This is a genomic window from Rhodoglobus sp. G.S.4 (assembly GCF_056619605.1).
Genome location: NZ_CM152748.1, coordinates 2,692,469 through 2,750,139, shown reverse-complemented (window position 1 = coordinate 2,750,139; position 57,671 = coordinate 2,692,469). Strand labels below are relative to the sequence as shown.

The following is a 57,671-nucleotide window of genomic DNA, read 5'->3' as shown; positions in this document are numbered from 1 at the left end:
CCTGCACGACTCGAGTGACCTTCGCGGCGCCAGCTTGCGAGCGATCCCGAGTTTTCAGCCGTAAACATTTGCTCGTTTGAGCAATTATCGGGCCGGGTTTCGTTAGTCTTAGGCCATGCTTCTCAGTGATCGCGATATCCGGGCCGAACTTGCCTCTGGCCGTATTGGCCTCGACCCGCTCGATCTTGACATGGTTCAACCATCGAGTGTCGATGTGCGGCTCGATCGCTTCTTCCGCCTCTTCGATAACCATAAGTACCCCTTCATCGATCCGGCAGTCGACCAGCCAGACCTCACCCACCTGATGGAAGTGGACGCCGACCAGCCGTTCATTCTTCACCCCGGCGAGTTTGTGCTTGGTTCCACTTTCGAGCTCGTGACTCTGCCCGATGACGTCGCCGCTCGCCTTGAGGGCAAAAGCTCGCTTGGGCGACTCGGTTTGCTCACCCACTCCACGGCGGGTTTCGTTGATCCCGGATTCTCGGGTCACGTCACCCTCGAGCTCAGCAATGTGGCAACGCTGCCGATCAAGTTGTGGCCGGGCATGAAAATCGGGCAGTTGTGCTTCATCAAGACGAGCTCTCCCGTTGAATCGCCTTACGGTTCTGGCCAGTACGGTTCGCGCTACCAGGGCCAGCGTGGCCCGACGGCGAGCCGCAGTTTTCAGAACTTCCACCGCACCGATGTGCGGGCGAATGATGCGGGTTCTGTCGGGGGCTAGCTAGCGTCGAGCTGCTCCAACTGCCAGCCAAGCCAAGGGCTGAAGGCGAAGGGTGTCGCTGCCACAGCAGTGTGCAGCGACTGGGGGTCAACCCAATCAAATTCGGCGACCTCTTCGGGGTTCGGGGCTGCGGCATCCGTGGTCACTGCACGGTAGACGGGGCAGATCTCGTTCTCGACAATGCCGGATGAGTCAACGGCGCGGTAGCGAAAATCGGGCAGCACGAGCTGTACATCACTGACGGTGATTCCGAGTTCGTGCTGAGCGCGTCGGATGATTGCGTCAGCCATGTCTTCGCCGGGAGCGGGGTGTCCGCAAAAGGAATTGGTCCAGACTCCGGGCCAGGTGAGCTTTGACAGCGCGCGACGTGTCACAAGCACTTGGCCAGTCGCGTTGTAGACGTGGCACGAAAACGCGAGGTGCAATGCGGTATCTGTCGTGTGCACGAGAGCTTTATCTGCCACACCGATGTGCTCACCTGTGTTTGAGAGAAGTACGACCTGCTCAGGGAATTGGCTCATGATCGCGATAGTCTGCCTAGGTGGATAGATTCGGAATGCCGCACGCACTGTGCCGCAGTGAATACAGCCTAACTGTCGTGTGCAGGGCGCTGGAAAGTCGGCGCGCGTGAGCACCAGGCTCAAACTGTATGACCGCGTCGCTGAAGATGCTGCGAGCATCGTCATCCGCAGCTATTCCACGTCATTTTCTGCGGCTTCGCGGCTCTTGGGCGTTGATGTTCGCCAACATGTCGAGAACATTTATGCCTTGGTGCGCATTGCCGATGAGATCGTTGACGGCGGGGCAGAAGAAGCTGGCCTCGACCTGATCTCTACTTCGCGTCAGCTCACTGAACTTGAGCGTGAAACTGAACTCGCGATGGAGCAGGGGTTCAGTTCAAACCTCATCGTGCATGCTTTTGCTCTCACCGCACGCGAAGTGTCGTTTGGTGCAGAGCTCACCGCTCCATTCTTTGAGTCGATGCGCATGGATCTGAGTCAGAAAGTGCACGACCAGGCAAGTTTCGAGCGTTACGTCTACGGCTCAGCTGAGGTCGTTGGGCTCATGTGCTTGTGTGCGTTCTTGCACGGGCACGATGTCACCGATGACAAGCGGGCCAAGCTTGAGCACGGTGCACGCGCTTTGGGCGCTGCCTTCCAGAAGGTCAACTTCTTGCGTGACCTTGCCGACGATTTCGAGACCCTCGGCAGAAGCTACTTTCCTGGCATCGATGTTTCGACTTTCACTGAAGAAGAAAAAGTTCGGCTTCTCGATGACCTCGATAACGATTTGCGGGATGCGGCGATCGGTTCCGAACTGCCGCCGAGTAGCAGGAAGGCTGTTGCGCTCGCGCATTCCCTTTTCGCTCAGCTATCGAAACGCATCCGGGCGACTCCGGCCAGCGAGTTAGTGCGCACCCGTGTGCGCGTTCCTGATGTCGTGAAACTGCGGTTGGCTGCGGCTGCCGCGATGGGGGTGAGTCCTCGAGTATGAGTGACGTTGTTGTAATCGGTGGCGGTATTGCGGGGCTCGCGAGTGCTGCGCTTCTCGCCAAGGAGGGGCACTCGGTCACGATTCTGGAGGGCTTGCCTGCTGTTGGCGGTCGTGCGGGGTCGTGGGAACACGATGGTTTCCGGTTCGACACCGGCCCTTCGTGGTATTTGATGCCCGAGGTGTTTGACCACTTCTACAAACTCATGGGAACCAGTGCCGAAGAGCAACTGTCACTTGTAACCCTCGACCCCGGTTACCGGGTGTATTTCGAGGGTGAAGCAGACCCCATCGACATCTCAACGGACCTCGACGAGAACCTTGCGCTGTTTGAGAGCATTGAGCCTGGCTCGCGCGTGCGCATGCAGAAGTACTTGAAGTCCGCAGAAGAAACGTATGAGTTAGCTAAGCAATATTTCTTATATACGTCATTTGCTGACCTGCGCACGAGCGCAACGAAAGAGGTATTGGCAAAGGCGGCCCGCTTCATCCGTCTGCTCATCGAACCGCTTTCGCGACTGGTCGCGCGCACGGTGAAGGATGATCGTCTGCGCAAAGTCTTGGGCTACCCTGCAGTGTTTTTGGGATCGTCGCCGTATCTGACGCCCAGCATGTATCACCTCATGAGTCACCTCGATCTGGCTGACGGAGTTCTCTACCCGATGGGTGGATTTACGCGCGTTATCGAGAGCATCGCCGACATTGCGCGCGCCGCCGGAGTCGATATTCGTACCAATGCGAAGGTCACCCGCATTACGACGGTAGACGGAGTCGCGACCGGTGTCGAATACGTCGATGCTGCAGGAACGTCACGCACCCTAACCGCCGATATTGTCGTCTCGGCCGCCGATCTCCACCACACCGAAACCACTCTGCTGGAGTCGAGCGAGCAGACCTATCCGGCCGAGTACTGGCAATCGAAGACGCCCGGTCCAAGTGCCCTGCTGTTGTACTTGGGAGTGAAGGGCGAACTGCCTGAGCTTGAACACCACACGCTGTTGTTCATGAAGGACTGGCAAGAGGGGTTTGAGGCGATTTTCGGTACTGAGCCGAAGGTGCCGGAACCGGCCTCGCTCTACATTTGCAAGCCGAGCGGTGTTGACCCCAACGTTGCCCCCGATGGCTTCGAGAATGTCTTTGTTCTTGTGCCTATTCCCGCCGATCCGTCGATCGGTCGGGGCGAGATTGGTGGCAATGGCGACCCTCGCATTGAGAAATTGGCCGACACAGTGATTTCACAAATCGGCGACTGGACTGGCATCCCTGATTTCGCCGATCGCATCACTGTTCGCCGAACTGTAGGCCCTGGCGACTTTGCTGCCGACCTCAATGCGTGGCGAGGTACGGCACTCGGTCCCGCCCACACTCTCAAGCAGAGCGCATTCTTCCGCGCTGGCAACGTGAGCAAAAAGGTCACGGGCTTGTACTACGTTGGCGGCTCCACCATCCCCGGCATCGGACTGCCCATGTGTCTCATCAGTGCCGAGGTGCTTATCAAGCGACTGCGGGGAGACACCTCACCCGGTCCACTTCCTGAGCCCCTCTCCGCACAGGATTAGCCGTGATTGTTCTCTACCTTGTTGCGCTGCTGATTTCGCTCACCGGCATGGTGGTGCTTGATCGCCGTTTCACGCTGTTCTTTTGGCGGGATGCACGTCGGGCAACAGTGGTGTTGGTGGTGGGCGTGATCTTCTTCTTTGCGTGGGACCTGCTAGGGGTTAGCCTCGGCATCTTCTTCCGTGGTGAAACCGACTTCATGACGGGACTGCTGGTGGCTCCGGAGGTTCCTCTCGAGGAGATCTTCTTCCTCACGCTGCTCTGCTATCTCACTATGAACGTCTATGGCGCTCTCACCCGCACGAGAGTGGGTGCGGCGTGACTTATTGGCTGCTCAATGCAGTATTTCTTGCGATCGTCACGGCGCTCGCCGTCGTCACAGTCGCCACTCGACGTGCGCCGGGGTGGCGCGCGATCGCGGTCACAACGGGCATCCTGCTCATCATGACCGCCATCTTCGACAACATCATGATCTCTGTGGGCCTTGTCGGCTATAGCCCTGACGCCATCAGCGGTGCATTCATCGGTGTTGCTCCGCTCGAAGATTTCGCCTACACAATCGCGGCCGTCGTGGGGTTGCCGTGCCTGTGGATGCTGTTGGGGTCGCGCCGTGGTTCCGCTGCAACAACTACAACGCCCGCGAAAACCGTAGACTCGCCCGCGAATCCGGAGGCCCACAATGGTTAAGGATCTGTTCCTCTCATCACGGCCCCTCAGCTGGGTCAACACGGCGTTCCCGTTCGCGGCCGCCTACTACCTCACGACCGGCGCGATCGACCTCACCTTCGTGCTGGGCACCATCTTCTTTCTCGTGCCTTACAACCTGGCGATGTATGGCATCAACGATGTGTTCGATTACGAATCTGACTTGCGTAATCCGCGAAAGGGAGGCGTAGAGGGTGCCTTGCTTGACCCTCGGATGCACCGGCCAACGCTCATCGCTGCCGCCGTCTCGACGCTCCCGTTTATCGCCTATCTCGTCATTGTCGGCAACCCGCTGTCGTGGTTGGTGTTGCTTATCAGCATGTTCGCGGTTGTCGCGTATTCGGCGAAGGGGCTGCGGTTCAAGGAGCGGCCCTTCTTGGATTCGCTCACGTCGAGCACTCATTTTGTGTCGCCAGCGATTTACGCCCTCGTGCTTACCGGTGCCGCCGTCACTCCCCAACTGTGGGCAGTGCTGGGGGCGTTCTTCCTCTGGGGAATCGCCTCACACGCTTTCGGTGCTGTGCAGGATGTGCTCGCTGATCGCGCTGCCGAAATTTCGTCGATCGCGACGGTGATTGGGGCGCGCGCTACGACCCGGTTTGCGGTTGTCGCCTATCTTGCTGGCGGCATCCTGTTGCTCTTCGCTGCGTGGCCTGGCCCGCTCGGTGCAATCCTCGTGCTTCCCTATGCGGCAATGTGCGCGCCATTCTGGAACATCACGGATGCCACAGCCGAGTCAGCAAACCGTGGCTGGAAAAACTTCTTGGCCCTCAATTTCGTCACAGGGTTCTTCGTGACGATGCTGCTGATCTGGTGGGCCCTAATCCGCTAGCCCGCTCTGTTGGACGTCTCTGTTGACTGCTTCCGCTAGCTAGCTGGCTGGCGGGGTGGCGCCGTCGCGTTGAGCGCTCAGGTTTTTTGCCATCGTCTCGAGCACCGTAATGGCTGTTTCGTACTGCTCTGGTGTGACCCCCGCGGTCGCTTTGGTGCGCTCTTTGGCAATTACGGCGGCGAGCCGTTCGACAACTCCGCGGCCTCGTTCTGTGAGTTCGTAGAGGGAGCCGTCTGTGGTGAGCCATTCGCTTTCCACAAGTTCTTGCAGCGACTCAAGTGAGCTCGTGTGTGCATCTTGGGTCGGCGGAACCGCCGCTCGAGGAGAGTTGAGAAAAGGAGCGATCTCGATGTCGAGAAGGGCAACTCCGGCGGGCCCCTTGGATAACACCACGAGCAGTTGCCACTGCCGACGAGTGATGCCGTGCTCTTCGAGGGTGAGGGCAAATAGCTCGTCGATGATCCGGTCGACGTGCTTCACCCAGTAGCTGATGGGTTGTTGCGTGTCCATGAACTGACATTACTCCTGAGGACGCCGAGGCGGGCGAGGCAAAACACGAGTAGCGTGCTTCGCCCCACCAACTGGGGTCGTCCGTGTGCGATTTGTTAGTACGAGAAGCCGAGTTCGTCAGGGTAGTCACCGAGAGCCGTCAATTGAGTTGTTGCCGCCTGCAGGTGCGACAGGGTGAGGCCGAGGGTGCGCGGACCGAAGCTGACGCGGGCGATTCCCAATTCGGCGAGGCGCTTCAACGAAACGTAGCCTGGTCCTCCGATTACGGAAATCGGGCCAGAGATCTCGGCCAGTGCACGTTCAAGTTTTTCTTCATCGCTGAGCCCGAGCACGAAGATGCAGTCAGCTCCGGCGGCCAGGTAGGCGTTTGCTCGGGTGACCATGTCATCCCATTCACCGCCTCCAGCCAAGACGTCTACGCGGGCGTTGATTGCGATCGGTACGCCCGTTGCGTTTCCGGCGGCTCGGGCAGCAGCAACTCGAGCTGTCGCATGGGGGAGGTCGAAGAGTGGAGCCTTGGCTGGGCCCGAGCTGTCTTCGATGTTGATTCCGGATGCTCCGGCTGCGATCAATCGTTCGACGTTTGCTTGAACGCCGGCAGCATCCGCGGCGTAACCTTTCTCAAAATCGACGGAGACGGGAATCTCGACGGCGTTGCAGATGACGGATGCCGCATTCAACGCTTGTTCGATGGTGAGTCCTTCGCCGTCTGGCACACCGTGCGCGAAACTCACTGCATGACTTGCGGTCGCGAGGGCGCGCACTCCTGGGACTTCGGCGACGATGCGGGCGGTAATGGCGTCCCACACGTTGGAGACGATGAGGGGAGTCCCTGGCACGTGAAGGGAGCGCAACAGTTCTGCGCGGGCGGCGGGGGTGGTGGCATTTTCGGTCATGAGCCAAGCATCCCCCGACGCGATGTCGTGCGCCAGCGATTTTCGGACCCGACCGGCAAACTTTGTCGTAACGCTCAGCCCCGAGTTAGTCGATGACGGATTGCTTAGCCTTCACGGGGAGCATGAGCCCGAGCCCGGCGAGGAGAACGATCACGATTCCGATGATGCCAAAGCGGGTGTCGCCGGTCATGGTGACAAAGAGGGTGAAGAGGCCGGGTGCCAAGAAGCTGACGGCGCGACCGGTTGTGGCATAGAGGCCGAAGATTTCGCCTTCGCGCCCCACCGGGGTGATGCGAGCGAGGAAGCTGCGGCTCGCTGCCTGCACCGGCCCGACGAAGAGAGTAAGAAAGAGGCCGGCGATCCAGAACCCGGTCTTGGCGTCTCCAACCAACAGCACGGCAAGGCCGGCGATCACGAGTCCAGCAAGTGAGCCAATGATCACGTTCTTGGCACCGAGTTTGTCATCGAGCCATCCGCCAATAAAGGTTCCAATTCCGGCGACAAGGTTGGCAGCGACAGCGAAGTAAATGACTTCGCTTGGGCTGAACCCGAAGACTTGCGCTGCGATGATGGCGCCAAAGGTGAAGACGGCGGCAAGGCCGTCGCGGAAGACTGCGCTGGCGAGAAGGAACATGAGCACTTGGGGGCTCTTCTTGGCGAGAGTCTTGATGGTGCCAAAGAGTTTGGCGTAGCTCGCGAAGAAACTCACTCGGTTTTCGCGTGCACCCGCAGGGATCTCGGGCACGGCGATCAGTACGGGGATCGCGAAGATGGCAAACCACGCGGCTGAGGCGAGCACGGCGTAGCGCACATCGAGGGCTCCACCATCCGCACCAAAAGGCACATTGAGCAGTCCGTTGCCGGTCTCGCTTCCGAAGTTTTGAATGAACAACACGAGCAGGATGATCAGCAGCACGATCCCGCCGATGTAGCCCATGCCCCAACCAAAGCCCGAGACGCGGCCAACTGTTTGTGGTGTCGAGACCTGCACGAGCATTGCGTTGTAGTTGACGCTCGCAAACTCGAAGAAGATGTTCCCAGCGGCGAGTAGTGCGGCACCGAGGTAAATGTAGGAGGGCACGGGGGCGACGAAGAACATCGCTCCCATTGCGAGCACGACGAGGCCGGTGTTGATGGCTAGCCATAGTTTGCGGCGACCAGAGCCATCGGAGCGCTGTCCGAGTATGGGAGCGAGAATCGCGACGAGCACACCGGCGATAGTGAGCGCACCCGAGATGACGGTCGTGTTGTTTGCCTTCGCGAGCACGAGGGCTGGGTTCTTGGTGTCATCTCCGGCTGCGGCGAGAACCTCCGGGTCGATGAACAATCCACTTGCGAGGTAGGTGCTGAAGACGAAGGTTGTGACGACAGCGTTGAACGCTGCGGAGCCCCAATCCCACAGTGCCCAGGCGCGAACCCGGCTCTTGGGGATGGGCGAGTCGTCGATGAGACCTTGCCCTACTGTGCCGATCGCCCGGGTATTTGCGACGCGAGGAACTGCAGGAACACTGGGGACCTCGTTGTCGGGAGTCTTGTCCGTCATGCGAACAGGCTAGTGGTGCGGGGTAAACAATTGCGTTAACTGGGCAATTTTTGGCCACATTAGTCCCGGTCCCGCTTAGTGAGGACAGCTCGGGGTACGGTAGACAAGTCTGTGTACCCCACTAGGTGGGCTTTTCGGGGGACTTTTGCCGTCTTATCGTTGCTAAAGATCTCTATATCTGGCCCCCGACATTGGCCAGTGTGCACCGATCAACCCGACACAATGTGGATTCTCTCTGTTTCCACCGCGGACAAATTTAAGGCCTTACCCGTGAAGTTTTTGCTGCGCTCTCTACTTATTGCTGCCCTCCTAGCGGCGGGCATCACCGTCCCGGCGCAGGCTGCTACCGCCGCGCCCGCGGACATCACTGTCGACCTCAACCGGCAGGTGAGTGCGACTACGTTGTATGGCAGTGACGTATCAGTGACGCTCACGGCACAGCAAACATCGGGTTCCAACGCCTACAACCTGACCTTCACCGACATCCTGCCCGCTGGGGCAACGCTGAAAACAAACTCTGCTTACGGCGAACCGCAAAAGATTGCGCTCGCGGGAGGCTCCACCAAGCTCATCTGGAACAACGTTGCCGACCTGTCGTCTGGCGCCGTCGTCTCATTGACCTACTCCTTCTCGTACGACATGCCCCGTTACGACGTCGGCGACACATTCACGGGTGTTGCTGAAGCGTTCGCTAACACCAATGAGCGCACTCTGGTGAAGTTCGACGCGCTCACTGGCGCGGTCGTCGAGAGCTCGCGTGACGTGGGCGGAAGTGCGGAATCGAGCACCACGCTCGTTCCCTTCGTTCTTGACAAGGCAGAGACATCGAGCCCCGAGTCTGAGCTGCTTCGCGGTGTCCACGATCACCAGACGGTTTACGAGCTCACCGTCACCAACAACGGCGTCAACTCAAGCTCTGACTTCACCGTTACCGACTACCTCCCCGCTGGCCTTGAATTCCTCGGATGCGCGGCAGCAGACAACAGCGCAGTCGACACCGAAGAATATGACGGTTCCGGTCGCATTCTTCCGGCAAGTTTCCCGAGCGGCGTGGACTGTGCTGGCCTCGTTCCGACCACAAGCACCGTCGTCGTTGACCCAGACGGAGCTGGCCCTCTAGTTGAGGCCGTCTACACGAAGGTTGTGTGGACTATTCCTGGCGTGCTCGCCACCGATGGCGTCATCACGATTCGGTATGCGGCCGCAATACCGCTACGTGAGAACGTCGCGTTCGATGGCGAAGCCACGGCAAACCTCGACAACAACACGGGTGCCCTGACCTATGACGAGCAGCAACTCACTAATTACGCCGTAACAAGTGGTACCTATTCCGGCGACGCTGTGGTCTACACCGATGAAGCCACCGCCACTGTTTCCGCTGAAGACGTGTCAATTCAGAAAACTGTGGACGAGACTGGCATCACGCAGGGTTCAAACAGCGTCTGGACGCTCAAGTACCAGTCGTCAGAATATGCTCTTTCGACCGGCTCGATCGTGATCACTGACACGATTCCTGATGGGCTCAACTTCGAGGGCAGCATTCCTGATCCAACCTCTGGCCCTGCCGAGAATGCCGATGGAACCCTCACCGTGTCGTGGGATGCCGCAGCGTTTGACGACGCGTCGAGCAGTGGAGAAATAACGGTCTTCACGTCGACGCGCGCCGCCTACCGCCTCGTAGGAGCCGGAGGCGTGGAGCGCCCGGTCAGCTCAAACGACTCGTGGACGAACACCGTCGACCTCGCGACATCCGCCACTGTCATCATCGACAACGACACCACAACCACAGAACTTGCCATCGTTGACACGTCAAGTGCCAGCCAGAAGGCTGAAGGCATCACGCTAACGAAGCGAGTTTCTGAGCCGAAGCCGATGGCAGACACCTGTGAGAACGTCAGCGGTCTTGAATTCAAGGATGACCTCGCCACGAACGCATTCCACCCGGGCGACTGGGTTTGCTACGAACTGACCGTCACGTTCCCGAGCCGCCTCGACACGCTCGACAACGTTGTGAACGACTTCTTGCCAGCAGGCTTCACTTTTATTGACTACGCCACGACCCCGCTAAACACGGTTGGCTCAACCTTCGTTGCCCAAGATCCCAATGACAAGTCGCGTTTGCTTACTTGGAATGTCGGAAATGTGGATGCCGGAACGGTCTTCCAGGTCCTGGTGACGGCCGAGATCACTGATCCTGCCGCGGTCACCGATGGCGACATCGTGTCGAACCTCATGAAAATGACGTACAAGAACACTGCTGGTGATGTTTTCCAGCTGCGGGACAGTGCAGACACGCTCGTCGAGAAGCCGGTGGTGACGCTCTCGAAGGGCATCATCGAACTCAACGAGACGCCGGTACCGAGTGCACCCGTCAACAGTCTCGCGGTGCAAGCAACCGATCGAGTGACCTATGCCGTTGTGGTGACCAATACGGGAGGCCAGACCGCCACCAACGTTTCGGTGCGAGACAACCTTCCGTCATTGCTCGAATGCACCGATGTGGAAAACATCACCGACGCCGGTGTCTGTGGAGCCGCGGCATCGCTTCCGCGCACGATTGAGTGGACCATCCCCACGATCGCTGCCGGTGGTTCCTACACCGTGACTTACGACGTCATCACTCCGGCCGATTCTGCTGCGGGAGACACTTTCGTCAACACTGCTGGCGTGCGCACCTACGATGCGGTTACCAACACGGGAGGTACGCAAGAATATTTCCCCGTCAACAACATCGACCCTGACCTCGAAGTCAAGGCCAACAGCGTCGAGGCTAAAGACACCGCGTCGGCAAACCTTCGCCTTCCCACCCTTGTGAAAGCTGCGACTACATCAATCAATGAAGCAAGCAATAATCGTGCAGGCCAGGCCACTATCGGAGAGACCATCACGTATACCGTGACGACGACGATCCCTGAGGGCTCCTCGGCGTACGTCAATCCGACGGTCACTGACGTGATTAGCAACCGCTTTACGATCGTCGGTACGCCCACCTTCACGGTGAACGGCGGCCCGAGCCAAAATGCGGTGGTCAGCGGACAAACGGTGAGGGCGCTCGTCGGGGCCAACTACGTGAACTCTCCAAACAGTGGCGATGACCCCGTCGTTCTCACGATCACCGTGCGTGTTCTCGATGCTGCCGGCCCCGTTCGCGGCAACCTGATTAACAACACCGCAAGCTTTAGCTGGCAGCCTGTCAGCGGACCCACCAAGACCGCAACGAGCAACAATGCGAGCATTCGCATTGTTGAGCCCAGCGTGTCGGTCTCGAAGACCAGCAACGCGGTATCGGGTCGAATCGTGGCTGGTCAGATCGTGCAGTACACGCTTGCGGTGCGCAATAGCAGCGCGACGAATGTATCGATCGCTCACGACACCACTGTGATCGACCACGTGCCAACCACGATCCAGCCAGTCGATGTCGCAAATAATCCTGTGACGACAAGTCAAACGTTGCCCGGTGGCGGCGCGTGGGACCAAGCAGCACGCACGATCACGTTCACGATTGCGAGCATGGCTCCCGGTTCCGGGCCCAACTTGACGTACAGCGCTCGCGTAGTAGACCCGCTCTTGAGCGGCGCGACCATCGTCAACTCGGTGGATGTCACGACGACCTCGATTGCCGGCAGTGACGCCAACGAACGCACTCCGACTTCAACGACGGGTTCGGCAAGCTATAAGGACAACGACGAACTCACACTGCGCGCCCCCGAAGTCGGCGTCAGCAAGAGTGCAACGCCATCGTCGCGCACCATCGGTGAAGTCATTACCTACTCTGTTGATGTCACGATCCCGAAGTCGGTAATCGCCTACGACGTGACCGCACTCGACACGATGCCGACCAACGTTCGGTTCGGCCAGTTCCTTGACTCCGCCTGCACTGTCGCTGGCGTCGACTGTGGCTCCGGTGATCAAGTGGATGCCGAACTTATCGGCACTCCGTCGACTACTGACCGCACGATTGGTTTTGCCCTCGGTGATATTGACCCCGCTTCGGCAAACGAACGTGTCGTCACGATTCGTTACACCGGCATCGTGACTACCGCTGCAGCATCCGGCAACACCCTGACAAACACGGTTCGTCCCTACTGGAACGACACCAATAAGCAGCTCGGAACGCCGTCAACCGTTCCAGGGCCGACCGATTTCGACCGCGTAGGCACGCCATCGACCGCGAATGTCGCCGTTCTCGAACCGCGCCTAACCATTGACAAGGATGTCGCAGGCCAGGTCGGTGACACCGACACTCGTCGTGCCAAGCCAGGCGAGTCTCTTGAGTACACGATTGTCGTTACCAACGCCGGCAACTCGCCCGCCTATGACGTGACGGTTACGGACACCCCGGATGCTCGCGTCACCGGCTTTACCTCCGCACGGGTAGTTGGCGTCACGCCCACCGATATCACTCCGTCAGATGGAACGCTCGGTTGGAAAATCGCGGGCCCCATCGCTGCAGGCGCCAGCGTAACCATCAAGTACACGGTGACGATGCCGGTCGTTGACGAGACGAGCGAGATCGTTGCTTCGGCAGAAATCATCAATACTGCCGACGTTCCGCACTACTTCGGTGTTGCACCGAGTGATCAGGTTTCGACGATCGACTACAAGGACTACGACGACGTGACTCCGGATGTCGTGAGCGTTGAACTCGACCTTGCGTCCATCGGTGACTACCTCTGGTTCGACGTCAACAATGACGGCGTTCAGGGTGCAGGCGAGCCCGCCCTTGAGGGTGTAAAGGTGACCGTTGTTTACGCTGGAGCCGACGGAATATTTGGCAACACTGACGACGAGACATTCCCTCGCACGACAGACGAAAACGGTCTGTACCTTGTGAACCAACTGCCAGGTGGTCTCTACCGAGTGACCGTGGATGCTTCCACTCTTCCCGCGGGAATGACCCCCAGCTACGACCTCGATGGCACCACCGCGACGCCTAACGGCATCTGGCAGGGCACCCTCGCCGAGAACGACAGGAAGCGAGACGTCGACTTCGGCTACACGGGAACCGGTTCGATCGGTGACTTCGTCTGGTTCGATCAAAACAAGGATGGCGTTCACGACGCGAACGAGCCCGGCTTGCCTGGCGCGACCGTCACGGTTGTTTTCGGCGGACTCGATGGGGATCTCTCCACGACGGCCGACAACATCACCTACACGACATCCACGGATGCCGATGGCAAGTACACGGTCGGCCTGCTTCCTGCCGGTCCCTACACTGTCACTGTCAGCGACCTGCCCACCGGATATGTCGTTGTCTCAGATCCCAATGGTGGAACCAGCGCGAGCTCAACGACGTCGCTGACGGCCGGCCAAAATCGCGTCAACCAGGACTTCGGCTACGCGGGATCCGCATCCATCGGTGACTACGTCTGGATCGACCGCAACGGTGACGGTATTCAAGAGGGAACCGAGCCGGGAATCTACGGCGCTGACGTTGAACTCACCTGGTTCGGCGAAGACGGTGTGCTCGGCGGCGGTGACGACGGAGTATTCACAACCACGACCGACGGTAACGGTGCCTACAGTTTCCCGAACTTGCTGCCCGGAAACTTCTCGGTAGCCGTCACTGGCGGACTGCCAGCAGGCGCGACGAACAGCTTCGATCGTGATGGCGACAAGGACTCTCAAGCTCCCGTATCGCTAACGATCGGTCAAACCGTCACCGACGTTGACTTCGGCTACGACGTTACTTCCGTCATCGGAGACCGCGTGTGGTGGGATCGCAACCAGGATGGCGTGCAAGACAGCAACGAACCGGGACTGTCCGGAGTGGGCATCCGCATCACGTACCTGGGTACCGACGGTGTTCTTGGCGGAACCGGCGCTGCTGGTGATATCGAGTTCACAACAACGACGGACAGCAACGGCAACTGGACTGTGACAGATATTCCCGACGGCAACTACATTGTCGAGGTCGTCAGTGGAGTACCGGCTGGCTTCGGCCCGACCTTCGACAACGACAGTGGAACGACCGCGCCAGACGAAGAATCACGCGTGACACTGGTCGATTCTGATCTCCGTCAGGACTTCGGTTATGCCGGCGACTCGAGCATTGCTGACACGGTCTGGCTCGACCTCAATAAGGATGGCGTTCAGGATGTCGGCGAGCCCGGCCTTCCGGGAATTGATGTCACTCTTGTCTGGTTCGGTCCGGATGGCGTTGCTGGCGGAACCGACGATGTCACTTTCGTGGAGACAACTGACGCCAACGGACACTACCTATTCGATGGGTTGCCAGAGGGTAGCTACACCGTGACGGTAGACACCGACACTCTGCCGAGCGGCGTTGCGCCGACATTCGACGCGGATGCTGGCACCAACCAGCCGACGGCGGCGACAACACCGTCCGGCGTTGGCCCGAACTCGACCACAGCAGTTGTGCTTCCAGCGGCAACCGATCTTGACAACATCGACTTCGGTTACGTCGGAACCGGCAAGATCGGTGACACCGTCTGGCTCGACCAGAATGGCGACGGGATTGTCGATACTACCGAGTCGGGAATTGCTGAAGTTCTTGTGACGCTCACTTGGGCGGGGCTCGATGGCATCCTGGGCAACGCCGACGATGTGGTGTCGAACCAGCGCACCGACAGCGACGGCAACTACCTCTTCGATGATCTCCCCTCTGGACTCTTCCGGATCGACCTGAGTGGACTTCCACGAGGCCTTACGGCAACGGCTGACCCGGATGCTGGCTTCGATGACACCTCTGAGGTCACCTTGCGGGGTGGCGAAGAAAACCTCGATCAGGACTTTGGCTACCGCGGTGACGCTGGCGTCGGCGACCTGCTCTGGCTCGACGTCAACAACGATGGGGTTCAGGGAACAAACGAACCTGGTCTTCCCGGAATCGTGATGACCGTGACGAGTCCCGGCGCTGACGGGCTGTTCGATACCGCTGACGATCTGATCGTGACCACCACGACGGACGTGAACGGAAACTACCTCGTAGAGGGACTTCCCGCCGGTGATGTTCGAGTGTCATACGACCCTGCGACGTTGACGGAGGGATTCGTTCCCAACGCTGACCTCGACGGTGATGTTCTCTTCGAAACGACAGCCGAATTGACTGCGGGTGAGACTCGACTCGATGTGGACTTCATTGTGGTCGGTAGCGCAACGCTCAACGGCATTGTGTTCGATGACCCGAATGGCAACGGTGTGCGTGACCGCGGTGATCGCGGCATCCCGAACGCGAAGGTCAACGTTGTTTGGGCCGGACCCAACGGCCCCGTAACGGTTGTGGTGACGACCGACGCTGATGGAGCGTGGGAACTGACTACACTTCCAGCGGGAACGTACACGGCAACGATCGACCTCAGTTCGGTCAGTGCGGACTACCGCCCATCAACAGGTACATCGTCAACGGTTGAGCTGCCGGCCTTCGGTACACGCTCGGTCATTCAAGGTCTCACAACGCTGATGCTCGCCTTCACGGGTTCGAACATTGCGTTGGGAGCATCGCTCGCCGGTCTGCTATTGCTTGGCGGATTGTTGCTTCTCCTGCCAGGACGTCGGGTCCGCGGTGGAAGGCAGTCCGCTCTAACTTCGGGTAAGTAGCGGGCACGACCAGCGAGTTGGCGCGGTGACTGCGCTAAGAGCCGAAAGCTCTTGGCGCAGTCACCGCGCTTTATCCGTTAACGGGCGGGATGGTGTGCAGCGCAACGCCCCGATCTCTCAAGACTGACCTCCACACTTGAGTCATACACACTCAACTTTCAGCTAGCCCGCTTGACTCTCGCTCCGCGGAGGTAGAAACTTGATACCAAGCGACTCAAGTTCGCACACTCAAACGCTTAAAGGAGTAAGAGCACATGGCTCGAGCAGTAGGTATTGACCTCGGAACCACAAACTCAGTGGTTGCCGTACTCGAAGGTGGAGAACCCACCGTCATCGCAAACGCCGAAGGAATGCGCACTACGCCATCCGTCGTCGCATTCACCAAGGATGGCGAAGTCCTCGTTGGTGAAACCGCCAAGCGCCAAGCCGTCACTAACGTTGACCGCACCATCGCATCCGTCAAGCGCCACATTGGCACTGACTGGAAGGTGGAGATCGACGACAAGAAGTACACCCCGCAGGAAATCTCCGCGCGAACGCTTGCCAAGCTCAAGCGCGACGCCGAGCAGTACCTGGGTGAAGACGTCACTGACGCCGTAATTACCGTTCCCGCCTACTTCAACGACGCTGAGCGTCAGGCAACGAAGGAAGCCGGTGAGATCGCTGGCCTCAATGTTCTGCGCATCATCAACGAGCCAACCGCTGCCGCACTCGCGTACGGCCTCGACAAGGGTAAAGAAGACGAACTCATTCTCGTCTTCGACCTTGGTGGCGGAACGTTCGACGTCTCGCTTCTCGAAGTGGGCAAGGACGACGACTTCTCGACCATTCAGGTTAAGTCCACTTCTGGCGACAACCGCCTCGGTGGAGACGACTGGGATGCCCGCGTCGTTGACTACCTGATCCAGCGCTTCAAGGACTCGACCGGTGTCGATGTTTCTGGCGACAAGATCGCGAAGCAGCGCCTCAAGGAAGCTGCCGAGCAGGCCAAGAAGGAACTCTCCTCGCAGATGTCGGCAAGCATTCAGCTTCCGTACCTCTCGCTCACTGAGAACGGCCCAGCCAACCTCGACGAGACCCTCTCTCGCGCCAAGTTCGAAGAACTGACCGCAGACCTCCTCGAGCGCGTGCAGAAGCCATTCAACGACGTCATCAAAGAAGCGGGCGTCAAGCTCGCTGACGTAGCGCACGTAGTGCTCGTTGGTGGATCGACTCGCATGCCCGCCGTTGTTGAGCTCGTCAAGAAGCTCACCGGTGGCAAGGAGCCAAACAAGGGTGTCAACCCTGACGAGGTCGTAGCCGTCGGTGCTGCACTCCAGGCTGGCGTTCTGAAGGGCGAGCGCAAGGACGTTCTGCTCATCGACGTCACTCCGCTGAGCCTCGGTATCGAAACCAAGGGCGGAATGATGACCAAGCTCATCGACCGCAACACTGCCATCCCGACCAAACGAAGCGAAACCTTCACCACGGCGGATGACAACCAGCCTTCCGTATCGATTCAGGTCTTCCAGGGTGAGCGCGAGTTCACTCGCGACAACAAGAACCTCGGAACGTTCGAGCTCACCGGCATTGCACCGGCGCCTCGTGGCATCCCCCAGGTTGAGGTCACGTTCGACATCGACGCTAACGGCATCGTGCACGTGTCCGCCAAGGACAAGGGCACTGGCAAGGAGCAGTCGATGACGATCACGGGTGGCTCAAGCCTCTCGAAGGAAGACATCGAGCGCATGGTTCGCGAGGGCGAAGAGCACGCTGCAGAAGACAAGGCTCGCCGTGAGGCAGCTGAAGTTCGCAACAACGCTGAGCAGCTCGCGTACTCCACCGGAAAGCTCATCACCGACAACGCTGAGAAGCTGCCAGAAGACGTCAAGACTGAGGTTCAGGCCGACGTCGATGCGCTCAACTCGGCACTGGCAAGCGATGACGAAGCGGCCGTAAAGACCGCCTTCGACAAGCTGACCGAAAGCCAGCAGAAGCTTGGCGAAGCAATCTACAAGCACCAGGAAGAAAACCCTGAGGCTGCAGAAGGCGAAGAGGCTCCCGCTGACGAGAACTCTGACGAGGACATCGTTGACGCTGAAGTGGTTGACGACGACGAAGCTGACGCGGACAAGAAGTAGATGTCTGACAAGAACAAAGACCACGACGAGAACCAGGAGCCGGTGATTCGCGATAAACGTCGCGTTGATCCGGAAACCGGTGACATTCGTGCGGCTGACTCGGCTGCTGCAGATTCTTCTGCAGCGGCCGGGGGGCAGTCCGCTGATGAAGCGGATGCTGCTGACGAGCCCGTCGAGACCGTTGACGCGTCGATTGACGCTGAAGCAGACGACGAGCCGGCAGCAGGTGCCGAGTCGCAATTGAGTGCTGAAGATCAGCGCCTGCTCGATGACGCTAGCCGCGATCTGGTTTCTGACATGCGCGATCAGATGTTGCGCGCACAGGCTGAGCTGGTGAACTTCCGCACGCGCGTTGAGCGCGACCGGGCAGCGAACCGCGAATCGGTCATCGCTGACGTCATCCGTTCAATGCTTCCTGCCCTGGACGATCTCGATCGTGCAGATAAGCACGGAGACATTATCGATGGCAGCCCGTTGGCGTTGGTTTCGCAGAAGCTTCACTCCAGTTTCGAGCGGTTCGGTCTTCGCAAGATTGGCGAGAAGGGTGAACTTTTTGACCCCGCTTTCCATGAGGCTGTAGTTCACTTGAACGACCCGGAGGCAACCGAAAACACGATTGCTGACGTGGTTGAGCCGGGCTACATTCTTGGTGAGCGCGTTGTTCGTGCCGCGAGGGTTGCTGTCTCCGGTCCTACTGAATAGGTCGGGGGTGGCGTGTAGTGGCTAGCCAAGATTGGTTCGACAAGGACTTCTACAAGGTGCTCGGGGTATCGAAAGATGTCTCAGCGGCCGACCTCAAAAAAACCTATCGCAAACTCGCGCGCCAGTTTCATCCGGATTCAAATCCGGGAGATCCGAAAGCGGAGTCTCGCTTCAAGGAGATCAGCGAAGCACATTCGGTGCTCTCCGATCCTGAACAGCGCCAAGAATATGATCAGGTTCGCGCTATGGGCTCTGGCGCTCGCTTTCAAGCGGGTGGCCAGTCCGGCGGCTTCGAGGATGTCTTTGGTGGCATGTTCGGTGCGGGTGGCGCGGGCGGTCAACGCTACGGCGGTGGCCAGTCTGGTGCCAGCTTCGAAGATCTTTTGGGTGGCATGTTTGGTGCTCAAGGCGGCCCTGGTGGCGGTGCGGGATTCCGTGGCGGCCCAGCAAAGGGTCGCGACCTAGCGGCAAACACAACGCTCGATTTCGTTACGGCCATTAATGGCGAAACGATTAAATTGCAGCCTGCTGGCGGTCGTCCGATGAACGTCAAGATTCCTGCGGGGGTCAGTGACGGGCAGAAGATCCGCCTCAAAGGCAAAGGCGAGCAGAGCATCAATGGTGGGGAGTCAGGCGATCTGGTTCTCACTGTGACGGTTCGCAAGCATCCGGTATTCGAACGTGAAGGCAACAATCTTCGGGTCGTTGTTCCTGTGACGTTCGCGGAAGCGGTGCTCGGCGCCACCATCGAGGTTCCCACTTTGAGCGGTACACCGGTCAAGTTGAAGGTTGCGGCGGGAACCCCGAGCGGACGAGTATTGCGAGTAAAAGGTCGCGGTGTCACGACGACAAAAGCGACCGGAGATTTGCTTGCCGAAGTGCAAGTGGCGGTTCCGAGCCACATCTCGGAAGCGGCACATGCGCACCTCGAAGCATTTACCCAAGCAATGCCCGCAGAAAACCCGCGGGATGACCTGATGGCTAAAGCCAGGAGGTAATGACAATGGATGAGTCCACGCCAGCTTTTGCGATCGCTGTTGCGGCAGAACTGGCTGGCATGCATCCGCAAACGCTGCGACAGTACGACCGTCTGGGGCTCGTCTCACCAACGAGAACCAGCGGTCGTTCGCGGCGTTATTCCCTGCGCGACGTGATGCAGTTGCGTGAGATCGGCGCCCTCAGTGCCGAAGGACTCAACCTTGAGGGAATCAAACGCATCCTCGATCTCGAAAACCGCGTAAGTGAGCTCACCTCCCGAGTGCACGAACTTGAAGCCGCACTCGCAGATGAACTCCTGGCGAAACCCGGGCGGCGAGTGTTCGCTGCCGGTGCTGCCGGAGAAGTGATCTCCCTCAAGGCAGGAACCAGAGGCGAACGCACTGACCAAGTCGTGCTGTGGCGGCCATTCACGCGACGCGACAATCAACTTCCGCGCTGATGTCATCCCGATGACCGTGTAGCGATGATCTCCTCAGAAGCCCCTCCGCTCGGCAGCGCTGCGATTCTGCGTCAACGCTGGAGTGAAGTCACATTTTTACACTGGCGGGTTGATCCCAGCACCGTCGAGCGCTTCATGCCGGCCGGATGCCGTCCAGACACCATGAACGGCAGCACGTGGGTGGGACTCATCGCGTTTCAGATGTCTCGCAGTTCGTTCTTTGGCGGGCCCCGCATTCCGTGGCTCGGTGACTTTCCCGAAGTCAACGTTCGGCTCTATTCGATTGACGAACAGGGCCGCCGCGGAGTGGTCTTCCTTTCGCTCGAAGCATCCCATCTCATCCCGGTGCTCACAGCGCAGGCCGCTTTTGGATTGCCCTACCGGTGGGCATCGATGCAGATCGGGCAGCGCGACGGAAAAGTTGCCTACACAACGAAACGCTACGGCCAACCGGATGCCGCATCCCACATCATCGTGCGCCCGATTGACGATCCGGCGGCGAGTGTTGCGCTCGCCGCTGACCCGGTTGCGACGTTCTTGACAGCGCGCTGGGGTTTTCACGAAACCCACCGCGGAGCAACCATCTACTGTCGCAATCACCACGAACGGTGGCCGTTACAGCCGGCAGAGCTCGTGCATCTCGACGATGGTTTGCTTGCGGTTGCTGGCTTCGAGGGGCTTGCGGATCGTGCGCCAGACTCGGTGATGTTTGCCACTGAAGTGTCGACTGTGTTTGCGTCTCCGCAGCAACCAATTCGTGTCCGCAAGCCTCGAGCGCGCACTGTATGGGCCACGGCGCGTTCATCATAGTCGTTCTGGTTTTCTGAATCCGGAATGCGTGGTACGGGCGTTCAACGTGGTCTCATCAGCACAAATGAGCATTGCCTCTTTGCGCCGACAGGGACATGATGAGTAACCACAACGTCATATATGCAACACACGATTGAAACGATGAAGCTGCAGAATGAGAGTGCGGGTGCAGTAGCCCGTGCGTAAATCATTTCTCGGCAAATAGCTCAAGGCAACGATGCCGAACAACGCAGGAGGCACCATGACGACGGTCCGCGCAGCAATCACTCAGACAACCTGGACAGGCGACAAGGAGTCGATGATTCAGAAGCATGAGCAGTTCGCTCGTGATGCAAAAGAGCAGGGCGCTCAAGTAATTTGCTTCCAAGAGTTGTTTTACGGCCCGTATTTCGGAATAACTGAAGACAAGAAGTATTACGCCTACGCTGAGCCTGCTGATGGCCCCATAGTGCAGCGTTTTCAGGCCTTGGCTAAAGAGCTAGATATGGTCATGATCCTGCCGATCTATGAAGAGGCGATGACCGGCGTGTATTACAACACCGCTGTCGTTGTTGATTCCGATGGCACCAACCTCGGTTCGTATCGTAAGCACCACATTCCTCACCTCGACCGGTTCTGGGAGAAGTTCTACTTCCGTCCAGGCAACATGGGGTACCCCGTTTTCAACACTGCCGTAGGCCCAATCGGGCTGTACATCTGTTACGACCGCCACTTCCCTGAGGGATGGCGCGAGCTCGGCCTCAACGGTGCCGAAATTGTGTTCAACCCAAACGCCACCAAGCCTGGTCTCTCCAACCGCCTGTGGGAGGTCGAAGGCCCCGCGGCTGCTGTAGCGAACGGCTACTTCGTGCTGCAGCCGAACCGTGTTGGTCGCGAAGACAACGAATACGGTGACCTCGCGGTCGACTTCTATGGAACCAGCCAAGTTATCGACCCGCGCGGCAACTTCGTGGGTGAACGCGGTTCGGGCACTGACGAGGAGATCATGATTCGCGATCTCGACATGGACCTTGTTCGCCAGATGCGTGACGACTGGCAGTTCTACCGTGACCGTCGTCCGGAGTCGTACACCTCGATCCCGAAGCCATAACGTCAGCCCCCGGGCTGTCTTAGCGCCCGGGGAACAGTAGGCACAAGACAAGCAGAGGAGCGAATCATGGCCACCACTCTCATTTCTGGCGGAACAGTCGTCAGCTCAACGGGCCGAGCCCCAGCAGACGTCCTTATCGACGGCGAAGTAATCAAGGCCGTGCTGTCACCGGGCAGCACGCTTTTTGGAACCGACATTGCGGCATCCGTCGATCACGTTATTGATGCCACGGGAAAGTACGTCATTCCTGGCGGCATCGATGCCCACACTCATATGGAGCTGCCGTTCGGCGGCACTGCGGCGATCGACACGTTTGAGACGGGCACTCGCGCTGCAGCGTGGGGTGGCACTACTTCGATCATCGACTTTGCGGTGCAGACCTATGGAACTCACATTCAGGATGCTCTCGCCGAGTGGCACCAGAAGGCGGCGGGCAATTGCGCCATCGACTATGGCTTTCACCAGATCGTCGGAGACGTGACGCCGGAGTCACTCAAAGCGATGGCAAAGCTGCCAGATGAGGGCATCACAAGCTTCAAAATGTTCATGGCCTATCCGGGAGTTTTCTACTCGGATGACGCGCAAATTCTGAAGGCGATGCAAGTGTCACGCGACACCGGCATGATGACGATGATGCACGCCGAGAATGGTCCCGTCATCGATGTTCTCGCCGAACAGCTCGTGGCGCAGGGCAAGACTGACCCGTACTATCACGGTGTTGCTCGCGCCTGGGAGATGGAAGAGGAAGCTACTCACCGGGCGATCATGCTCGCGAAGCTCACCGGTGCCCCGCTCTATATTGTGCACGTGAGTGCGAAGCAAGCGGTCGAGCAGATCGCCGGCGCTCGTGACCGCGGCCAGAACGTGTTCGCCGAAACCTGCCCCCAGTACCTCTACTTGAGTCTCGAAGAACAACTCGGTGCTCAGAGCGAGCAGTACGGTCACTTCGAGGGCGCCAAGTGGGTGTGCTCAACTCCGCTTCGCTCGCGCGAAGAGGGACATCAGGATGCCATGTGGCAGTCGCTGCGTACGAACGATGTGCAAATGGTCTCTACCGATCACTGCCCGTTCTGCATGAAAGATCAGAAAGAGTTGGGCCTTGCAGACTTCCGCAAGATCCCGAACGGAATCGGCACTGTCGAACACCGCATGGACCTCATGTATCAGGGGGTTGTCACGGGAGAAATCACCCTCGAACGCTGGGTCGAACTGACGAGCACCACCCCCGCTCGCATGTTTGGTGTTTACGGACGCAAGGGCGTCATCCAGCCAGGAGCTGACGCCGACATCGTCGTCTATGACCCTCGCGGCCACACCTCGATCGGCATGCCGGTCGATGAAAACGGTAACCCCACGGGCAAGAAGCACCACATGAACATGGACCACGCGGCCTGGGAAGGCTTCGAGGTCGATGGTCACGTCGACACCGTCATCTCTCGCGGCAAGGTCATCGTCGATGGCGATCAGTACCTAGGAACGAAGGGTGATGGGCGTTTCATGAAGCGTGGTCTCACTCAGTACCTGACCTAGAGCGTTCTTCGCGGCATCCGACCTATCTTTCCCACCACGAATGAGGAGCCCCATGGACTTTGGAGCAGTACTACAGACCAACCCGCCAGCATCGCGAACTGTGCAACTTGCCAAGCTGGCTGAAGCCCACGGCTTCAGCCACGTCTGGACGTTCGACTCGCACATTCTGTGGCAAGAGCCCTACGTGATCTATAGCCAGATTTTGGCCGAAACTCGCAAGATCAAGATCGGGCCGATGGTGACGAACCCGGCGACTCGCGACTGGACTGTTACGGCATCCACCTATGCGACCCTCAACGAGATGTACGGCAACCGCACGATCTGTGGGATCGGCCGCGGCGACTCGGCGGTGCGCGTGACCAACGGCAAGCCGACAACGCTGAAGGATCTGCGGGAATCAATTCACGTCATCCGCGAACTCGCGAACTCGCGCTCCGTTGAATATGGCGGGGCACAGTTGCAGTTTCCGTGGAGCAAAGGCTCCGAACTTGAAGTATGGGTTGCCGCCTATGGCCCGCTCGCGCTCAAGCTCACCGGTGAAGTCGGGGACGGGTTCATCCTGCAACTAGCCGACGTCGATATTGCCGAATGGATGATCAGGAAGGTGCGCGACGCTGCTGAGGCTGTCGGGCGTGACCCCATGTCGATCAAGTTCTGTGTCGCCGCCCCCATGTACATCGGCGATGACTGGGAACACATGCGCGACCAGTGTCGCTGGTTCGGTGGCATGGTCGGCAACCACGTTGCCGACATCGTCAAGAAGTACGGTGCGGATGGCGACGTGCCCAAGGCCCTCACCGACTACATCAAGGAACGCGAAGGTTACGACTATAACGAGCACGGGCGGGCGGGCAATACCCATGCCGCCTTCGTGCCCGATGAGATCGTTGACCGCTTCTGCGTGATGGGCACCGCCGAACAGCACATCGAGAAGCTCGAGAAACTACGAGCACTCGGTGTCGATCAATTCGCCGGGTACCTGCAACACGACAACAAGGAAGAGACACTGCGGGTCTACGGCGAGACGGTGATTCCCGCCTTCGCCGATCACGTCGCTGCGAAGGCCTGAGCTGATGACAGCGCGCCCTCGCCTTGTCGGCGGTTTCGTGTGGGGTTTGGCAGGAGTGCTGCTGATCGCTCTCGTGTGGGAGGGGTACAAGTTCTTCGGGCCAGCCGATGGCCTATCGATCGGCGAGCTCCGTGTTCTCCCGCGAACCACCGACCTCGCGATGCCGCACCTGTGGGACATGATGGTGCGACTTGCCGAGCCCGTCACGCGAGCCGACGGTGCATTGCCGCTGTGGGCAGTGGTTGCGCTTGCCGCGCTCACGACGCTCGGCATTGCCGCGGCAGGGTGGGCAGTCGGGGTCGTCGTTGGCGTCGGTTTTGCTCTGCTCATGCAGCGCTGGCGGCTGGCCGAATTCGGGCTGTTGCCGTGGATCGTTATCAGCCAAACGGTTCCCCTCATCGCGTTCGCTCCGGTCGTCAAAAGTTGGGGTTCGCGCGTGGAGATTGGCAGCTTCGAGTGGCAAGACTGGATGTCGGTCGCCCTGATTGCGAGCTACCTTGCGTTCTTCCCGATCACCGTCGGTGCGCTCAAGGGGCTGCAGTCTCCTGACCGCATCCATCTGGAACTTTTCGAAACCTATGCCTCGGGGTATTGGTCAACGCTCAAGCAATTGCGTTTTCCGGCCGCAGTGCCCTTTCTCCTGCCTGCACTCCGACTCGGGGCTGCGAACGCGGTCATCGGCGCGGTGGTCGCCGAAGTGTCAACGGGGCTTCAGGGTGGTATCGGCCGGCTGCTCATCCAATTCGCCGGACAAGCCTCCGGTGACCCTGCGAAAGCGTGGGGACCAATATTCGGCGCAATCGTGCTTGGTCTTGTTGCGGCCGGCTCGGTCGCTCTGCTCAGCGTGATTCTCAAGGACTACCGACGAACAGAGGAGGCCGCATGAGCGACCAGATCCTAAACAGCGCAGCGACTACTGATGCGCTACCTGCTGCAGGCGAGACGGATGCCGTGGCAGTTTCGGTACGCGGCGTCAACAAGCAGTTCCAGACAGCAACCGGGGTGGTTCACGCTCTCGAAGCAATCGATCTCACTGTTTCGGCTGGAGAGTTCGTCTCGCTGATCGGCCCTTCGGGTTGTGGCAAGTCAACGCTCATGAGACTCATTGCTGATCTTGACGATCCGACCTCGGGTGAGCTGATGGTGTTCGGTAAGACAACGACGCAGGCGCGCCTTGACCAGGACTACGGCATCGCGTTCCAACAGGCGGGGCTGCTGCCGTGGCGAACGGTGGCGGCGAATGTTGCGCTTCCGCTCGAACTGCACGGCGTGGCATCCGCTGATCGTCGCACTCGGGTTGCCGACCTTCTCGATATGGTCGGGCTCACCGAGTTTGCTGATCGTTTTCCTGACCAGCTCTCGGGCGGCATGCAGCAGCGGGTGGCGATAGCGCGCTCGTTGGCTGAGCAGCCACGACTGCTGCTGATGGATGAGCCCTTTGGTGCCCTCGATGAGATGACGCGCGAAAAGATGCAAACCGATCTCGTGCGCATTGCCGCTGATACTGGGGCAGCTGTTGTGTTCGTGACGCACTCGATTCCGGAGGCGGTGTTCCTATCTGACCGCGTTGTCGTGATGTCGCCGCGGCCCGGACGTATTAGCCAGATCGTGCCCATGCAACTGAATGCTATTGATGGTCGACAAGAGCGCTCGGATGATCTTCGTGAAGAGTCATCGTTCTTCGAAATGGTGACAGAGGTGCGCGAAGCACTGCACGGTGGCGCCTCGGATTCTCCCGGGGACGAACCGCGCCAGGCGCGGGGAGTGGACACCCGATGACAGCCACATCAGCAAATGCAATCGTCAACGGCCGGTCCGGAACGGGGGCGCGCCGAAGCAAGGGGTGGAGCCCCAGAACAGAATCGACGCTGCGTATAGTGGCGCCGATCTCGTTCGGGCTGATCGTTCTCGCGATTTGGCAGTTGCTCGTTACCGTGGGCGGAGTCGACGACTACCTGCTGCCGAGCCCCACGTCTATCGTGGCCGAGCTTGTCGAATTCTGGCCGTCCGTCGTTTCTGCAACGGCGCTCACCGGCAGCAATAGTTTGATCGGATTGCTGGTCGGTTCGCTGTTTGGCATCGTGTTTGCGGCAATCTCTGCGCGCTGGCGCATTGCCGACCAAATGAGTGCACCGATTGTCGCGGCGCTCGCTGTAGTTCCCATCGTTGCCCTCGCTCCTGTGCTCAACTCGATGTTCGGGGCCGACAGCCAGTTTGGTCGTCAGGCGATCGCGGCGATCGCGTCGTTTGTTCCGATCTTCATCAACACGTTGCGCGGGTTCCGGCAAACTAAGCCAGTGCACCGTGACCTGATGAAGGCGTATGCCGCGAATTCTGGCCAAATGCTGAAGTCGCTCACCCTGCCAACCGCACGACCGTTCATTCTGACGGGCATCCGCATCGCCTCATCGCTTGCCGTGATTTCGGCGCTCGTCGCCGAGTACTTCGGTGGGCCGCGTGGTGGGCTCGGCAGTCTGATTGCTACCTCGGCTGCCTCGAGCGCCTACTCCCGAGCGTGGGCCTATGTGGGGGCATCCATTGCTTTGGGTTTGCTTTTCTATCTTGCGACGCTCGCGCTTGAACGACTTGTGTTGCGTCGTGTACCGACCGGGGGCTCCCGCTAACAGCAGAGAACGAGAAAGGAGAAGTTCGCACCACCAGCTCTACCAGCAGTATCCACTTGCACCGTGAATCTGGAAGGTCTGACATGAAGTTCACCAAACGCCGCGCACTCGCGGCCGGAGCGTTTGCCGTTACGGCAGCGTTCCTTCTCACAGCATGCTCACCGAGCGATGGGGGAGACAGCGGTTCCGCTGACGGCCTCACCGAAGTGAAGCTCCAACTCCAGTGGCTCCCGCAGGGCCAATTCGCCGGCTACTTCGCGGCAGCCGATCAGGGCTTCTTCGAAGAAGAGGGCCTCGATGTCGAAATCATCCCCTCTGGCGGTGACATTGTGCCGCAGGATGCTCTCGCCAATGGCGACGTTGACTACGCCATCGCGTGGGTTCCTAAGGTGCTTGGCTCGATCGAGCAGGGTGCCAACCTCACTAACATCGCCCAAATTTTCCAGAAGTCAGGCACCCTCCAGGTGTCGTGGGCTGACTCGGGTATCGACTCGGTCGCCGACTTCGAGGGCAAGAAGATCGGTTCGTGGGGCTTCGGAAACGAGTGGGAAATCTTCGCGGCAATGGCTGCTGAGGGCCTCAACTCCTCGACCGTGCAGATCATCACGCAGGACTTCAACATGAACGCGTTCCTGCAGGGTGACATCGATGCAGCTCAGGCGATGACGTACAACGAGTACGCGCAGCTGCTTGAGTCAACCGACCCTGACACGGGAGAGCTGTACCAGCCCTCTGACTTCAACGTCATCAGCTACGAAGACACCGTTGGTGCGATGCTCCAGGATGCAATCTGGGCTGACACAGAACGTCTCGACAGTGACGAGGACTACCAAGACACGACAGTCAAGTTCTTGAAGGCTGTTGTTAAGGGCTGGATCTACGCCGCGGAGAACCCCGAAGCTGCTGCAGAAGGCACTGTCGCTGCCGGTTCCGGTTGGGGACCAAGCCACGAACTGTGGATGGTCAACGAAACCAACAAGCTGATCTGGCCGGCCGCCAATGGCATCGGTGTCATCGATGAAGCCTCGTGGGACCGCACCGTTGAGGGCGCAATCAGTGCCGTCAACGAGACGGGCGCAAGCCCCATCACTACAGCGCCACCGGAATCCGCTTGGACAAACGACTGGATCCTCAAGGCGCTCGAAGAACTCGAGGCCGACGGTGTCGATACCACCGGCGGAGACTTCGCCCCGATCGACGTCACCCTTCTTGAGGGTGGCAACTAGTCGAACTGAATAGCCGCTAGTCGGATGCCGCCCTTACGCTTGTGAGGGCGGCATTCGTTTATCAGAAGCACTGTTTCATCGCTCAGGAAGGCCCGCGCCATGACCGACCACTACGACGATCTCGACGCGTATGCGCTCGAGCTTGACGAAGCGATGGTGATTGGCGGCGCGGGGCTGACGCTCGAAGTGGGGTGAGGCGAGGGCGATAAAGTGCGGCTCGCCTGCTCAGTCGATTCGTATACTTGGGTGAAACTCAATTCTTAAATTCGGTGAGGGGATGCACGTGGTCAGCATCAACGGTTGGCTGCAAGCGCGATGAGTTTCACGCCTAGAGACCTGAGCAGAGAACAAGCAGAGTTATATCTCGCGCACACGGAAGCCACCCGAGAACTCAGGCTCACTGAACTGGCTCATTGGATGGCGGCAAGCCGGGGGCCTATCGGTGAAATGGATGGGTCCGTGGCGAGTGTGCATACGCTGTGGGAATGGTCGATTAGGTTCATTGATTCACGCGCAGTGAAGATGATTCCTCGAGACCAGCTCACAGACCAAGACATCATGTTTGGCGAGTCTCCTGAAGTCGCCAACCGGCGAAGGTTCTCTGTTGCGCAGGCCGCGCCGATTTACATGCTCGAGGTCCTCCGCCGTTTAGATCCCACTACTCATCTCGGTATTCAGATGGAGGGGGACGCGACTCACGAGAACTTTCAGAAGCTCATCTATCGGTCGAAATTTCCGTTTGAGGCCACACCGCAGCTCTCTGACGTCGATTTGTGGTTCTCGCTGGGGAAGGTCTTCCGCGGGATACTTCCACCGGAGAAGATCTCGGGTTGGTTCGCGAACTCGTTCACGAATTGGGCGGAGTTGGCGGATGGTGATTCTGGCGGTGAGTCGATTCTTGCACCGATGGCGTCACGGCCACTGAGCGACTTTGACGATGTTCCGTGCCCTCCGGTGTTCTTCGAGCCCAAGCTTGGCGGCAAGCCGGGAAAGCCGGAGAAGCCGAAGAAGTCACCCAAGGACTACGCGGAGCTCGAAGAGTCAGAGTTCATGCTCGCCCCGCGCCGGTACGACCCCGACAACCTGGCCGCAGGAAAGAAGTTCAACGCAGCGAAACTGCACAAAGCTCTGCTCGCGATGGACGAGTCCCTCGGTGGTGGTGGCACGATCACTGACCCTGCAGAGTGGATCACCCAAGACACCACTGAGTTGGCGCTCGGCGATTTCGCCGGCGTGACGATCTTTGCCGAGGATGGAGCGGTGCGGGCAGTGGGAATTGAACTGGGATCGCCGACTAAGCAGCAGTGGCGCACCCTTTACCCGCAACTGCGCCGTCTTGCGAGAACTCTCTGGGTGCACTTCGCGCCGGCGGAGTCTGAAAGCTGGGCTTCGAACCGGGAGTAGCTATTCCTGGGGCACAGAGTCACGGTGATTGCACAGGGGAATGATCCAGAATCTGTGCAGAGCAACCGGAGATTTTCGCTTGTAGAACAGTGAGAGCTATGACCCCCATCGCCGCAAAACGAGCACATCGTCGCGTTGACGCTGCGCCCGCACAGCACGTGGGCGCTTCTTTCTCCCGCCTTCTGGGCGAGACGTGGCGGTTCGTCGCGATGGCCTGCCTCGCGCTGGCACTCATCACGGGCATTGTGGCGATGCACTCACTTGTGTCGCCCTCCTCTCATTCTGAGTCGGCGATGGCGGCCACTATGTCGATGGGGAGCGCCACCGTCGAGGAAGCTACGTTGATTACCTCAACGCTGACTGCAGTCGACTGCTCGGGATGTGGCGACGACGCATCAATGGTTCTCATGTGGTGTGTGCTTGCGCTTCTCACTGTCTCGCTTCTCTTCGCAGCGCCCAGGCTGGTGCCGGGGTGGGGCCAATACGTTGAGCAGAGGTTGATTCCTGCTGCGCGCTTCACCTGGCGGGCCCGCACGGCACCGCCGCGCCCTGATCTCGACAGTCTCTGCATCAGTCGCACCTAGGAGGCGCACTGTCGATTTAGTTCGACGCGCCTTACGCGGGACCGTTCTGGTCGCGCGCCTATCAGTGACTAATTTGGAGAACTTGAGAGATGAAAATTCGTTCCGCGGCTACGGCCGCAATTGCCCTGACTGCGCTGCTCGCGCTCTCGGGGTGCGCAAACGCTATGACCCAATCTGGTCAAAGCCCTGACTCATCGCCCACGGACTCAGCCACGATCGCTGATGCGAACAGCGCAGATGTCATGTTTACGGTCATGATGATTCCCCACCATGAGCAGGCCGTTGAGATGGCTGACATGGTGTTGGTGAAGGAGGGCATTGACGAGCGTGTAGTCACGCTCGCCCAAGAGATCAAGGCAGCTCAAGGCCCTGAAATCGAGCTCATGACCTCGTGGCTAGAAGGCTGGGGTGTCGGGGTGACAGACGGTATGGACGGTATGGGTCACGGCGATGGGATGATGAGTGACTCCGACATGGCCGACCTCGAAGCAGCAGACGGAAACGATGCGTCGCGCTTGTTCCTCGAGCAGATGATTGTGCATCACGAGGGCGCTATCGACATGGCCGAGTTGGAAATCGATTCGGGAGAAAACGCTGATGTCCTTGCTCTTGCCCAGAAGATCATGGCTGCGCAGACCGTTGAAATTTCGCTCATGCGGAGCATCATTAGTTCGCTGTAGCGACGTGGGGTCCGCCGTTCTCGGGCGGCGGGCCATTGCCCTCGCGTATTGCTCAATTGGCTCTGGAACGGAAAGGTATTCGTATGGCCACTCGCACAAATAAAATCTCGCTCATGGGCTCAGTGTCGTTGGGCACGGGGGTGATGATCGGCGCGGGAATCTTCGCTCTCGTTGGCCAGGTCGCAGAATTCGCCGGAGACTTCTTCCCGCTCGCGTTCTTGCTTGGCGCGATAGTGGCCGCTATTAGCTCGTATTCGTACGTGCGCTATTCGAGCGTGAATCCCTCCTCGGGCGGAATCGCGATGCTGTTGAAGGATGCCTATGGCCCAGGAGTGGTCGCCGGTTCATTCTCGCTATTCATGTACGTCTCGATGGTGGTGGCTGAGAGCCTGTTGGCGCGCACGTTCGGCACCTACCTGCTTCGCCCCTTCGGCTTGCAGGATTCTGTGATTCTGGTTCCCATCCTGGGCGTTGCCGCCATCGCCACAGCTGCGATTGTGAACTTCGTCGGCAATACCCTCGTCGAACGCTCGGCAACGATTACGGCAATCGCCAAGATCATCGGGATCGCCGTGCTCGCTATTGCCGGCCTTATCGGTGTCGCGGTTGGCGGTGACGGATTCTTGTCGAAGTCGTCGGGGGACTCGATCAGCATCGTTGGGGTTCTGGCCGGAACAACGTTGTGCGTTCTCGCCTATAAGGGCTTCACGACGATCACTAATCAGGGTGACGACATCCGTGACCCGAAGCGAAACATCGCTCGCTCCATCCTCATCTCTCTGGCGATCTGCACCTTCCTGTACCTGTTGATCACGGTGTCTGTGAGTTCGAGCATCGGTGCGAGCGGAGCGGTGGATGCTCGCAACTACGCTTTGGCGCAAGCGGCGGAACCGTTCTTCGGCGCGTGGGGTGTCGGTATTACCGTTGCGATCGCCGTGGTCGCGACGCTGTCTGGGCTGCTGGCGAGTCTGTACTCGGTGTCGCGGCTTTACGCGATGCTGCAAGAGATGAAGCAGGCTCCGTCGTTGCCAAAGTCGGTTCCTCATCAGCCCATGATCATCACCGCGGGGCTGGCCATTCTCGTCACCGTCTTTCTCGATCTCAGCCAGATCGCGTCGATGGGCGTCTTCCTCTATCTGACGATGGATATGGCGGTGCAGTGGGGGGTCATCCGCCGGCTGCGGGCGAAGATTGAAGCTCGGATTTGGCTGCCGGTGCTGACGATTGTGCTCGACCTTGCGATCCTGATTCCGTTCGCTGTTCTCAAGGTGCAGAGCGATCTCTTCACCGTGATCGTGGCCGTCGCGGTAGCAGCCGCCATTGTTGTGGCTCAGGTGGTGACGGTTCGAACGCGTTCGAATCACTAAAGGTAGAGGTCCCGGGAGCTAGTATCTAAGCATGCATGCGGATACGAAGATAGAAAGAATCCAGCCAGATAGCGACTACGTGGAGATCGCCGTCGAGGTGTTTCGACTGCTGGCGGATGCCACAAGGATTCGTATTGTGCTTGCGCTGCAAGATGACGAGCTGTCGGTGAACCATCTCGCCGACATCGTTGACCGGAGTCCGGCATCCGTGTCTCAACATTTGGCAAAGTTGCGCTGGGGCAAACTCGTGCTGGTGCGCAAGCACGCCAATCGCGTGTTTTACCGCCTCACCGATGAGCACGCGAAACGGCTAGTGGTCGAGGCTATTCTGCAGGCTGAACACACTGTGGATGAATCGCCAGCGCACCACGCATGATCGAGGTTCTGCGCAATAAGACGTACCGCGCACTGTTCAGCGCTCAAGTGATCGCTCTACTCGGAACAGGGTTGCTCACGGTCGCATTGGGGCTGCTGGCCTTCGACCTTGCCGGCGACGCTGCGGGGCGAGTGCTGGGTACGGCTCTCACGATCAAGATGGTCGCCTACGTGGGTGTCGCGCCTGTAGTCGCTGCGCTAGTTGACCGGATTCCCAAAAAGGCAGTGTTGGTGGGCGCTGACGCGGTGCGGTTCGCAATCGCGTTGATGCTGCCCTTCGTTACGGAAGCGTGGCACATCTATGTGCTGGTATTCGTTCTGCAATCTGCATCGGCAACCTTTACCCCTGCATTCCAATCGCTGATCCCCGCGGTGGTGCCAGAGGCACGCAACTACACGCGAGCTTTGTCGCTATCCAGGCTCGCTTACGATTTCGAGGCCCTGCTGAGTCCAACCATTGCCGCAGTACTCCTGACCGTTGTCAGTTACAACAACTTGTTCGTCGGAACGGCAATCGGTTTCGCTGGGTCTGCAGGGCTGGTCTTGGCAACCGCACTGCCCCCGAATCTTTCAGGTCGAGATTCCGGCACCTTCTGGCAGCGGCTTCCGGCCGGCGCGCTGGTGTTCTTTCGCACCCCAACCTTGCGGTTCCTGCTGCTCACCAATGTGGTTGTGGCGGCGGGAACAGCGATCGTTCTCGTGAACTCAGTTGTTTATGCAAAGGGAATTTTCGAACTCGACGATGCGGCGTTGGCAATTGCTCTCGGCGCGTATGGAGTTGGTTCTCTCATTGTGGCGGTGAACGTGCCGAGGCTTGTCGATCGCATCGGCGTGACGCGCACGATGCTCAGTGGCACTGTGCTTGTGGTTAGCGGTCTGACGGCTGCGATCGTCGTCACGGTTTTCGCTGTCACCACCTCGACCGGATGGTGGGCGCTTCTCGCGACCTGGCTGATACTCGGGATGGGAACTTCCCTCATCAGCACACCGTCGTCGAGGTTGCTTGCAGAGGCATCTAATCCTGACAACCGCAATCTCGTCTATACCGCCCAGTTCGCGCTGTCGCACGCGTGCTTCCTGGTCACCTATCCGCTGGCGGGATGGCTTGGGGCTATAAGCCTTCCGATCGCCACAGCCACGCTCGCCGTTGTTGCGCTGGTCGGCACTGTCGGCGCGTTCACGATTCGTCGCCGCGCTATAGGCCTCGCAAATTACTGGGAGAGCCTAGCGCCACGGCTTGTCGGCTAAGGCTGAGGCGACGAGTTCGAGCCTCTTCTCAAGAACTTCGAACTGGAGGTCGTCACGCCTCGGTGTGCCGACGCGTTCATCGCCGTAGGGGAACGGCTTCGTGATGCCGGTGCGCGCATAGCCGCGTCGCTCGTAGAACGCGATCAGCTCTGCGCGCGCATCGATCACCGTCATCTGCATAACGGTCACGCCCCACTCGCGGGCGGCGTAGTTCTCGGCCTCCGTGAGCACGAGGCTTCCTAGACCGGCGGACTGCTGGTTGGGGTCGACCGCGAACATCCCGAAGTAGCCGTGCTCATTCTCGTCGGCGACGTGGGCGCACGCTACAAGCTGATCGCCACGCTCCGCGAGCACGATCGTTGAACGTGGTCTGGCGAGGTCAGAGTGAAGGGCTTCCGCGTCAATGCGCTCGCCATCAATCAAGTCGGCCTCGCTCGTCCATCCGGTGCGGCTGGACTCGCCGCGGTAGGCCGCAGTGACAAGCTTCAGCAGCGCCGGGATGTCGTTGGTTGTGGCGGCGCGGAAACTCAGGGTTGTCATGCCAGCAGCCTAGGCGCGATCGGTGAGCGACCGTGAACACAGTACGGAGCCGATGGCGCGGGTCCCATGCTGGCCTTACGAAACAGGTCTCACGTTGAGCGTCTCGGTTTCGCTATTGGGGATGAAAAGCTCCTGATCCGAGCAGATCGGGCCCGCGATTCCGACGAACGCGCCCGACTCGAAATCTGCCCGCACTTCGTCCGGGATGCATCCAACGCCGAGGACGACGGTTGCGCCACGTGAGGGAACGATAAATGTGTCGTCTCCTGTTGTGATGCTTACATCGCTCGAGCTTTCGTTGGTGATGGTCACATCGCCACCACCCGTGCATGCTGTCAGCGCTGCCGTCATTGTCAGGAGAAGAAGCCCGCTATGAGCGAGTCTGTTGTGGTTACTCATGACTCTCCTTTCTGCTGGTTGCGAGTGGTGAACTCAAGTGTGACGAACGGGAGATACTCGCGTGCAACTACCGCGGTGAGTGTTCCGCCGCTCGCGAGCTTCGCACCCACCGCGTACACAAAAGGGTCAGTGTCAATCTCGACGCCTGGCATCATTTCTCCGTCGATCGTGACGTCAATGGGTCGCGTAGCCCTGCGCTCTGGCAAGTGTGTCGGCGCCTCCCCATCGTGCGCGCTGAGTCCGAGCTCTTCGCGAAACTGATTCATGAGGATGTAGTTGGCGTGTTGGTTGAGGAGGAATTCGACAGCACTCCACTCCGATTCCTCGCGGTGCCAATGCGTCTGGGCCACCTCCCACAGCGACGGATATCGCATCATTTCGACCCGCTCGATCAACCACGCCGGTCGCGGCGGCACCTCTTCGATCGCACGGCGAGCGCTGTCATCCAGCTCAGCAAGGTTTGCGGGGTCAGACTTGTCGTCAGGATTGCGCCACAGGGTGGCTGAGATGCTGGCGGACATGGACGAATAGCCCTCACTGTCGCTCGCAGAACTGACGCTGACATCCGTCTCGTCTACCGAGCTCTGAGCGGCGAACCCCATCACCGGGATGGGCATCTGGCGCAACAGTGCAGCATGGTGTGCCCGTGGGTCAGGCGCGTCTTCGGGAAGAACGCCGGTGAAATTCATGTTCTCATCGTGCGCTGCCGCGAGAAAAATGACAAGTGCTCGACACGAGGATTCCGGTGAAGGGTCAGTCGGTGCGCGGCCTATTGGGGTCAGTGCACTGCCCACTGCCGAGGCCGTTCAGTGGTTCGCCGCCATTACCGCACAGTGAGCCGCCCGCTGGGGCCTCATCGACAACAGTTGTGGTGACAGCTGTCCACCCGGTAACTTCTCCCGCAAACACCGGAACTAACTTGCTGTCGATAAGCTTCACAGTGCGCTCACCGATGAGGAGCCCCGTATCGGGATCGATGATGATTTCATGAAGAAAGCCGTCCTTCTCTTCGCGGCCGAAGGCGACTCCGGTTCGGCCGTTCAGTGTGGCTGCCTCATCGGTGATTTCAACGCCAGGAATCCCCGCCGCGGCTCGATAAAGCGCGGCACGAAGCTCGGCTGGAACCACTCCAGTACGCAGCGTTGTGGAAATAAAATCGAAGGCCTGTCCGTCGGCGCTAACCCCGTGGCCTGCGGTGACCCGATAGATGTAGTTGAGCAGCCGCTGGGGGTCGCGCGGCAGCTCATCCAATCTCCAGTCGCGTGGTTTCGAATTGTCGAAACCGCCGTACGGCGCCCGGCTGATTTCCTCCTTATCGAAGGTTGCCCGAGCAGCTTCCTGCGCCTCCTCTTCGAAGCCTTCACCAAAGACCTTGATCGCGGATCGCGGTTCAGTTACGAGAACCCAATGGTTTGTGTGGTCGGCAGGAATATACAGTTGTGAGTTTTGGGTTCCTAGATAGGCAAAGTGCTCCCAATCCGCATTCTGGACCTGGCCCATGAATACCGCCTCGGTGTCGACCTTCAAGTACTGCCCTGCCCCGACGACGGGATCGGAGTTCTGGATGGCCGCGGCAGCAGCATCGCTGAGCGCGGATGCGGCAGCAGCATCCGCCCCACCTCTCCAGCCAGCCAAGCCGAGCACGTCGGTGAATACGAGAGTGGCCACGAGTGCGCCAGCGGCGAGAGCGCTGGTGCCGCCGAAGAACGCAAAGCGCTTTTTAGAGCTGGGCTTAGCGATTGCTGGCTGTGATCCGATGTGTTCGACCAGACCTCGTCGACCGCGGCTCAGAGCCTCGGCAGACGGATCCGCGACATCCTTACCGAACGATCGGAGCTGTTGAAGTTCGTCCACGATCCACCTCCTGTGCCGGCGTGATGCCAGCAGATTGGCGCAGCACTCGCCGCGCGCGATTGAGACGTGACCGAACAGTCCCGACGGGAATGTTCAAGGCGAGTGCGACGCCCTCATAGTCGAGGTTGCCCCACGCATACAGCAGCAGTGCATCCCGGTCGCGAGCAGGCAGTTTGCGAATTGCCCCTGCCAGAGCCCGAATCGAGAGGTCGGCGTCGAGGCGATCGTCGTGATCCTCGATGACCGTCGCCGGAGGCCCCGAGGCGACGACCGCGCGCAAGAACCGCGCTTCCGACCCCCGCTATTTGCGGATCAGCACTGTTGCGATCCCGAGCAGCCACGGCAGAGCACTCGCGAAGGCGCTATCGAAGCGGTTGCGCCGCTCAAAAGCGACCAAGAAAGTCTCGGCCATGATGTCATCCGCAGTGTCGACGCCCGCTCGCCGTGCCGCATACCGATAGACGGATGTCGCATGGCGGTCGTACATCTCGGCGAAGACCGCAGGGTTATCCCACGACCTCCGGATGATCTCGTTATCGCTAGTCACACTAGGTATTGCCCGATTGCTTGAATTAAGTTCACGATTGGCTCCTCACGCGAGCGTAGCGCAGCTACCCACGCACTGTTGGTAAGCAATGCTCGACGTCGCGGGAGCCAATTGTTACGGTTGAGGTGAATCTAACGCTGTGACGAAGAGGCACCTGCGTGCAATCCCGCGAAAGCCCAGGACGATCGAAAGTGGACACATGAGCCAGGCAATTCAGTCCGTCGAGGAGCAGTCCATTACCGCGACTAAACCAGCGTATGCCGCCCTCGTCTTGGGGATCGCCGCCGCGGCGCTGTTCACGCTGCCTGTCGTCGCGACACTAATCGGCATAGCAGGGTTGGCCACCGCGCTCTATGCGCGCCGAGTGCTGAGGTCCACACGTTCCCCTGTCGGCACTGTGCCATCGCTGATCGGAGCTGTGCTGAGCTCGATAGGAATTGTGAGCTGCTTCCCGTGGCTTTTTGCGATCGTCATGATGGCTTTCGCTCGCTAAGTTAAGCCGATGTGCTCCGGGCCGATCCCACGATCTGTAGAGGGTTGCAGAAAATTCGCGGAACCGCCTACTTGTGTTTTTAGCAGCCTCATCTTGCGGCCTAATGCCACATCGCTATCATTTAGTGGACTTTAGCGATACTCTGATGGCATTAGGGGAGATCTAATGTCGTACAATATCAAGAAACAGCAGGAGACATTCGGCGATTCTGTGCGCGCATGGCGCATGGTGCAGGGGCTCACTGCTCAGCAGGTGTGTGAACGTGCCGACATCTCTCTCGTCACCTTGCGCAAGCTGGAACGCGGCGACGGCTCGGTTCGACTCGCAACAGCGTTCCAGGTTGCTCGCGCTCTCGGCATCCTCGACAGCATTGTTGATGCGGCTGATCCTCTGCGCACTGATCTTGGTCGTGCGCGCGCTGATCTCGTGAATCGAAAGCGCGTGCGATGACTGACGTTGAAGTTCACGTAAACAGGGAGGGCGCGCCAGTTCTGGCCGGCGTTGCGCACTTCACTCGCGAGCGCCAGAACGTCACGACCACGTTCACGTATACAGCGAGCTACCTTGCTGACGGAAAGAATCGGCGGATAGATCCGGGTCTGCCGCTGTTCTCGGGAAACCAATATGTGCCACGGATGCCGGGGGCTTTTGGAGACAGCGCCCCCGACAGGTGGGGGCGAAACCTTCTCACGCGTCGAGAGCGACAGCTGGCTGCGGAAGAGAAGCGGACTGCCCGAACCTTCGACGCGGTCGATTTCCTCTTGGGCGTCAATGACGAGACCCGACAGGGTGCCCTGCAGTTCTCGAAAGGGGGGAGCACCGAGATGTTCTCTCCGCGAGCCGACGTGCCGAAACTTGTCGAGCTTCCGGCGCTGCTGAGGGCAAGCGATAACGTCGCTGCAGATAACGACGGTACCGACGCGTACAAAGTGCTTCTTGCTGCCGGAACCGCGTCGCTTGGTGGCGCGCGCCCGAAAGCGTCAGTGCGGCTCGCCAACGGAGCGCTTGCGATAGCGAAGTTTCCGCACGCCCACGATGAGTGGGATGTGATGGCATGGGAAGCACTTTCGCTCGAACTGGCTGAGCGTGCGGGCATCCCCGTTCCCCACCGTGAGCTTGTGAGGGTCGGCGAGCGGCACGTACTTCTGGTGCAAAGATTCGATCGCGCAGAAACCGGCCGGGTTGGTTACATGAGCGCGATGACGATGATGCAAGTTCAGGATGGCGCGTCAGGGGACTACGTAGAACTGGCCGAGATTCTCGCTGACCACTCGGCCGCGCTCGCCAACGATCGGCAGGATCTGTTTGACCGTGCAGTGCTGAATGTCGCCCTCCACAACACTGATGACCACCTGCGAAACCACGGACTAGTCGATACCGCGGGCGGCTGGAGACTGAGCCCGGTTTTCGACGTCAACCCCAACCCCGCGCTGGGTGAAGTGCGTGCGACGTCGATCGCTGGCGCTACCTCTGCTGCCGACGAGGGCGCGGGTCTCCGAGAGCTCGCCTCAGCCTGCGGTCTTAGTCCTGCTGAGAGTCGAGAGCGCATTGCGCGCGTAGTGACCGCTGCAGAGACGTGGGCTCAGGTCGCTCGGCAGTACGAGATTTCTGATTCGGAGCAGCACACGATGGCCGGTGCGCTCAACGAACGCATCGCGATGCTCCACGAGTTGTCAATGCCGGTTCTGTCGACCGCCCAAGCCGATGCGGGCAGCTCCGCTCGGGGCAAAACCACACGCAAGTCCAACTCCGGGTCGTTTGCGCCGCGGCAATAATGGGTCAATGCCGCCGCAGAGACATTGCTCTGCGAGATCGAACTCGTCGCGCGGCGGGCGTGATCTCCGCCCCGAACGCTGCTGTTTCGCCCCGTAACGACGCGTCGATTCTTGCCCCTCGCACTGGGGCGTGAAACGCTATCTCTATATAGCTAGTTTTGAACCATGCAGCCATTGACTCGGGTTACCCCCGCCACCATCGACGTACTGCAAACGTTCGTCGAATCATCCGACGCTCTCTGGGGGCTGCGAGTAATTAAGGAAAGCGGTCGCCCCGCAGGGAGTGTGTACCCGATCCTTGAGCGGCTGGAATCTCTGGGATGGGTCGCTTCTCGCTGGGAGGAGGATGACTCGCGGTCAGGTCCGCGGCGTCGCTACTACGAGCTCACCGATGGTGGGGCGGTTGCTGCTCGTGCGGCGATTGCAGCATTCGTTGCGGCCCGACGTCCGAAAGCTGCTCCCCGTGTCATTGCCACTTCGGCGGTGACAGCATGAGCGCCTTCTCGACATTAATCGTGCGCGTCGCTGCAGCACTTCTGCCGCCGGAATCGCGCGCTAGGCACCGGGAGCAATGGCTCGCAGATTTGCGGGATGCGCCTGAAGTGGGCATTGGGACAGCGGAAATCGCGGCGGGTTCAATGGCATTCGCCATGGCTCATGGCCGCGCGCTCCCCAATCTAGGCTCGTCGCGCGGGTGGACCGTAACCACCCGAGCAAGGCTTGCAGTCGGGCTTTCCTTGAGCTTCGCCGTGTTGGCGATCAGTCAGGTATCCACTTTCAGCGCAGGTGGACTCACCGGCAACACGGCCTATGACTTCATCACGTTCACCGCGTCGATGCTCCTGCTCGCTTTCGGGATCGTCGCACCGATACTGGCTCTGATCTTGGCCTTCGGTACTGCAGGCATCACACGCCGGATACGTCTTGCCGTGGCTCTTCTCGTCATGGCGAGCACCGCTGCTGTCTTTTCGGGCGCGTACGGCGTGCAATTCTGGTGGATTTCCGTGCCGTGGCCCTTTACGCCGGGAAGCTTGATCTATCCACTGGCGATCGCTCTCGTTGCTGTTGCTTGCAGAGTGGCGTGGCGAGAACTTCGCCCGGCCGAACCGACTCCGTCACGGCGCATGCGACCCGAACTCTTGCTCGCTTCGGTCGCGGGCGGGCTCATCGTCGCGACAGCGGCCATCGTTGGTTTTCTTCACGCGAGTGCGCTCTGGGATGCCCGCACTCCGCTCATGTTTGGGCTCCCCTTTACTGAATCCAATCGAGCATTCTTTGAAGATTGGATGACGCACGAGGTGCAATTCGAAAGTCAGGTGACGACAGTTCTCAGAGTGTGGATCGTCATCGGAGTCGCCGGCGCGGTTGTCGTTGCTTTGTTCGGGCTCGGCCGGTGGGCGACGATCCGTCGGGTATTGGCGCTTTCTTTCGGAGCGCTGAGCCTCGTTCTCCTTTCCTACGGGTCAATTCTTGTTTTTCTGAACCTCGGGTCTTCAGATGTCGCGGTGACCCAGCCTGTTGAATTGCTGACGATCATCGCGCGGTGGACCCTTGTGCTCTTGATTGTGGCCATGGTCGGCGGCGAGCGGGACACCGAGAACGCACGGCGCCAACTGCAATCTGCGCGGCCATAATGGGTCAATGCCGATCCTCAACAAAGATATGACGTTGTGTATCTCGCTCGCCGCACGACCCTCGAACCTCGGCACGCGATTTCACAACTATCTCTACGAAGAGCTCGGCCTAAACTTCATCTACAAGGCGTTCACGACGAGCAACATCGAGGATGCCATCGCGGGAGTCCGCGGCCTGGGCATCCGGGGCTGTTCCGTTTCGATGCCGTTCAAAGAGGCAGTGCTTGAGCTTGTCGATGTTGTCGAGCACTCGGCCGCAGCGATCGAGTCGGTGAACACGATCGTGAACAATGACGGCGTGCTCACGGCATCCAACACCGACTATGAGGCCGTGGCCGACCTGATCGCACGCCACCAACTCGACCCGACGTTGTCGGTGCTGGTTCGCGGATCGGGCGGCATGGCCAAAGCGGTCGTCGCCGCCTTCCACGGTGCCGGCTTTGCTGACGTGACCGTGCTCGCGCGCAACGTCGAGGCGGGCGAAGCGATCGCGACGAAGTATGGCTTCCGCGCTGTGAGCGTCGACCCGCAGCCGGGCCACGCGGTGATCGTCAACATGACCCCACTCGGGATGGCGGGAGACGCCGCCGACGAACTCGCGTTCTCGCCCGGCCACATTCGCGCCGCGCAGACGGTGTTCGATGTGGTGGCGTTCCCGGCCGAGACCCCGCTCATTCGGGCCGCTCGGGATGCCGGAAAGCTCGTCATCACGGGTGCCGAAGTCATCGCACTCCAAGCCGCGGCGCAGTTCGTTCGCTACACCGGCGTCACGCTGACGCCCGAGCAGATCGCGCGCGCTTCGGTGTTCTCGCAGGAGTAGTGACTCGTTCTGAGGTTGAATGCGACGCGCTACCCTCGTCGATGTTCGAATTTCGTATTACATTAAACGTATGAGTGCAGGAGAGTCGGTAGACGGAGTGCCCATCACTGAGGAGCAGATTGCAGCGTGGGCTGCTGAAGCAGAGGCCGGGTATGACGTCGCGAAGTTGAAAGAGCGTGGACGCGGCCGCCCCGGACGAGGTGCCGAGCCTTCGCGGGTCGTCGCATTACGGCTCACGCCAGACGAACTTGCAGCGATCGACGCCCGCGCGGCACGCGAACACAAGACTCGTTCGGAGACTATTCGCGACGCGCTCACTTCGCATATCGCCTGAAAGTTCACGATTGGGCACTCAAAGTCGGATTCTTGCTCCTCGAGGTGGTCGTTCTTGTTTTGGCCAGCGGAAGCGAATTGATCATTCACGAAATGCAGATTCGACCGCAGATGCGGGATCTGCTGCCGTAGAGCATCTCTGGAGAGTAGCTACTCGCACGCCCAAGACGTGGTGGTGAACATGCTGTTGCGTGTGGCCTGAAAAGTGGGTGGGCCGTGTCTGACCGCGCGGGTGCGTCGCGTGGTGGACGGGATTGGCCTTGCGGATACGATGACCACATGGGATACCCGTACGAGGACCTCTCGGAGGCGCAATTTGAAGCGCTAGTCGTGCAGGCCGCGAAGCTCCAGCTCGGCAAGGGGGTTCAGGGGTTTGCCACCGGCGTTGACGGTGGTCGAGATGCGCGATTCGAGGGACTCGCTGATGGCTTTCCCAGCAAATCTCGTTCGTGGGACGGCGTCACCATAATCCAAGCGAAACACACTTTTTCGTATGGCTATTTCAGCGATGCGGAATTTAGCGGGGGCGCTGCGAGCTCAGTCTTGGCTAAAGAGATACCGCGAGCCAAGAAGCTTCGTGATGGCCGAATGCTGGACAATTACCTGCTATTTTCGAATAGGTTTCTGACCGCCAACGCGAACGAAGCCCTGGTGAAGTCGTTCGCGGCCGAGATCGGGCTTCCCACTGAAAACGTCCATTTCTGCGGCATTGAGGCGCTCGACGAAGCCTTCCGATTGGAACCGAGACTCGCGCAACTTGCCGGAGTAGACCCTCTCGATGGGCCTCTTATCGCGTCGAGCCGCGAACTCGCCGAGGTAGTGGAGGCCATTGCTCTCGAGCTTGAAGTCGACCTTGCGACGTCGGATCAATATCCCGTGGCGCGAACTTCGTTGGAGAAGAAAAATGAATTGAACTCGATGACTGGCAAGACTTCAGATCGGCTGATGAAGAATCACGGGCATTTGTTGAAACAGTTTCAGGCATTCTTGGCCGCACCAGGTAACAAGCGAATTCGCGAAATTTATGTGGATTGTGCTGAAGATTTTGATCTGAGGATCATTGCGCACCGGCAAGAGCATCAAACGTTCGACGCAGTGTTCGGTCGCTTAGTGGACGTTCTTGTAAGTAGGGATTCGTTCTTGAGCAGAAATAGGCGACTCACGCGCGCACTTGTCTTCTACATGTACTGGAACTGCGATATCGGCGAGGCGGAAGGTGACACGGATGCTGTTCCCCGGCAAGCATGAGCACCCAGATCAGACTGTGCTGGCACTGGCTGGCACGATGATGACTTACCTTTCTCGGCATAGAGTCGTTACGTACGACGCCCTTTTTGAGCACTGCAAATTGAAGGGTCGCCAGATCGACTATTTGTTTTCTCCGGCTGTGAGCCTTCTCTTCTTGCTCGGACTAGTTGAGTATTTGCCCAAGTCTGACTCGTTTGAGTGGATCAGGAAAGTAGCAGAATGAAGCTTGTGAGGCTCTACTCGAACATGCCGGATTCGTTCGAGGCGATCCTTTTCAACGAGGGCCTCTCGGTAATCCTCGCAGAAGTGAGGCGCCCTGAGAACCGCGGTAAGACGGTACACAATCTCGGCAAAAGCACTGTTGCTCGATTGGTCGACTTCTGTTTACTCAAAGGCCGGCACCCCACTTTCTTTCTCTATAAACATGAAGATCTGTTTGCTGGCTTCACGTTCTTCCTTGAAGTGGAACTCATAGACGGAACCTTCTTGACGATCGCGCGATCGCTCGACTCCCGCAAGCCGGTTTCAATACTCACTTCGAACGCTGACGTTCCGGACGCGGCGTTAATAGAGGAAGATCGCTGGGCTCATTTTGGCCTTGGAATAGCTCCTGCCAAGCGTTTGCTCGATGGTTTGCTTGGATTTTCAGTGATCTCGCCGTATGACTACCGCGACATTATGGGTTACGTTCTGCGCGAGCAGGACGATTATGGCGATGTTTTCCACCTCAAGAAATTCCGGGGAAAGCACCAAGATTGGAAGCCGTTTTTGGCCCAGCTCCTGGGGCTCAATGCGAAACTCACCGTGGAGCTTTACGCAGAAAACGCTCAAGCAGAGAATCTCGATCGCTCGATAGAGATTCTCTGGCGGGAGGGAGGGGCGTTCCGTGATGCGGATGTGGTGAAGATCGAGGGCATCATCGCGATACGACAGCGCGCTCTTGCCGAATTGCAAGAGACGCTCGACACGTTCAATTTTTCGCGAGCAGACGCGGATGCCAATCAAGAATTGGTGGAGCGGGTCGAGGACGAGCTATCAAAGCGAAACGAAGAACTGTATCGACTAACCCAGCTTTTGGTGCGGCTGGATGAGTCTCTCCAAGAAGAGGCGATCCTGTTCAGCCCCGATCAGACTGCTCAACTCTTTCGAGAAGCCGGTGTGGCATTCAACGGCCAGCTGAAGAAGGACTTTGAGCAACTTGTCGGCTTCAATCAGGCGATTTCTGATGAGCGCCGAGAATACCTATTGCGTGATCGCGCTGAGGTTGAAATCCAAGTGGAGAAACTGCGCCCGGAACTCCGAATGTTGCAGGCAGAGAGAGCTCAATTATTCGAGTTTCTTGAGAGCTCAGACACATTGGGTAAGTACAAAGAACTTTCTGAACACGCGATCGTGCTCCGCTCAGATTTATTTTCTTTGGAACGGCAGCGCGACGCTTTGAGCGAGATCGTAGGACTGAAGCAGAGTCAACGCCAGATTCAAGAGCGCAAAAATCATTTGCAGACTGCAATAGAGCTCGATTTGCGCGCGCGAGCGGAAAACCCCTCTGGCAGATATCGAGAGATTCAGAAATATTTTGATGAAATTGTGTACGCCGTGCTTGACGAGCACGCGTTGCTCTCCGTTTCGGTGTCGTCCACTGGGAGCCTAGAGTTTTCAGCGGAGATCGTGGACTCGACGGGAGACGCGACTAGCGCGAGCCGAGGGTTTACATTCAAGAAATTGCTATGTATCGCCTTCGATCTAGCTGTGCTCCGCTCGTATCAAGGGCAGAATTTTCCCAGATTCTCGTTTCACGACGGTGTATTCGAAAGCTTGGAGCCCCGCGCCAAGAGGCGGCTTATTGAAGTTCTTCGGCGTTATGAAACGTTGGGGCTTCAGCCAGTAATTACAACGCTAGACGCAGATCTTCCCGCTGTTATCGGCTCGAGCGAGGATACGATCGCGGCAGGTGAAGTGGTGTTGAGATTGCATGACGATGGTGCCGCAGGCAGGCTTTTCAGGATGCGCTCCTTCTGATCACCGGGAAGAAATTTCCAGACCCGCATGGATCCGGTAAAAGTGACTAAAGGTAGCGAGGCTCGCAACAATGTAGTCAGTCCTCAGCGACTGGGATTTGTAAATCCATGTGTCAACTCAATGCGCTGCTTTCCCCAATTTCGATCTCAGTAGCAAGATAGTAGTGCAGGTGGTGCGCGACTACCCCCGCACCGTCACCGTCACCGTGAACTTGCTGTTGCGTCCGGCCTGGCGGGTGGGGCCGACGGTGCGGTTCAGGTAGTCGCGGTATCCGAGGTGGGTGTTGAAGACGACCCACAGTTCGCCGCCGGGTTTGAGCACGCGGCGGGCGTCAGCCAGCATCCGCAGGGCGACACCGGCATGGACAGTTGCGCCGGTGTGGAAGGGCGGATTGCACACAATCAAATCAGCACTGGCCGTCGGCCGTTCGGCGAGGGCGTCTTCGCGCGCGGCCTCGACGCGGGCGCCGACTCCGTTCGCGTCGGCCGTTTCGCGGGTCGACGCCACAGCGGCGATGGACTGGTCGACGGCAACCACGTGCAGGTCAGGGCGGGCGAGAGCAAGCGAAACGGCGAGCACTCCGGTGCCGCTGCCGAGGTCGACGGCGGTGGCAGCATCCGGTTTCATCTCGGGCAGGAACGTCATGAGAAAGCGGGTGCCGATGTCGAGGGTGGCCCCGGCGAAAGCGCCACCGTGGGCGCTGACCGTGAGCTCGTCGACGGGAAGTTCGGGTTCGCGCAGCACCGATGTCACCGGGTAGCGAGCTTCGGTACCGTCGCGTCGCGGTCCCAACGACGTGAGCGTGCGTGACTTCTGGCGGGCACGACCGGCGTTCACATCATCGAAGGAACGCGCCAGCACCTCGTTCATCGCCAAGGTCATGTGCTTGATGCGGCCGCCCGAAACCACGACCACGTCGGGCGACGCGAAGCGGGCAATAGCCTGAGCCCACTCATCCAACTCGGCCAGGCTGCGCGGCAATTGCATCAGCACCAAGCGGGCGCCCGACAGCAGCTCGGCGCCCAAGGTGTGTGACGTGTAGTGCGGGGCAAGGTCGCCCGCGTTCTCGGCCAGGGCCAACTCCGAAACCAACGAATCCTGAAACACGCGGATGCCGCGGCAGTCGTGCAACGAAACGGCTCCCAGTGTGAGTGCCCCATAGTTGTCACCCATCACGACGAGCTCGCCGGGTTGGATGTCGGCCAACTGCGGAGCGGCCTCATCAAGAATGAGCCGGTCGCTGGCATCCACCGCAAAAAGGTTAGGGGCTTCCACGTCGGGCCAACGTCGCAGAGTGGCGAACAAGTGCTCAGACATGGGGAACTCTTTCGGTGGCGCGGCACCGCAAACAACGTGTGCGGCGGAGCCTCAAGCGTAGCCGAGCGCCTTGTGCCAGCCCGGCTCGCCGAAGTGAGCGACCCCAGTGCACCGCAGGCCGAGCACGTTAACCCAGAAAGCGAGCAGCCCCGGCACTAGGCGGGGCCACTCGCTCACGGGAATCTAGTTGTAGCCGCGCGTGATGTGGGGCTCGTCAACGCACAGAGGACATTCCTCGGGATGCGCCGACGGGATGCAGTTGCACATTAGCTATTGGGAACGAGCGTGTACTTAGTAGAGAGGTATTCGTGGATGCCTTCCGAGCCGCCTTCGCGACCGATGCCGGACTGCTTCACGCCACCGAAGGGTGCTGCCGCGTTGGAGAGCACGCCCACGTTGAGGCCCATCATGCCGGTGTCGAGGGCGTCGATCATCCGGTTTCCGCGCGCAAGGCTTTCGGTGAACACATACGAGACGAGACCATATTCGGTGTCGTTCGCGAGGCGCACGCCTTCGGCTTCGTCGGTGAACTCCACGATCGAGACAACCGGTCCGAAGATTTCTTCGCGCAGGATGTCGCTGTCGGCGGGCACGTGGGAAACGATCGTGGGCTCATAGAAGCTTCCATCGCCTTCGACGCGCTTGCCGCCGGAGACGAGAGTCGCGCCGCGCTTCACGGCATCCTGAACCAACTCGTCGGCCTTGTCCACGGCCTTGTCGTTGATGAGCGGGCCGATGTTGACGCCGTCTTCGGTGCCGCGACCGATCTTCATGTCGGCGACGCGAGCAGCAATCTTCTCGGCGAACTCGGCAGCAACTGAGCTGTGAACGATGAAGCGGTTGGCGGCGGTGCAGGCCTGGCCGATGTTGCGGAACTTAGCCGCGATTGCGCCGTCTACGGCCTTGTCGAGGTCAGCGTCATCGAAGACGACGAACGGGGCGTTGCCGCCGAGTTCCATCGACGTGCGCAGAACGTTTTCTGAGGCCTGCTTGATGAGGGCCTTGCCGACGGGGGTGGAACCGGTGAACGACAGCTTGCGCAGGCGCGAGTCCGCGATGATCGGCTCGGAGACTTCAGAGGAGCTCGAGGTCGTGACGATGTTGAGCACGCCAGCCGGCAGCCCGGCCTCTTCGAACAGCTTCGCCAAGAACAGGGTGCTGAGCGGAGTGAGTGCGGCGGGCTTTACTACAACCGTGCAGCCGGCGGCGAGAGCGGGTGCAATCTTGCGGGTCGCCATCGCGAGCGGAAAGTTCCACGGCGTAATAAGGAAGCACGGGCCAACCGGGCGTTGCGACACGATCATGCGACCGGTGCCCTCGGGGGTGTTGCCGAAACGACCCGAGATGCGCACGGCTTCCTCGCTGAACCAGCGCAAGAACTCGCCGCCGTAGGTCACTTCACCGTTGGCCTCAGCGAGCGGCTTGCCCATCTCGAGCGTCATGAGCAGAGCGATGTCGTCGCGGTGCTCCTGCACGAGATCGAAGGTGCGACGCAGAATCTCGCCACGCTCGCGAGCGGGAGTCGCGGCCCAGGCATCCTGCGCAGCAACGGCCGCGTCGAGCGCCCGCATGCCGTCGTCTGCCGAGGCATCCGAAATGGTGCGGATGACCTTGCCGGTAGCGGGGTCGGTCACGTCGAGAGTTTTGCTGCCCGTTGCGGCAACCCACTCACCGCCGATGAAGAGCTGGTTCGGCACGGCTTCGAGAAGCTGGGTTTCGGTGGAGTTCGTCATTCGGTGTGCACCTTTCGTGGTGGGAAATCTGCGAGTCAGTCAAACAGCGCTAGCTGAACTTCGGCTTGGCGCCGCATGGGCGGGCACTGAGCGCGCGCTCAGTGCCCGCTGCGGTGAATCAGGCGTTGGCGAGAGCGTCGCGAACGACGTCGAGGCCGTCAGTGATGAGCTCGTCAGAGATCGAGAGCGGCGGGAGGAAGCGGATGACGTTGCCATAAGTTCCACAGGTAAGAACGACGACACCGGCAGCGTGCGCTGCAGCCGCAACCTTCGACGTGAGGGCCGCGTCGGGTTCTTTCGTGGTGGGGTCGACGAGTTCCATGGCGATCATGGCGCCACGACCACGAACATCTCCGATGCGGGGGTCGCCGGCGCGGAGCCCGTTGAGGCGGCCGCGGAAGGTGGTTCCGATTTCGCGGGCACGGTCAACGGCGCCCGACTCTTCGAAGGTGCGGATCGTGGCGAGTGCTGCGGCACAGGCGATGGGGTTTCCCCCGTACGTTCCGCCGAGTCCGCCAACGTGAGCGGCATCCATGACATCGGCACGGCCGGTGACAGCCGAAAGCGGGAGGCCGCCCGCGATGCCCTTGGCGGTCACCATGATGTCGGGAACGAGGTTCTCGTGGTTCGAGGCGAACATGTCTCCGGTGCGAGCGAAGCCGGTCTGCACTTCGTCAGCGATGAAGATCACGTTGTTGGTGGTGGCCCACTCGGCGAGTGCCGGGAGGAATCCGGGGGCCGGCTCGATGAAGCCACCCTCGCCCTGGATGGGCTCGATGATGATCGCGGCGAGGTTGCTGGCGCCAACCTGCTTCTCGATCTGCAGGATGGCGCGGGCTGCGGCATCCTCGCCACTGATTCCGCCATCGCGGAAGGGGTACGACATGGGGGCGCGGTAGATCTCCGACGCGAAGGGGCCGAAGCCGCTCTTGTAGGGCATCGACTTGGCGGTGAGGCCCATCGTGAGGTTGGTGCGGCCGTGGTACGCGTGGTCGAAGGCAACAACGGCCTGCTTGCCGGTGAAGTAGCGGGCGATCTTGATCGCGTTCTCGACGGCTTCGGCACCCGAGTTGAAGAGTGCGGTGCGCTTCTCGTGCGTGCCGGGGGTGATCTCGTTGAGCTTCTCGGCAACCTCGATGTAGCTTTCGTAGCCGTTGATCATGAAGCAGGTGTGGGTGAACTGGGCGACCTGCGCGGTCACGGCTTCGACAACGGCGGGTGCCGAGTTGCCGACACCGGTCACGGCGATGCCGGAACCAAAGTCGATGAGGGTGTTGCCGTCAACGTCGCGAACGACGCCGCCGCCCGCTGCTTCGATGAAGACGGGGAGGGTGATTCCGATCGCTGCGGCGACGGCCTGCTTTTTGCGCTCAAGCAGTTCGAGCGAGCGGGGTCCGGGGATCGCGGTGACGAGATCGCGCTTCTGCGGAAGCGAGGGGCCGCCAACCGGGGCCGTGGGAGCGAGGGCCGTGGGGGTGGGAGAAGAAGTAGACATGGCCACCGGTATCCAATCTGTGTAGACGATGTTCGATCGCGCAGGCGAGCTGCGGAGTGCAAACGTTTGGTTCAACCTAGTGCGCGGATGCCCGGCACAACAGGCACAAACTGGCACTCTTTGCAGCCAGAACTGACAGAATGGCAGAAGGAGGATTGCCATGCCCACACCCCTCGCCGACGTGATCGCGACCGAGCGACTTGCGCTGCGCCCACTCACCGCCGCTGACACCTTCGAGCGCACCGTCACGTGGGTGCATAACTCCGACCTCGACGATCCAACTCCCTTCGTCACCGAGGGCCAATTGCTGCTCACGACCGGACGCCAATTCGTCGATAACGCCGCCCCGAATGCCGTGCCCGACTTCGATTCCTACGTCGCCAGGCTCACGGGCGCTGGTGTCGCGGCGATCGGTTTCGGCACCGAAGTGATTACCCACGGAGTGCCAGCCGGCCTCGTCGCCGCGTGCTCTGCCGCCGGGCTCCCGCTCTTCGAAGTGCCGTACCGCATTCCATTCATCGCCATCAGCCGCCTCGTCGCCGACAACGAAGCCGAGCAAGCGCGCGCCGGCTTCGACCGCGCCCTCGCCGCCCAGAACGACATCGCCAGCGCCGCCGTCGGCAAAGGCCGCCTGCCTGCAGCGGCTGCCAGCGCCGCCGAACACCTCGACTGCGGCGTGTGGATCTTCGACGCCGACGGCGAGCTCGTCAGCGACAGTTCCGAACCCCAACGCGGGGCGAAAGCCAGCCGTGCCTCCGCCAGCCGACCAGCGGATGCCGCCCCCGCCATCCGAAGTTCGGTCACGACCCTGCTGGGTCGGGCTCGTCGCGCGCGCGTCGTTGAGCAGTTGCCAGGTGAGCACCGCGTGGTGCAAACGCTTGGCCCGAGCGGACGCTTGTGCGGGGCCATCGCGTGGTCCCGCGACACCGAATTTGGGGCACTCGACAATTCGGTGATGACGGTGTTGGCGGCGCTCGCCGAGGTGTCGCTCGAGCAGACCGAAAATTTGCGGGTGGGGCATCGGGCGATTTTGGAGCAGTTGTTTCAGCTGCTGAAGGATGGGAGGGTCGACAGCGTGCGGCGTGCGGTGCGGGTGGCGGGCATCGACTTGCCGGCTGAACGGTTCGCGGTCGCGGCGCTGGAATTGAGTCAGACCACGGCGAGTATTCGCGACGTGCTTGAGCGTCGGGCCGCGCGCGCCGAGAGCACGTTTTTTGCGGTCGCCGACGGGAGGCACCTGCTCGTACTGATCGATGCGAGCCAGTTGCGGGCCGAGAAACGATTCTTTGTGGCGAACGAACTCACGGTTGGGCTCTCGACGGTGCTCGGTTGGAGTGAACTGACCGTCGCGATCACCCAGGCGGTGCGTTCGCTCGAGGCGGCACCGGCCGGAGCGATTACCGAATTCGACAGCCTCGTCGGCGAGAGTTTTTTCGGCCTGTTGGCCTCCAGCTCGGTGGCCGATATTGCTCACGCCCGCCTCGCCAGCGTCATCGAATCGGCCGACGGGCTCGCGCTGCTGCGGGCCGCGCAAGTGTGGCTTCGGCACAACGGGCAGTGGGATCCCGCGGCACGGGAGTTGGGCATCCACCGGCACGGTCTAAAGTCGCGCATGCAGCGGCTCGCCGACCTCACCAATCTGGGTCTCGACACCTTCCAAGGTCGCGCCGAGTTGTGGGCGATGTTAGCGGCGATTGACCTTGGTGATGCTGGTTCGTAGCGCTGCCGAAAACCGCCGCCCAAAAAATCTCACTTCCAATTTTTAGGTTTTCGCATGTAGCCTACGAACAATTCACGGCGGCGTCGCCGGACTTTTTCGAGCAGCGAGGAACCTCTCATGAAGACTTTTCAAGTGATCAATCCCTACACCGGAGAAGAGGGTGCCGCGCACCCCGCTGCGAGCGACGAGGTCATCGAGCAGATCGTCGCCGCCGCACACTCCGAGTACAACGGCGGAATGAACCGTGATCAGGTAAAAGAGCGCGCAGCAATCGTGACTCGCATCGCCGATTTGTTGGCTGAACGAGCCGACGAATTCGGCGAAATTATCGTTCGCGAAATGGGCAAGCCACTAGCCCAAGCGGTGGGTGAAGTTGAGTTCTCGGCCGACATTTTCCGCTACTTCGCCGACAACGCCGAAACCTTCCTCGCCGATGAGCAAATCCCGGCCGGTTCGGGTACAGCGTGGATTCGCAAGAGCCCGATCGGTCCAGTTTTGGGCATCATGCCGTGGAACTTTCCCATCTACCAGATCGCCCGTTTTGCCGGTCCAAGCATCATTCTCGGCAACCCCGTTTTGGTGAAGCCGGCCCAGCAGTGCCCCGAGTCATCTGCAGCGCTTGAAGCCCTCATTCATGAAGCCGGTTTGCCGGTCGGTGGCTACCAAAATGTGCTCGCCGACAACGACCAAATTTCCGCGATGATCGACGACCCGCGTATCCAGGGCGTCTCACTCACGGGCTCCGAGCGTGCCGGCGCAATCGTCGGTGCCGCAGCCGGAACCAACCTCAAGAAGAGCGTGCTCGAACTGGGCGGCTCCGACCCGTTCATCCTCATGTCGACCGATGACATGGATGCCACGGTTGAGGCTGCAGTAGCGGCCCGCGTCGATAACAACGGCCAGGCCTGCAACGGCGCCAAGCGCTTCGTCATCATCGACTCGCTCTACGAAGAATTCGCCGAGAAGTTCAGTGCCGCGATGGGCGCCATCACGGTCGGTGACCCCATGGAAGAGGGCACCGAGCTTGGCCCGCTGTGCTCGGTAGCCGCAGCGAAGGGCCTCGAGGAGCAGGTTGCTGAAGCGGTCGCCGCTGGTGCGACCCTGCGCGTCGGAACCGGCAAGCGCGACGGCACCAAGTTTGCGCCAGCCGTGCTCGAAAACATCAGCCCTGAGAACCCTGCGTACATCACTGAGTTCTTCGGACCGGTTGCTCAACTGCACCGCGTGGCTAGCGAAGAAGAGGCCATCGTGCTCGCTAACGCGACGCCATTCGGTCTCGGTTCTTACGTCTTCACGACGGATGCCGACCAGGCTGACCGCATCGCTGACGGCATCGATGCTGGCATGGTTTACATCAACGAGGTCGGCGCGGATGCTCCCGAGCTGCCATTTGGTGGAGTCAAGAACTCCGGCACCGGTCGCGAGCTTGGCTCGCACGGCATCGACGAGTTCATGAACCGCAAGCTGGTCAAGCGCCCGTAGCGCCGGACGCTGCACGAGAGAACTACCCTCGCCGGGAATGAGGCGGGGGTAGTTCTCTGTGAGCACACTGCATCCACCTAGCCACGAGCGCCGTCGCCGGTATAAACTTGAGTCGTCTTAACTCAACTTTTGTGGAGGGTTTGCAATGGCAAACATGCAGGGTGCCCCTGATACTGACGAAGAGCAAGAAACTGCTCTTGAGAAGTACGGCGTCAATCTCACCGAGATCGCGCGAAGTGGCAAGCTCGACCCCGTAATCGGTCGCGATTCAGAAATTCGTCGCGTCAGCCAAGTGCTCACGCGACGTACCAAGAACAACCCTGTTCTCATTGGTGAGCCTGGCGTCGGAAAGACGGCAGTGGTCGAGGGGCTCGCACAGCGCATCGTTGCTGGCGACGTCGCCGACTCGCTCAAAGGCAAGCAGCTCATCTCGCTTGACCTCGCCGCTCTCGTTGCCGGCGCGAAGTACCGCGGTGAATTCGAAGAACGCCTGAAGGCAGTCCTCAAAGAGATTAAAGAGTCTGACGGTGAAGTCATCACTTTCATCGACGAGCTCCACACCCTCATGGGTGCAGGCGGCGGCGAAGGGTCCGTTGCGGCATCCAACATGCTCAAGCCGATGCTTGCACGCGGAGAGTTGCGCCTGATCGGTGCAACAACTCTCGACGAATACCGCCAGTACATCGAGAAAGATGCCGCACTCGAACGACGCTTTCAGCAAGTGTTCGTTGGCGAACCATCCGTAGAAGACACCGTCGCGATTTTGCGCGGACTGAAAGAGCGTTACGAAGCGCACCACAAAGTGGCCATCGCCGACTCCGCACTAGTTGCCGCTGCCACCCTCAGCAATCGCTACATTTCGGGTCGCAAGCTGCCAGACAAGGCCATAGACCTGATTGATGAGGCTGCAAGCCGACTCAAGATGGAAATCGACTCCTCGCCGGTCGAAATCGACCAGTTGAAGCGTGCCGTTGACCGGTTGCGCATTGAAGAACTCGCGCTCAAGAAAGAAAAAGACGAAGCCTCCAAGGCACGGCTGGCGAAATTGCGCGAAGATCTCGCGGTTCAGGGCAAGCACTTGAGCGAACTCGAAGCGCGTTGGAAGATCGAAAAAGCGAGCCTCACCGGTGTTGGTGAACTCAAGACCCGGCTCAACGATGCCCGTATTGAACTCGACCGCGCTATGCGCGATGGGGAATACCAGAAGGCTTCCAAGCTCAACTACGAGACGATCCCCTCGATCGAGCAAGCCATCACGACGGCAGAGAGCAACGAGCCAACAGGGCCACGGATGGTCAACGATCAGGTGGCCGAAGAAGACATCGCCGCGGTCGTGGCTGCGTGGACTGGCATCCCGGTCGATCGCCTCACCGAGGGTGAGACCGAAAAACTGCTGCACCTCGAAGCCGAACTTGGCAAGCGATTGATCGGCCAGAAGGAAGCGGTGCAAGCCGTGTCAGAGGCCGTGCGCCGAACACGTGCAGGAATCTCAGACCCCGACCGACCCACAGGATCGTTCCTGTTCCTCGGTCCTACCGGTGTCGGAAAAACGGAACTCGCGAAGGCCCTCGCGCAGTACCTCTTCAACGACGAAAAAGCCCTCGTGCGTATCGACATGAGCGAGTACGGAGAGAAGTTCTCTGTCTCGCGTCTCGTCGGTGCGCCTCCCGGCTACATCGGCTTTGAGCAGGGTGGGCAGCTGACCGAAGCTGTGCGACGTCGGCCGTATTCGGTGATTCTGCTCGATGAGGTTGAGAAAGCGCATCCTGAAGTCTTCGACGTGCTGTTGCAGGTGCTCGACGACGGTCGTTTGACTGACGGTCAGGGCCGTACAGTCGACTTCCGCAACGTGATTCTGATCTTGACGAGCAACTTAGGCAGCCAGTTCATCACTGAACAGGCGCTGCCGTGGGAAGCTCGCAAAGAAGCCGTGAACGACCTTGTACGCAAGTCGTTCAAGCCTGAGTTCATCAACCGTCTCGACGACATCGTCGTCTTCCAGCCGCTCTCAACCGACGACCTGAGCCAGATTGTCGAGCTCGATATTGATCGACTCGGCAAGCGTCTTGTCGATCGCCGGCTTCAGTTGGCTGTGACTCCGGATGCTCGGACGTGGCTTGCGGAACGCGGCTACGACCCCATCTATGGTGCACGTCCGCTCCGCAGGCTGATGCAACGCGAAATCGATGACAGGCTCGCTAAGTCGCTCCTCGCCGGCGACATTCGCGATGGAGACACCGTTCTTGTTTCGCTTGCTTCTGATGGCGACGCGCTAGTTGTAACGCGGATGCAGCCAGGCAGCACGCAGAGCTAGGCGGCGGCGAGAGTCGGCAACACCTAAAGGAACATGGGCCGATCGTCATCGTTTTCGGTGTCGATCGCCAGGTCAACGACCACGGGAACGTGGTCGCTTGGGCTGTCGCCCTTGCGCTCTTCGCGATGAATCGACGCGTCCGTTACTAGAGCGTCAAACGCAGGCGACCCCATGATGAAGTCAATTCGTAGACCCTCATTGCGGGGAAAACGCAGTTGCTGGTAGTCCCAATAGGTGTAGCCCTCGATGCCGCGACTGCGCAGCGCGTCAATGAGGCCGGCCGTTTCGAATGCCCGAAAAGCGTTGCGCTCGGGCTCGCTCACGTGAGTTTTCCCCTCGAAAGCGGCCATGTCCCACACATCGATATCGAACGGGGCAATGTTGAAATCGCCCATCAAGGCGAGGGGTTGCTCAGGATGATCGCGCATCCAGTTCGTCGTCTGCGTGGCCAGATTGGCAAGCCATTCAAGCTTGTACGGGTAGTGCGGATTGTCGAGTTCGCGCCCATTAGGAACATAGAGACTCCACAGTCGCGCACCTTCGACCGTCACTCCAATGGCTCGTGCCTCAATCGGAATGGTCCCATCGTCAAGCGGCTTGCCGAAACCAGGTTGCGTGTCGAAGCCGACAGTCACGTCTTCCATGGGAAGTCGGCTGGCAAAAGCAACGCCATTCCATTGGTTCAGGCCGTGAAGCTCGACCTCATAGCCCGCTTCGGTGAAGGCATCGTAGGGAAACTGTTCTGGCTTGCACTTGATTTCCTGCATCGCCAAAACATCAACGTCTTCGCGGAGCATCCAGTCGACGACACGGCTAACGCGGGTTCGGATGGAGTTCACGTTCCAGGTGGCAATACGCATAGCTCAACGGTAATAGGTCTACCTCTACTCGCGCGCCGTTCACGCGACAATTGCGCACATCACGGCGGCTCTCACCAGACTCTTCTCTGGCACTGCGCCTCACATGGGTATTCTGTACGAGTGACCGACGCCAAGCAGCAGCTCATTGACTACATTTCCGCCGATGCCGTCTTCCACGGCGACTTCACGCTGACCAGCGGCAAGCAGGCGAGCTACTACGTCGACCTGCGCCGCGTGAGTCTCGACCATCGGGTTGCGCCGCTCATCGGTCAGGTGATGCTTGATCTCATCGCTGATATCCCTGACATCGCTGCCGTCGGTGGGATGACGATGGGTGCCGATCCTGTTGCTGCTGCGATCTTGCATCAGGGTGCCGCGCGCGGTGCGACGTACGACGCGTTCGTTGTACGCAAGGAGCCCAAGGATCACGGCCGCGGTCGTCAAGTTGAGGGCCCTGAGCTTGAGGGCAAGCGAGTAATCGTTCTCGAAGACACCTCTACGACGGGCGGATCCCCGCTAGCCGCCATCGAGGCTCTCGAGAAGGTCGGCGCAATCATCGCTGGTGTTGCCGTGGTCGTTGATCGTGACACGGGAGCGAAAGAGCGCATCGAGGCAGCGGGCTACCCATACTTTTCTGCGATCGGGCTTGGTGATCTGGGGCTGACTTCGTGACACCTGACGATAGGTCGACCGGCTCGGATGACGAGCAGCAGCCCCCTGAGCCCGTATTCAGCTGGGGGCTGACGCCAACCGAGCCCGAAAAGCCGGTCGAGCCCGAAAAGCCGGTCGAGCCCGAAAAGCCGGCCGAGCCAGCCGCTCCTGTCACCCCAGCGGTTCCCGGACTTCTCGTGTTGCCACCCGAACCCACCGCGATACCGGGCAGCGATGGCGAGCTTCCCGAGCTTGTATTGCCTGAGCCCGTGCAGCCAGGCCCGGTGCAGCCAAACCTCGAGCCGCCTGCACGCACTGAGCCGCCTGCCACTGAGGCGCTCTCCGTAGCCGATCT

Annotated in this window: 55 protein-coding genes (2 of these 55 running past the window's edge); 41 read left to right on the top strand and 14 right to left on the bottom strand. The window is 59.7% G+C overall.

The annotated features are described in order from the left end of the window. Both AC061P_RS13500 and dcd read left to right on the top strand, forming a co-directional pair. Positions 1–18 carry the final stretch of a riboflavin kinase gene (locus AC061P_RS13500; protein ID WP_480391449.1) on the top strand. The gene continues 390 nt to the left of window position 1, outside the view, so only the last 18 of its 408 coding nucleotides appear in the window; its start codon lies beyond the left edge, outside the window; the stop codon is at positions 16–18. 97 nt (positions 19–115) lie between these two features. Then, positions 116–721 carry a dCTP deaminase gene (gene dcd / locus AC061P_RS13495; protein ID WP_449647756.1) on the top strand — a complete coding sequence of 202 codons (606 nt, stop codon included), beginning with the start codon at positions 116–118 and terminating at the stop codon, positions 719–721. Here the strand turns inward: dcd and idi are convergent. Next, positions 718–1,242: an isopentenyl-diphosphate Delta-isomerase gene (idi, locus tag AC061P_RS13490; protein ID WP_480391448.1), complete on the bottom strand. Its 525-nt coding sequence runs from the start codon at positions 1,240–1,242 to the stop codon at positions 718–720. The two genes, dcd and idi, sit on opposite strands and share 4 nt — an antisense overlap. 106 nt (positions 1,243–1,348) lie before the next feature. On the opposite strand from idi, the gene AC061P_RS13485 reads away from it, so the two are divergent. From AC061P_RS13485 to AC061P_RS13465, 5 genes are read left to right on the top strand one after another with little or no spacing between them, the layout of a single operon-like run. Then, on the top strand, positions 1,349–2,215 hold the full coding sequence (locus AC061P_RS13485; protein WP_480391447.1) for a phytoene/squalene synthase family protein: 867 nt from the start codon (positions 1,349–1,351) through the stop codon (positions 2,213–2,215). Further along, on the top strand, positions 2,212–3,771 hold the full coding sequence (crtI, locus tag AC061P_RS13480) for a phytoene desaturase family protein (RefSeq protein ID WP_480391446.1): 1,560 nt from the start codon (positions 2,212–2,214) through the stop codon (positions 3,769–3,771). Before AC061P_RS13485 ends, crtI begins: the two co-directional genes overlap by 4 nt. 2 nt (positions 3,772–3,773) lie before the next feature. Continuing rightward, complete coding sequence (locus AC061P_RS13475) at positions 3,774–4,091, top strand: lycopene cyclase domain-containing protein (protein WP_480391445.1); 318 nt, start codon at positions 3,774–3,776, stop codon at positions 4,089–4,091. Next, positions 4,088–4,456, top strand: a complete 369-nt coding sequence (locus AC061P_RS13470; protein WP_480391444.1) for a lycopene cyclase domain-containing protein — start codon at positions 4,088–4,090, stop codon at positions 4,454–4,456. Before AC061P_RS13475 ends, AC061P_RS13470 begins: the two co-directional genes overlap by 4 nt. Then, positions 4,449–5,306 (top strand): prenyltransferase, encoded by an 858-nt coding sequence (locus tag AC061P_RS13465; RefSeq protein ID WP_449647750.1) that lies wholly within the window; start codon positions 4,449–4,451, stop codon positions 5,304–5,306. Before AC061P_RS13470 ends, AC061P_RS13465 begins: the two co-directional genes overlap by 8 nt. A 39-nt stretch (positions 5,307–5,345) precedes the next feature. On the opposite strand, the gene AC061P_RS13460 is transcribed toward AC061P_RS13465, so the two are convergent. From AC061P_RS13460 to AC061P_RS13450, 3 genes are all read right to left on the bottom strand, one after another. Then, positions 5,346–5,816, bottom strand: a complete 471-nt coding sequence (locus AC061P_RS13460) for a MarR family winged helix-turn-helix transcriptional regulator (protein ID WP_480391443.1) — start codon at positions 5,814–5,816, stop codon at positions 5,346–5,348. 95 nt (positions 5,817–5,911) lie between these two features. Then, on the bottom strand, positions 5,912–6,712 hold the full coding sequence (locus AC061P_RS13455) for an isocitrate lyase/PEP mutase family protein (RefSeq protein ID WP_480391442.1): 801 nt from the start codon (positions 6,710–6,712) through the stop codon (positions 5,912–5,914). Positions 6,713–6,797: 85 nt separating this feature from the next. Continuing rightward, the gene (locus AC061P_RS13450; RefSeq protein ID WP_480391441.1) at positions 6,798–8,255 is read right to left on the bottom strand and encodes an MFS transporter; all 1,458 of its coding nucleotides are present in this window, start codon (positions 8,253–8,255) and stop codon (positions 6,798–6,800) included. 270 nt (positions 8,256–8,525) lie between these two features. On the opposite strand from AC061P_RS13450, the gene AC061P_RS13445 reads away from it, so the two are divergent. From AC061P_RS13445 to AC061P_RS13355, 19 genes are all read left to right on the top strand, one after another. Further along, positions 8,526–15,815: an SdrD B-like domain-containing protein gene (locus tag AC061P_RS13445; RefSeq protein WP_480391440.1), complete on the top strand. Its 7,290-nt coding sequence runs from the start codon at positions 8,526–8,528 to the stop codon at positions 15,813–15,815. 254 nt (positions 15,816–16,069) lie between these two features. After that, positions 16,070–17,935 carry a molecular chaperone DnaK gene (dnaK, locus tag AC061P_RS13440; RefSeq protein WP_449647745.1) on the top strand — a complete coding sequence of 622 codons (1,866 nt, stop codon included), beginning with the start codon at positions 16,070–16,072 and terminating at the stop codon, positions 17,933–17,935. Further along, complete coding sequence (locus tag AC061P_RS13435) at positions 17,936–18,637, top strand: nucleotide exchange factor GrpE (RefSeq protein WP_449647744.1); 702 nt, start codon at positions 17,936–17,938, stop codon at positions 18,635–18,637. A 17-nt stretch (positions 18,638–18,654) separates the two neighbouring features. After that, on the top strand, positions 18,655–19,635 hold the full coding sequence (locus tag AC061P_RS13430; protein ID WP_449647743.1) for a DnaJ C-terminal domain-containing protein: 981 nt from the start codon (positions 18,655–18,657) through the stop codon (positions 19,633–19,635). A gap of 5 nt (positions 19,636–19,640) precedes the next feature. Next, positions 19,641–20,075, top strand: a complete 435-nt coding sequence (locus tag AC061P_RS13425; protein WP_449647742.1) for a heat shock protein transcriptional repressor HspR — start codon at positions 19,641–19,643, stop codon at positions 20,073–20,075. Positions 20,076–20,099: 24 nt separating this feature from the next. Continuing rightward, the gene (locus AC061P_RS13420; protein ID WP_449647741.1) at positions 20,100–20,885 is read left to right on the top strand and encodes a YqjF family protein; all 786 of its coding nucleotides are present in this window, start codon (positions 20,100–20,102) and stop codon (positions 20,883–20,885) included. A 241-nt stretch (positions 20,886–21,126) separates the two neighbouring features. Beyond that, complete coding sequence (locus AC061P_RS13415) at positions 21,127–21,975, top strand: nitrilase-related carbon-nitrogen hydrolase (RefSeq protein ID WP_449647740.1); 849 nt, start codon at positions 21,127–21,129, stop codon at positions 21,973–21,975. Between the two features lie 66 nt (positions 21,976–22,041). Further along, the gene (hydA, locus tag AC061P_RS13410; protein WP_449647739.1) at positions 22,042–23,505 is read left to right on the top strand and encodes a dihydropyrimidinase; all 1,464 of its coding nucleotides are present in this window, start codon (positions 22,042–22,044) and stop codon (positions 23,503–23,505) included. A 52-nt stretch (positions 23,506–23,557) separates the two neighbouring features. Next, complete coding sequence (locus AC061P_RS13405) at positions 23,558–24,574, top strand: TIGR03842 family LLM class F420-dependent oxidoreductase (RefSeq protein ID WP_480391439.1); 1,017 nt, start codon at positions 23,558–23,560, stop codon at positions 24,572–24,574. Between the two features lie 4 nt (positions 24,575–24,578). Further along, positions 24,579–25,460 carry an ABC transporter permease gene (locus AC061P_RS13400; RefSeq protein WP_480391438.1) on the top strand — a complete coding sequence of 294 codons (882 nt, stop codon included), beginning with the start codon at positions 24,579–24,581 and terminating at the stop codon, positions 25,458–25,460. Beyond that, complete coding sequence (locus AC061P_RS13395; RefSeq protein ID WP_449647736.1) at positions 25,457–26,353, top strand: ABC transporter ATP-binding protein; 897 nt, start codon at positions 25,457–25,459, stop codon at positions 26,351–26,353. Before AC061P_RS13400 ends, AC061P_RS13395 begins: the two co-directional genes overlap by 4 nt. 98 nt (positions 26,354–26,451) lie before the next feature. Then, a complete protein-coding gene (locus AC061P_RS13390; protein WP_480391437.1) occupies positions 26,452–27,198 on the top strand; it encodes an ABC transporter permease in 747 nt (248 codons plus the stop codon). 83 nt (positions 27,199–27,281) lie between these two features. Continuing rightward, a complete protein-coding gene (locus tag AC061P_RS13385) occupies positions 27,282–28,424 on the top strand; it encodes an ABC transporter substrate-binding protein (RefSeq protein WP_480391436.1) in 1,143 nt (380 codons plus the stop codon). A 459-nt stretch (positions 28,425–28,883) separates the two neighbouring features. Continuing rightward, positions 28,884–29,828, top strand: coding sequence for a hypothetical protein (locus AC061P_RS13380; RefSeq protein ID WP_480391435.1), 945 nt, complete (start codon positions 28,884–28,886; stop codon positions 29,826–29,828). A gap of 98 nt (positions 29,829–29,926) precedes the next feature. Next, complete coding sequence (locus AC061P_RS13375; RefSeq protein ID WP_449647732.1) at positions 29,927–30,412, top strand: DUF6153 family protein; 486 nt, start codon at positions 29,927–29,929, stop codon at positions 30,410–30,412. Between the two features lie 89 nt (positions 30,413–30,501). Next, the gene (locus AC061P_RS13370) at positions 30,502–31,092 is read left to right on the top strand and encodes a DUF305 domain-containing protein (protein ID WP_449647731.1); all 591 of its coding nucleotides are present in this window, start codon (positions 30,502–30,504) and stop codon (positions 31,090–31,092) included. A gap of 83 nt (positions 31,093–31,175) precedes the next feature. Then, on the top strand, positions 31,176–32,459 hold the full coding sequence (locus AC061P_RS13365) for an APC family permease (RefSeq protein WP_449647730.1): 1,284 nt from the start codon (positions 31,176–31,178) through the stop codon (positions 32,457–32,459). A gap of 31 nt (positions 32,460–32,490) precedes the next feature. Then, positions 32,491–32,835 carry an ArsR/SmtB family transcription factor gene (locus AC061P_RS13360; protein WP_449647729.1) on the top strand — a complete coding sequence of 115 codons (345 nt, stop codon included), beginning with the start codon at positions 32,491–32,493 and terminating at the stop codon, positions 32,833–32,835. Next, the gene (locus tag AC061P_RS13355; protein ID WP_480391434.1) at positions 32,832–34,082 is read left to right on the top strand and encodes an MFS transporter; all 1,251 of its coding nucleotides are present in this window, start codon (positions 32,832–32,834) and stop codon (positions 34,080–34,082) included. Before AC061P_RS13360 ends, AC061P_RS13355 begins: the two co-directional genes overlap by 4 nt. Here AC061P_RS13355 and AC061P_RS13350 read toward each other — a convergent pair. From AC061P_RS13350 to AC061P_RS13325, 6 genes are all read right to left on the bottom strand, one after another. Continuing rightward, a complete protein-coding gene (locus AC061P_RS13350) occupies positions 34,059–34,622 on the bottom strand; it encodes a GNAT family N-acetyltransferase (RefSeq protein WP_449647727.1) in 564 nt (187 codons plus the stop codon). The two genes, AC061P_RS13355 and AC061P_RS13350, sit on opposite strands and share 24 nt — an antisense overlap. A gap of 75 nt (positions 34,623–34,697) precedes the next feature. Beyond that, positions 34,698–35,021, bottom strand: a complete 324-nt coding sequence (locus tag AC061P_RS13345; RefSeq protein WP_449647726.1) for a hypothetical protein — start codon at positions 35,019–35,021, stop codon at positions 34,698–34,700. Next, positions 35,018–35,710, bottom strand: a complete 693-nt coding sequence (locus tag AC061P_RS13340) for a hypothetical protein (RefSeq protein WP_449647725.1) — start codon at positions 35,708–35,710, stop codon at positions 35,018–35,020. Before AC061P_RS13340 ends, AC061P_RS13345 begins: the two co-directional genes overlap by 4 nt. A 64-nt stretch (positions 35,711–35,774) precedes the next feature. Next, on the bottom strand, positions 35,775–36,875 hold the full coding sequence (locus AC061P_RS13335) for a CU044_5270 family protein (protein ID WP_480391433.1): 1,101 nt from the start codon (positions 36,873–36,875) through the stop codon (positions 35,775–35,777). Further along, positions 36,841–37,155 carry an RNA polymerase sigma factor gene (locus tag AC061P_RS13330; RefSeq protein WP_480391432.1) on the bottom strand — a complete coding sequence of 105 codons (315 nt, stop codon included), beginning with the start codon at positions 37,153–37,155 and terminating at the stop codon, positions 36,841–36,843. The genes AC061P_RS13335 and AC061P_RS13330 overlap by 35 nt, the downstream gene beginning before the upstream one ends. Before the next feature lie 21 nt (positions 37,156–37,176). Next, positions 37,177–37,422, bottom strand: a complete 246-nt coding sequence (locus AC061P_RS13325) for an RNA polymerase sigma factor (protein ID WP_480391431.1) — start codon at positions 37,420–37,422, stop codon at positions 37,177–37,179. A 199-nt stretch (positions 37,423–37,621) separates the two neighbouring features. On the opposite strand from AC061P_RS13325, the gene AC061P_RS13320 reads away from it, so the two are divergent. The 10 genes from AC061P_RS13320 to AC061P_RS13275 all read left to right on the top strand — a co-directional run bounded on the left by AC061P_RS13320 (position 37,622) and on the right by AC061P_RS13275 (position 45,744). Next, the gene (locus AC061P_RS13320; protein ID WP_480391430.1) at positions 37,622–37,915 is read left to right on the top strand and encodes a hypothetical protein; all 294 of its coding nucleotides are present in this window, start codon (positions 37,622–37,624) and stop codon (positions 37,913–37,915) included. A 165-nt stretch (positions 37,916–38,080) separates the two neighbouring features. Continuing rightward, a complete protein-coding gene (locus tag AC061P_RS13315) occupies positions 38,081–38,365 on the top strand; it encodes a helix-turn-helix domain-containing protein (RefSeq protein WP_480391429.1) in 285 nt (94 codons plus the stop codon). Beyond that, positions 38,362–39,690: a type II toxin-antitoxin system HipA family toxin gene (locus AC061P_RS13310; protein WP_480391428.1), complete on the top strand. Its 1,329-nt coding sequence runs from the start codon at positions 38,362–38,364 to the stop codon at positions 39,688–39,690. Before AC061P_RS13315 ends, AC061P_RS13310 begins: the two co-directional genes overlap by 4 nt. Before the next feature lie 165 nt (positions 39,691–39,855). Beyond that, complete coding sequence (locus AC061P_RS13305; RefSeq protein WP_480391427.1) at positions 39,856–40,185, top strand: PadR family transcriptional regulator; 330 nt, start codon at positions 39,856–39,858, stop codon at positions 40,183–40,185. A gap of 143 nt (positions 40,186–40,328) precedes the next feature. Continuing rightward, on the top strand, positions 40,329–41,324 hold the full coding sequence (locus AC061P_RS13300; protein ID WP_480391426.1) for a hypothetical protein: 996 nt from the start codon (positions 40,329–40,331) through the stop codon (positions 41,322–41,324). Positions 41,325–41,331: 7 nt separating this feature from the next. Beyond that, positions 41,332–42,144 carry a shikimate 5-dehydrogenase gene (locus tag AC061P_RS13295; RefSeq protein WP_480391425.1) on the top strand — a complete coding sequence of 271 codons (813 nt, stop codon included), beginning with the start codon at positions 41,332–41,334 and terminating at the stop codon, positions 42,142–42,144. A 70-nt stretch (positions 42,145–42,214) separates the two neighbouring features. Further along, positions 42,215–42,478, top strand: coding sequence for a ribbon-helix-helix protein, CopG family (locus AC061P_RS13290; RefSeq protein ID WP_480391424.1), 264 nt, complete (start codon positions 42,215–42,217; stop codon positions 42,476–42,478). A gap of 278 nt (positions 42,479–42,756) precedes the next feature. After that, positions 42,757–43,725 (top strand): ABC-three component system protein, encoded by a 969-nt coding sequence (locus tag AC061P_RS13285; protein WP_480391423.1) that lies wholly within the window; start codon positions 42,757–42,759, stop codon positions 43,723–43,725. After that, a complete protein-coding gene (locus AC061P_RS13280) occupies positions 43,703–43,948 on the top strand; it encodes an ABC-three component system middle component 8 (protein WP_480391422.1) in 246 nt (81 codons plus the stop codon). The genes AC061P_RS13285 and AC061P_RS13280 overlap by 23 nt, the downstream gene beginning before the upstream one ends. Next, positions 43,945–45,744, top strand: coding sequence for a DUF2326 domain-containing protein (locus AC061P_RS13275; RefSeq protein WP_480391421.1), 1,800 nt, complete (start codon positions 43,945–43,947; stop codon positions 45,742–45,744). The genes AC061P_RS13280 and AC061P_RS13275 overlap by 4 nt, the downstream gene beginning before the upstream one ends. A 180-nt stretch (positions 45,745–45,924) precedes the next feature. Here the strand turns inward: AC061P_RS13275 and AC061P_RS13270 are convergent, their stop codons facing one another. The 3 genes from AC061P_RS13270 to gabT all read right to left on the bottom strand — a co-directional run bounded on the left by AC061P_RS13270 (position 45,925) and on the right by gabT (position 50,289). Then, a complete protein-coding gene (locus AC061P_RS13270) occupies positions 45,925–47,061 on the bottom strand; it encodes a class I SAM-dependent methyltransferase (protein WP_480391420.1) in 1,137 nt (378 codons plus the stop codon). Positions 47,062–47,327: 266 nt separating this feature from the next. Beyond that, positions 47,328–48,794 (bottom strand): NAD-dependent succinate-semialdehyde dehydrogenase, encoded by a 1,467-nt coding sequence (locus tag AC061P_RS13265; RefSeq protein WP_480391419.1) that lies wholly within the window; start codon positions 48,792–48,794, stop codon positions 47,328–47,330. Between the two features lie 118 nt (positions 48,795–48,912). Then, entirely contained in the window at positions 48,913–50,289 is a 1,377-nt protein-coding gene (gene gabT / locus AC061P_RS13260; RefSeq protein ID WP_480391418.1) for a 4-aminobutyrate--2-oxoglutarate transaminase, read from the bottom strand. 160 nt (positions 50,290–50,449) lie between these two features. Between gabT and AC061P_RS13255 the strand changes: the two genes are divergently transcribed. The 3 genes from AC061P_RS13255 to AC061P_RS13245 all read left to right on the top strand — a co-directional run bounded on the left by AC061P_RS13255 (position 50,450) and on the right by AC061P_RS13245 (position 55,805). Then, on the top strand, positions 50,450–52,009 hold the full coding sequence (locus AC061P_RS13255) for a PucR family transcriptional regulator (RefSeq protein ID WP_480391417.1): 1,560 nt from the start codon (positions 50,450–50,452) through the stop codon (positions 52,007–52,009). 117 nt (positions 52,010–52,126) lie between these two features. Next, the gene (locus tag AC061P_RS13250) at positions 52,127–53,491 is read left to right on the top strand and encodes an NAD-dependent succinate-semialdehyde dehydrogenase (protein ID WP_449647705.1); all 1,365 of its coding nucleotides are present in this window, start codon (positions 52,127–52,129) and stop codon (positions 53,489–53,491) included. Between the two features lie 145 nt (positions 53,492–53,636). Next, positions 53,637–55,805, top strand: a complete 2,169-nt coding sequence (locus AC061P_RS13245) for an ATP-dependent Clp protease ATP-binding subunit (protein ID WP_449647704.1) — start codon at positions 53,637–53,639, stop codon at positions 55,803–55,805. A gap of 23 nt (positions 55,806–55,828) precedes the next feature. Here the strand turns inward: AC061P_RS13245 and AC061P_RS13240 are convergent, their stop codons facing one another. Beyond that, positions 55,829–56,665, bottom strand: a complete 837-nt coding sequence (locus AC061P_RS13240; RefSeq protein ID WP_449647703.1) for an exodeoxyribonuclease III — start codon at positions 56,663–56,665, stop codon at positions 55,829–55,831. A gap of 120 nt (positions 56,666–56,785) precedes the next feature. Here AC061P_RS13240 and pyrE point away from each other — a divergent pair, with 120 nt between their 5' ends. Then, complete coding sequence (gene pyrE / locus AC061P_RS13235; RefSeq protein ID WP_449647702.1) at positions 56,786–57,337, top strand: orotate phosphoribosyltransferase; 552 nt, start codon at positions 56,786–56,788, stop codon at positions 57,335–57,337. Then, positions 57,334–57,671: the 5' portion of a septum formation family protein gene (locus AC061P_RS13230; RefSeq protein WP_480391416.1), read on the top strand. The gene runs 988 nt beyond the window's last position; the window shows 338 of its 1,326 coding nt (coding positions 1–338); it begins with the start codon at positions 57,334–57,336; its stop codon lies off the right edge, out of view. The genes pyrE and AC061P_RS13230 overlap by 4 nt, the downstream gene beginning before the upstream one ends.

Bases quoted from the DNA above. Each gene is read 5' to 3' on its own strand.
- dcd (WP_449647756.1), top strand. From the start codon at position 116: ATGCTTCTCAGTGATCGCGATATCCGGGCCGAACTTGCCTCTGGCCGT.
- idi (WP_480391448.1), bottom strand. From the start codon at position 1,242: ATGAGCCAATTCCCTGAGCAGGTCGTACTTCTCTCAAACACAGGTGAG.
- crtI (WP_480391446.1), top strand. From the start codon at position 2,212: ATGAGTGACGTTGTTGTAATCGGTGGCGGTATTGCGGGGCTCGCGAGT.
- AC061P_RS13465 (WP_449647750.1), top strand. From the start codon at position 4,449: ATGGTTAAGGATCTGTTCCTCTCATCACGGCCCCTCAGCTGGGTCAAC.
- AC061P_RS13460 (WP_480391443.1), bottom strand. From the start codon at position 5,816: ATGGACACGCAACAACCCATCAGCTACTGGGTGAAGCACGTCGACCGG.
- AC061P_RS13455 (WP_480391442.1), bottom strand. From the start codon at position 6,712: ATGACCGAAAATGCCACCACCCCCGCCGCCCGCGCAGAACTGTTGCGC.
- AC061P_RS13450 (WP_480391441.1), bottom strand. From the start codon at position 8,255: ATGACGGACAAGACTCCCGACAACGAGGTCCCCAGTGTTCCTGCAGTT.
- dnaK (WP_449647745.1), top strand. From the start codon at position 16,070: ATGGCTCGAGCAGTAGGTATTGACCTCGGAACCACAAACTCAGTGGTT.
- AC061P_RS13435 (WP_449647744.1), top strand. From the start codon at position 17,936: ATGTCTGACAAGAACAAAGACCACGACGAGAACCAGGAGCCGGTGATT.
- AC061P_RS13425 (WP_449647742.1), top strand. From the start codon at position 19,641: ATGGATGAGTCCACGCCAGCTTTTGCGATCGCTGTTGCGGCAGAACTG.
- AC061P_RS13420 (WP_449647741.1), top strand. From the start codon at position 20,100: ATGATCTCCTCAGAAGCCCCTCCGCTCGGCAGCGCTGCGATTCTGCGT.
- AC061P_RS13415 (WP_449647740.1), top strand. From the start codon at position 21,127: ATGACGACGGTCCGCGCAGCAATCACTCAGACAACCTGGACAGGCGAC.
- hydA (WP_449647739.1), top strand. From the start codon at position 22,042: ATGGCCACCACTCTCATTTCTGGCGGAACAGTCGTCAGCTCAACGGGC.
- AC061P_RS13405 (WP_480391439.1), top strand. From the start codon at position 23,558: ATGGACTTTGGAGCAGTACTACAGACCAACCCGCCAGCATCGCGAACT.
- AC061P_RS13400 (WP_480391438.1), top strand. From the start codon at position 24,579: ATGACAGCGCGCCCTCGCCTTGTCGGCGGTTTCGTGTGGGGTTTGGCA.
- AC061P_RS13395 (WP_449647736.1), top strand. From the start codon at position 25,457: ATGAGCGACCAGATCCTAAACAGCGCAGCGACTACTGATGCGCTACCT.
- AC061P_RS13385 (WP_480391436.1), top strand. From the start codon at position 27,282: ATGAAGTTCACCAAACGCCGCGCACTCGCGGCCGGAGCGTTTGCCGTT.
- AC061P_RS13375 (WP_449647732.1), top strand. From the start codon at position 29,927: ATGACCCCCATCGCCGCAAAACGAGCACATCGTCGCGTTGACGCTGCG.
- AC061P_RS13370 (WP_449647731.1), top strand. From the start codon at position 30,502: ATGAAAATTCGTTCCGCGGCTACGGCCGCAATTGCCCTGACTGCGCTG.
- AC061P_RS13365 (WP_449647730.1), top strand. From the start codon at position 31,176: ATGGCCACTCGCACAAATAAAATCTCGCTCATGGGCTCAGTGTCGTTG.
- AC061P_RS13360 (WP_449647729.1), top strand. From the start codon at position 32,491: ATGCATGCGGATACGAAGATAGAAAGAATCCAGCCAGATAGCGACTAC.
- AC061P_RS13355 (WP_480391434.1), top strand. From the start codon at position 32,832: ATGATCGAGGTTCTGCGCAATAAGACGTACCGCGCACTGTTCAGCGCT.
- AC061P_RS13350 (WP_449647727.1), bottom strand. From the start codon at position 34,622: ATGACAACCCTGAGTTTCCGCGCCGCCACAACCAACGACATCCCGGCG.
- AC061P_RS13345 (WP_449647726.1), bottom strand. From the start codon at position 35,021: ATGAGTAACCACAACAGACTCGCTCATAGCGGGCTTCTTCTCCTGACA.
- AC061P_RS13340 (WP_449647725.1), bottom strand. From the start codon at position 35,710: ATGAATTTCACCGGCGTTCTTCCCGAAGACGCGCCTGACCCACGGGCA.
- AC061P_RS13320 (WP_480391430.1), top strand. From the start codon at position 37,622: ATGAGCCAGGCAATTCAGTCCGTCGAGGAGCAGTCCATTACCGCGACT.
- AC061P_RS13315 (WP_480391429.1), top strand. From the start codon at position 38,081: ATGTCGTACAATATCAAGAAACAGCAGGAGACATTCGGCGATTCTGTG.
- AC061P_RS13310 (WP_480391428.1), top strand. From the start codon at position 38,362: ATGACTGACGTTGAAGTTCACGTAAACAGGGAGGGCGCGCCAGTTCTG.
- AC061P_RS13305 (WP_480391427.1), top strand. From the start codon at position 39,856: ATGCAGCCATTGACTCGGGTTACCCCCGCCACCATCGACGTACTGCAA.
- AC061P_RS13300 (WP_480391426.1), top strand. From the start codon at position 40,329: ATGGCATTCGCCATGGCTCATGGCCGCGCGCTCCCCAATCTAGGCTCG.
- AC061P_RS13295 (WP_480391425.1), top strand. From the start codon at position 41,332: ATGCCGATCCTCAACAAAGATATGACGTTGTGTATCTCGCTCGCCGCA.
- AC061P_RS13290 (WP_480391424.1), top strand. From the start codon at position 42,215: ATGAGTGCAGGAGAGTCGGTAGACGGAGTGCCCATCACTGAGGAGCAG.
- AC061P_RS13285 (WP_480391423.1), top strand. From the start codon at position 42,757: ATGGGATACCCGTACGAGGACCTCTCGGAGGCGCAATTTGAAGCGCTA.
- AC061P_RS13280 (WP_480391422.1), top strand. From the start codon at position 43,703: ATGCTGTTCCCCGGCAAGCATGAGCACCCAGATCAGACTGTGCTGGCA.
- AC061P_RS13275 (WP_480391421.1), top strand. From the start codon at position 43,945: ATGAAGCTTGTGAGGCTCTACTCGAACATGCCGGATTCGTTCGAGGCG.
- AC061P_RS13270 (WP_480391420.1), bottom strand. From the start codon at position 47,061: ATGTCTGAGCACTTGTTCGCCACTCTGCGACGTTGGCCCGACGTGGAA.
- AC061P_RS13265 (WP_480391419.1), bottom strand. From the start codon at position 48,794: ATGACGAACTCCACCGAAACCCAGCTTCTCGAAGCCGTGCCGAACCAG.
- gabT (WP_480391418.1), bottom strand. From the start codon at position 50,289: ATGTCTACTTCTTCTCCCACCCCCACGGCCCTCGCTCCCACGGCCCCG.
- AC061P_RS13255 (WP_480391417.1), top strand. From the start codon at position 50,450: ATGCCCACACCCCTCGCCGACGTGATCGCGACCGAGCGACTTGCGCTG.
- AC061P_RS13250 (WP_449647705.1), top strand. From the start codon at position 52,127: ATGAAGACTTTTCAAGTGATCAATCCCTACACCGGAGAAGAGGGTGCC.
- AC061P_RS13245 (WP_449647704.1), top strand. From the start codon at position 53,637: ATGGCAAACATGCAGGGTGCCCCTGATACTGACGAAGAGCAAGAAACT.
- AC061P_RS13240 (WP_449647703.1), bottom strand. From the start codon at position 56,665: ATGCGTATTGCCACCTGGAACGTGAACTCCATCCGAACCCGCGTTAGC.